This is a genomic window from Kribbella sp. NPDC058245, assembly GCF_042882005.1.
In the GTDB taxonomy this organism is placed as follows: Bacteria; Actinomycetota; Actinomycetes; order Propionibacteriales; family Kribbellaceae; genus Kribbella.
In genome coordinates this window covers 227,984-283,406 of record NZ_JBHVWY010000009.1, presented here as the reverse complement: position 1 = coordinate 283,406, position 55,423 = coordinate 227,984, and the positions used below count along the sequence as shown (strand labels likewise).

At 68.1% G+C, this 55,423-nt stretch carries 54 protein-coding genes (1 of these 54 only partly in view); 34 read left to right on the top strand and 20 right to left on the bottom strand.

Annotated features, from left to right (window positions below; all coding sequences use genetic code 11):
- The 3 genes in view from ACFVWG_RS22710 to ACFVWG_RS22700 are tightly spaced (each overlapping or abutting the next) and all read right to left on the bottom strand, a layout consistent with a single transcriptional unit that may run on beyond the window.
- On the bottom strand, positions 1 to 1,163 hold the 5' portion of the coding sequence (locus tag ACFVWG_RS22710) for a glycosyltransferase 87 family protein (protein WP_391545353.1). Its footprint begins 205 nt before the window's first position; 1,163 of the gene's 1,368 nt are visible here — the first part of the coding sequence; the start codon lies at positions 1,161 to 1,163; its stop codon lies beyond the left edge, outside the window.
- Positions 1,160 to 2,431 (bottom strand): DUF2064 domain-containing protein, encoded by a 1,272-nt coding sequence (locus tag ACFVWG_RS22705; RefSeq protein WP_391545352.1) that lies wholly within the window; start codon positions 2,429 to 2,431, stop codon positions 1,160 to 1,162. The genes ACFVWG_RS22710 and ACFVWG_RS22705 overlap by 4 nt, the downstream gene beginning before the upstream one ends.
- Positions 2,428 to 3,078, bottom strand: a complete 651-nt coding sequence (locus tag ACFVWG_RS22700) for a glycosyltransferase family 2 protein (RefSeq protein ID WP_391545351.1) — start codon at positions 3,076 to 3,078, stop codon at positions 2,428 to 2,430. Before ACFVWG_RS22700 ends, ACFVWG_RS22705 begins: the two co-directional genes overlap by 4 nt.
- Before the next feature lie 124 nt (positions 3,079 to 3,202).
- Between ACFVWG_RS22700 and ACFVWG_RS22695 the strand changes: the two genes are divergently transcribed.
- Positions 3,203 to 3,901 carry a response regulator transcription factor gene (locus ACFVWG_RS22695; RefSeq protein WP_391545350.1) on the top strand — a complete coding sequence of 233 codons (699 nt, stop codon included), beginning with the start codon at positions 3,203 to 3,205 and terminating at the stop codon, positions 3,899 to 3,901.
- Complete coding sequence (locus tag ACFVWG_RS22690; RefSeq protein ID WP_391545349.1) at positions 3,898 to 5,073, top strand: sensor histidine kinase; 1,176 nt, start codon at positions 3,898 to 3,900, stop codon at positions 5,071 to 5,073. The genes ACFVWG_RS22695 and ACFVWG_RS22690 overlap by 4 nt, the downstream gene beginning before the upstream one ends.
- An 80-nt stretch (positions 5,074 to 5,153) precedes the next feature.
- Here ACFVWG_RS22690 and ACFVWG_RS22685 read toward each other — a convergent pair whose 3' ends face one another.
- Positions 5,154 to 6,020 (bottom strand): LysR family transcriptional regulator, encoded by an 867-nt coding sequence (locus ACFVWG_RS22685; protein WP_391545348.1) that lies wholly within the window; start codon positions 6,018 to 6,020, stop codon positions 5,154 to 5,156.
- Between the two features lie 71 nt (positions 6,021 to 6,091).
- Here ACFVWG_RS22685 and dapA point away from each other — a divergent pair, with 71 nt between their 5' ends.
- Positions 6,092 to 6,994, top strand: coding sequence for a 4-hydroxy-tetrahydrodipicolinate synthase (gene dapA, locus ACFVWG_RS22680; protein ID WP_391545347.1), 903 nt, complete (start codon positions 6,092 to 6,094; stop codon positions 6,992 to 6,994).
- Positions 6,995 to 7,131: 137 nt separating this feature from the next.
- On the opposite strand, the gene ACFVWG_RS22675 is transcribed toward dapA, so the two are convergent.
- Complete coding sequence (locus tag ACFVWG_RS22675; protein ID WP_391545346.1) at positions 7,132 to 8,163, bottom strand: NAD-dependent epimerase/dehydratase family protein; 1,032 nt, start codon at positions 8,161 to 8,163, stop codon at positions 7,132 to 7,134.
- Positions 8,160 to 8,996, bottom strand: a complete 837-nt coding sequence (locus ACFVWG_RS22670; RefSeq protein ID WP_391545345.1) for an S-methyl-5'-thioadenosine phosphorylase — start codon at positions 8,994 to 8,996, stop codon at positions 8,160 to 8,162. The genes ACFVWG_RS22675 and ACFVWG_RS22670 overlap by 4 nt, the downstream gene beginning before the upstream one ends.
- Before the next feature lie 86 nt (positions 8,997 to 9,082).
- Between ACFVWG_RS22670 and ACFVWG_RS22665 the strand changes: the two genes are divergently transcribed.
- Both ACFVWG_RS22665 and ACFVWG_RS22660 read left to right on the top strand, forming a co-directional pair.
- Positions 9,083 to 9,568, top strand: coding sequence for a hypothetical protein (locus ACFVWG_RS22665; protein WP_391545344.1), 486 nt, complete (start codon positions 9,083 to 9,085; stop codon positions 9,566 to 9,568).
- Entirely contained in the window at positions 9,565 to 10,515 is a 951-nt protein-coding gene (locus ACFVWG_RS22660) for an RNA polymerase subunit sigma-70 (RefSeq protein WP_391545343.1), read from the top strand. The genes ACFVWG_RS22665 and ACFVWG_RS22660 overlap by 4 nt, the downstream gene beginning before the upstream one ends.
- Here the strand turns inward: ACFVWG_RS22660 and ACFVWG_RS22655 are convergent.
- Positions 10,497 to 12,152 (bottom strand): bifunctional 3'-5' exonuclease/DNA polymerase, encoded by a 1,656-nt coding sequence (locus tag ACFVWG_RS22655; RefSeq protein ID WP_391545342.1) that lies wholly within the window; start codon positions 12,150 to 12,152, stop codon positions 10,497 to 10,499. The two genes, ACFVWG_RS22660 and ACFVWG_RS22655, sit on opposite strands and share 19 nt — an antisense overlap.
- Positions 12,153 to 12,724: 572 nt before the next feature.
- On the opposite strand from ACFVWG_RS22655, the gene ACFVWG_RS22650 reads away from it, so the two are divergent.
- Both ACFVWG_RS22650 and pdxS read left to right on the top strand, forming a co-directional pair.
- Positions 12,725 to 14,080 carry a PLP-dependent aminotransferase family protein gene (locus ACFVWG_RS22650; protein ID WP_391545341.1) on the top strand — a complete coding sequence of 452 codons (1,356 nt, stop codon included), beginning with the start codon at positions 12,725 to 12,727 and terminating at the stop codon, positions 14,078 to 14,080.
- 73 nt (positions 14,081 to 14,153) lie between these two features.
- Positions 14,154 to 15,044 carry a pyridoxal 5'-phosphate synthase lyase subunit PdxS gene (gene pdxS, locus ACFVWG_RS22645; protein ID WP_391545340.1) on the top strand — a complete coding sequence of 297 codons (891 nt, stop codon included), beginning with the start codon at positions 14,154 to 14,156 and terminating at the stop codon, positions 15,042 to 15,044.
- Positions 15,045 to 15,337: 293 nt separating this feature from the next.
- Here the strand turns inward: pdxS and ACFVWG_RS22640 are convergent, their stop codons facing one another.
- From ACFVWG_RS22640 to ACFVWG_RS22630, 3 genes are all read right to left on the bottom strand, one after another.
- Positions 15,338 to 17,170, bottom strand: a complete 1,833-nt coding sequence (locus ACFVWG_RS22640) for a 2OG-Fe(II) oxygenase (protein WP_391545339.1) — start codon at positions 17,168 to 17,170, stop codon at positions 15,338 to 15,340.
- Complete coding sequence (locus ACFVWG_RS22635) at positions 17,097 to 17,516, bottom strand: hypothetical protein (RefSeq protein ID WP_391545338.1); 420 nt, start codon at positions 17,514 to 17,516, stop codon at positions 17,097 to 17,099. The genes ACFVWG_RS22640 and ACFVWG_RS22635 overlap by 74 nt, the downstream gene beginning before the upstream one ends.
- Before the next feature lie 286 nt (positions 17,517 to 17,802).
- Positions 17,803 to 18,114 (bottom strand): hypothetical protein, encoded by a 312-nt coding sequence (locus ACFVWG_RS22630; protein WP_391545337.1) that lies wholly within the window; start codon positions 18,112 to 18,114, stop codon positions 17,803 to 17,805.
- Positions 18,115 to 18,710: 596 nt separating this feature from the next.
- On the opposite strand from ACFVWG_RS22630, the gene ACFVWG_RS22625 reads away from it, so the two are divergent.
- Positions 18,711 to 19,973 carry an ATP-binding protein gene (locus tag ACFVWG_RS22625; RefSeq protein ID WP_391545336.1) on the top strand — a complete coding sequence of 421 codons (1,263 nt, stop codon included), beginning with the start codon at positions 18,711 to 18,713 and terminating at the stop codon, positions 19,971 to 19,973.
- 63 nt (positions 19,974 to 20,036) lie between these two features.
- On the opposite strand, the gene ACFVWG_RS22620 is transcribed toward ACFVWG_RS22625, so the two are convergent.
- Positions 20,037 to 20,657 carry a dihydroxyacetone kinase subunit DhaK gene (locus ACFVWG_RS22620; RefSeq protein ID WP_391545335.1) on the bottom strand — a complete coding sequence of 207 codons (621 nt, stop codon included), beginning with the start codon at positions 20,655 to 20,657 and terminating at the stop codon, positions 20,037 to 20,039.
- On the opposite strand from ACFVWG_RS22620, the gene ACFVWG_RS22615 reads away from it, so the two are divergent.
- The 6 genes from ACFVWG_RS22615 (at position 20,571) to ACFVWG_RS22590 (ending at position 26,705) form a co-directional block, all read left to right on the top strand.
- Positions 20,571 to 20,900 (top strand): hypothetical protein, encoded by a 330-nt coding sequence (locus ACFVWG_RS22615; RefSeq protein ID WP_391545408.1) that lies wholly within the window; start codon positions 20,571 to 20,573, stop codon positions 20,898 to 20,900. The genes ACFVWG_RS22620 and ACFVWG_RS22615 overlap by 87 nt on opposite strands.
- Before the next feature lie 70 nt (positions 20,901 to 20,970).
- Positions 20,971 to 22,227 (top strand): MFS transporter, encoded by a 1,257-nt coding sequence (locus tag ACFVWG_RS22610; protein ID WP_391545334.1) that lies wholly within the window; start codon positions 20,971 to 20,973, stop codon positions 22,225 to 22,227.
- On the top strand, positions 22,214 to 24,706 hold the full coding sequence (hrpB, locus tag ACFVWG_RS22605; protein ID WP_391545333.1) for an ATP-dependent helicase HrpB: 2,493 nt from the start codon (positions 22,214 to 22,216) through the stop codon (positions 24,704 to 24,706). The genes ACFVWG_RS22610 and hrpB overlap by 14 nt, the downstream gene beginning before the upstream one ends.
- A gap of 20 nt (positions 24,707 to 24,726) precedes the next feature.
- Positions 24,727 to 25,299, top strand: coding sequence for a DUF6891 domain-containing protein (locus ACFVWG_RS22600; protein ID WP_391545332.1), 573 nt, complete (start codon positions 24,727 to 24,729; stop codon positions 25,297 to 25,299).
- Positions 25,296 to 25,895, top strand: coding sequence for a pyridoxal 5'-phosphate synthase glutaminase subunit PdxT (gene pdxT / locus ACFVWG_RS22595; protein ID WP_391545331.1), 600 nt, complete (start codon positions 25,296 to 25,298; stop codon positions 25,893 to 25,895). The genes ACFVWG_RS22600 and pdxT overlap by 4 nt, the downstream gene beginning before the upstream one ends.
- Positions 25,896 to 25,943: 48 nt before the next feature.
- On the top strand, positions 25,944 to 26,705 hold the full coding sequence (locus ACFVWG_RS22590; RefSeq protein WP_391545330.1) for a YebC/PmpR family DNA-binding transcriptional regulator: 762 nt from the start codon (positions 25,944 to 25,946) through the stop codon (positions 26,703 to 26,705).
- 91 nt (positions 26,706 to 26,796) lie between these two features.
- Here ACFVWG_RS22590 and ACFVWG_RS22585 read toward each other — a convergent pair whose 3' ends face one another.
- Genes ACFVWG_RS22585 through ACFVWG_RS22570 form a run of 4 tightly spaced genes read right to left on the bottom strand, consistent with a single transcriptional unit; the run spans position 26,797 to position 30,171 of the window.
- Positions 26,797 to 27,867 carry an FAD-dependent oxidoreductase gene (locus tag ACFVWG_RS22585; protein WP_391545329.1) on the bottom strand — a complete coding sequence of 357 codons (1,071 nt, stop codon included), beginning with the start codon at positions 27,865 to 27,867 and terminating at the stop codon, positions 26,797 to 26,799.
- A complete protein-coding gene (locus tag ACFVWG_RS22580) occupies positions 27,864 to 28,943 on the bottom strand; it encodes an FAD-dependent oxidoreductase (RefSeq protein ID WP_391545328.1) in 1,080 nt (359 codons plus the stop codon). The genes ACFVWG_RS22585 and ACFVWG_RS22580 overlap by 4 nt, the downstream gene beginning before the upstream one ends.
- Before the next feature lie 41 nt (positions 28,944 to 28,984).
- Positions 28,985 to 29,725, bottom strand: coding sequence for an SDR family NAD(P)-dependent oxidoreductase (locus ACFVWG_RS22575; protein WP_391545327.1), 741 nt, complete (start codon positions 29,723 to 29,725; stop codon positions 28,985 to 28,987).
- A complete protein-coding gene (locus ACFVWG_RS22570; RefSeq protein WP_391545326.1) occupies positions 29,722 to 30,171 on the bottom strand; it encodes a nitroreductase/quinone reductase family protein in 450 nt (149 codons plus the stop codon). The genes ACFVWG_RS22575 and ACFVWG_RS22570 overlap by 4 nt, the downstream gene beginning before the upstream one ends.
- Positions 30,172 to 30,265: 94 nt before the next feature.
- Between ACFVWG_RS22570 and ACFVWG_RS22565 the strand changes: the two genes are divergently transcribed.
- Positions 30,266 to 30,847 carry a TetR/AcrR family transcriptional regulator gene (locus ACFVWG_RS22565; protein WP_391545325.1) on the top strand — a complete coding sequence of 194 codons (582 nt, stop codon included), beginning with the start codon at positions 30,266 to 30,268 and terminating at the stop codon, positions 30,845 to 30,847.
- 376 nt (positions 30,848 to 31,223) lie between these two features.
- On the opposite strand, the gene ACFVWG_RS22560 is transcribed toward ACFVWG_RS22565, so the two are convergent.
- Positions 31,224 to 32,483: a tyrosine-type recombinase/integrase gene (locus tag ACFVWG_RS22560; protein WP_391545324.1), complete on the bottom strand. Its 1,260-nt coding sequence runs from the start codon at positions 32,481 to 32,483 to the stop codon at positions 31,224 to 31,226.
- On the opposite strand from ACFVWG_RS22560, the gene ACFVWG_RS22555 reads away from it, so the two are divergent.
- From ACFVWG_RS22555 to ACFVWG_RS22540, 4 genes are all read left to right on the top strand, one after another.
- Positions 32,450 to 33,037 carry a chitinase gene (locus ACFVWG_RS22555; protein ID WP_391545323.1) on the top strand — a complete coding sequence of 196 codons (588 nt, stop codon included), beginning with the start codon at positions 32,450 to 32,452 and terminating at the stop codon, positions 33,035 to 33,037. The two genes, ACFVWG_RS22560 and ACFVWG_RS22555, sit on opposite strands and share 34 nt — an antisense overlap.
- A gap of 103 nt (positions 33,038 to 33,140) precedes the next feature.
- A complete protein-coding gene (locus ACFVWG_RS22550; RefSeq protein WP_391545322.1) occupies positions 33,141 to 34,946 on the top strand; it encodes an arabinofuranosidase catalytic domain-containing protein in 1,806 nt (601 codons plus the stop codon).
- Complete coding sequence (locus tag ACFVWG_RS22545; RefSeq protein WP_391545321.1) at positions 34,946 to 35,974, top strand: LacI family DNA-binding transcriptional regulator; 1,029 nt, start codon at positions 34,946 to 34,948, stop codon at positions 35,972 to 35,974. Before ACFVWG_RS22550 ends, ACFVWG_RS22545 begins: the two co-directional genes overlap by 1 nt.
- Positions 35,952 to 36,533 carry a macro domain-containing protein gene (locus tag ACFVWG_RS22540; RefSeq protein ID WP_391545320.1) on the top strand — a complete coding sequence of 194 codons (582 nt, stop codon included), beginning with the start codon at positions 35,952 to 35,954 and terminating at the stop codon, positions 36,531 to 36,533. The genes ACFVWG_RS22545 and ACFVWG_RS22540 overlap by 23 nt, the downstream gene beginning before the upstream one ends.
- A 17-nt stretch (positions 36,534 to 36,550) precedes the next feature.
- On the opposite strand, the gene ACFVWG_RS22535 is transcribed toward ACFVWG_RS22540, so the two are convergent.
- On the bottom strand, positions 36,551 to 37,321 hold the full coding sequence (locus ACFVWG_RS22535; RefSeq protein ID WP_391545406.1) for an RNA ligase family protein: 771 nt from the start codon (positions 37,319 to 37,321) through the stop codon (positions 36,551 to 36,553).
- A gap of 128 nt (positions 37,322 to 37,449) precedes the next feature.
- On the opposite strand from ACFVWG_RS22535, the gene ACFVWG_RS22530 reads away from it, so the two are divergent.
- From ACFVWG_RS22530 to ACFVWG_RS22470, 13 genes are all read left to right on the top strand, one after another.
- Positions 37,450 to 37,911: a hotdog fold domain-containing protein gene (locus ACFVWG_RS22530; RefSeq protein ID WP_391545319.1), complete on the top strand. Its 462-nt coding sequence runs from the start codon at positions 37,450 to 37,452 to the stop codon at positions 37,909 to 37,911.
- Positions 37,912 to 37,937: 26 nt separating this feature from the next.
- The gene (locus ACFVWG_RS22525) at positions 37,938 to 38,741 is read left to right on the top strand and encodes a CPBP family intramembrane glutamic endopeptidase (protein ID WP_391545318.1); all 804 of its coding nucleotides are present in this window, start codon (positions 37,938 to 37,940) and stop codon (positions 38,739 to 38,741) included.
- Positions 38,742 to 38,766: 25 nt separating this feature from the next.
- Entirely contained in the window at positions 38,767 to 39,930 is a 1,164-nt protein-coding gene (gene eis / locus ACFVWG_RS22520) for an enhanced intracellular survival protein Eis (protein WP_391545317.1), read from the top strand.
- Between the two features lie 86 nt (positions 39,931 to 40,016).
- Positions 40,017 to 40,613, top strand: coding sequence for a crossover junction endodeoxyribonuclease RuvC (gene ruvC / locus ACFVWG_RS22515; protein WP_391545316.1), 597 nt, complete (start codon positions 40,017 to 40,019; stop codon positions 40,611 to 40,613).
- Positions 40,614 to 40,638: 25 nt separating this feature from the next.
- Positions 40,639 to 41,241, top strand: coding sequence for a Holliday junction branch migration protein RuvA (gene ruvA, locus ACFVWG_RS22510; RefSeq protein WP_391545315.1), 603 nt, complete (start codon positions 40,639 to 40,641; stop codon positions 41,239 to 41,241).
- A 3-nt stretch (positions 41,242 to 41,244) separates the two neighbouring features.
- The gene (gene ruvB, locus ACFVWG_RS22505; RefSeq protein WP_391545314.1) at positions 41,245 to 42,294 is read left to right on the top strand and encodes a Holliday junction branch migration DNA helicase RuvB; all 1,050 of its coding nucleotides are present in this window, start codon (positions 41,245 to 41,247) and stop codon (positions 42,292 to 42,294) included.
- A 204-nt stretch (positions 42,295 to 42,498) separates the two neighbouring features.
- Positions 42,499 to 42,963 carry a preprotein translocase subunit YajC gene (yajC, locus tag ACFVWG_RS22500; RefSeq protein ID WP_391545313.1) on the top strand — a complete coding sequence of 155 codons (465 nt, stop codon included), beginning with the start codon at positions 42,499 to 42,501 and terminating at the stop codon, positions 42,961 to 42,963.
- 80 nt (positions 42,964 to 43,043) lie between these two features.
- Positions 43,044 to 44,774, top strand: a complete 1,731-nt coding sequence (gene secD, locus ACFVWG_RS22495; RefSeq protein WP_391545312.1) for a protein translocase subunit SecD — start codon at positions 43,044 to 43,046, stop codon at positions 44,772 to 44,774.
- Positions 44,774 to 45,943 (top strand): protein translocase subunit SecF, encoded by a 1,170-nt coding sequence (secF, locus tag ACFVWG_RS22490; RefSeq protein ID WP_391545311.1) that lies wholly within the window; start codon positions 44,774 to 44,776, stop codon positions 45,941 to 45,943. The genes secD and secF overlap by 1 nt, the downstream gene beginning before the upstream one ends.
- On the top strand, positions 45,943 to 46,485 hold the full coding sequence (locus ACFVWG_RS22485; RefSeq protein WP_391545310.1) for an adenine phosphoribosyltransferase: 543 nt from the start codon (positions 45,943 to 45,945) through the stop codon (positions 46,483 to 46,485). The genes secF and ACFVWG_RS22485 overlap by 1 nt, the downstream gene beginning before the upstream one ends.
- Positions 46,486 to 46,636: 151 nt before the next feature.
- A complete protein-coding gene (locus ACFVWG_RS22480; RefSeq protein WP_391545309.1) occupies positions 46,637 to 49,006 on the top strand; it encodes a RelA/SpoT family protein in 2,370 nt (789 codons plus the stop codon).
- A 3-nt stretch (positions 49,007 to 49,009) separates the two neighbouring features.
- Positions 49,010 to 49,468 carry a hypothetical protein gene (locus ACFVWG_RS22475; protein WP_391545308.1) on the top strand — a complete coding sequence of 153 codons (459 nt, stop codon included), beginning with the start codon at positions 49,010 to 49,012 and terminating at the stop codon, positions 49,466 to 49,468.
- A 20-nt stretch (positions 49,469 to 49,488) separates the two neighbouring features.
- Positions 49,489 to 50,385: a hypothetical protein gene (locus tag ACFVWG_RS22470; RefSeq protein WP_391545307.1), complete on the top strand. Its 897-nt coding sequence runs from the start codon at positions 49,489 to 49,491 to the stop codon at positions 50,383 to 50,385.
- On the opposite strand, the gene ACFVWG_RS22465 is transcribed toward ACFVWG_RS22470, so the two are convergent.
- Positions 50,382 to 51,281, bottom strand: coding sequence for a hypothetical protein (locus tag ACFVWG_RS22465; protein ID WP_391545306.1), 900 nt, complete (start codon positions 51,279 to 51,281; stop codon positions 50,382 to 50,384). The two genes, ACFVWG_RS22470 and ACFVWG_RS22465, sit on opposite strands and share 4 nt — an antisense overlap.
- 179 nt (positions 51,282 to 51,460) lie before the next feature.
- On the opposite strand from ACFVWG_RS22465, the gene ACFVWG_RS22460 reads away from it, so the two are divergent.
- Both ACFVWG_RS22460 and ACFVWG_RS22455 read left to right on the top strand, forming a co-directional pair.
- The gene (locus ACFVWG_RS22460; protein WP_391545305.1) at positions 51,461 to 52,042 is read left to right on the top strand and encodes a papain-like cysteine protease family protein; all 582 of its coding nucleotides are present in this window, start codon (positions 51,461 to 51,463) and stop codon (positions 52,040 to 52,042) included.
- Between the two features lies 1 nt (position 52,043).
- Entirely contained in the window at positions 52,044 to 52,832 is a 789-nt protein-coding gene (locus ACFVWG_RS22455) for a hypothetical protein (RefSeq protein WP_391545304.1), read from the top strand.
- Here the strand turns inward: ACFVWG_RS22455 and ACFVWG_RS22450 are convergent.
- Positions 52,829 to 53,620 (bottom strand): dienelactone hydrolase family protein, encoded by a 792-nt coding sequence (locus ACFVWG_RS22450; protein ID WP_391545303.1) that lies wholly within the window; start codon positions 53,618 to 53,620, stop codon positions 52,829 to 52,831. The genes ACFVWG_RS22455 and ACFVWG_RS22450 overlap by 4 nt on opposite strands.
- Positions 53,613 to 55,298, bottom strand: coding sequence for a hypothetical protein (locus tag ACFVWG_RS22445; RefSeq protein WP_391545302.1), 1,686 nt, complete (start codon positions 55,296 to 55,298; stop codon positions 53,613 to 53,615). The genes ACFVWG_RS22450 and ACFVWG_RS22445 overlap by 8 nt, the downstream gene beginning before the upstream one ends.
- Positions 55,299 to 55,423: the final 125 nt, after the last annotated feature.

Genomic DNA, 55,423 nt, shown 5'->3' with positions numbered 1-55,423 from the left:
ATCAGGGGAAGGCCGTACCAGGGGTAGGTCGGAGTGGCGATCAGCAGCGCAGCGCCGTACAGCCAGCAGCAGGTGACGGCCAGCGATTCGCGGCCGCGGCGCCGGAACGCGAGCACGGAGAGCGCTCCCGCGAGCAGAACGGCGACGAGCTGACGAGCCTCAGGAGGCAGCAGGAGCGAGAGAATCGCGAATCTGGTGCTGCCGTCGGAGAACCCCTCCTGGGTCAGGTAGCCCGGCAGGAACCCGAGCACCAGGGCGCCGGAGGCGGCGACGTACGGGATGTAGGTGGCGACGAAGGTGCCCACGGCAACAATCGACTGCCGGACCCGGAACGCGGGGATCAACAGAAGCGGCAGCAGCTTCACGCTCGCGGCGGCGCCGAGCAGGATCCCGGCGAGCCGTGGGCGCCGGGCCGAGGTGATGACGGCGGCGGTGATGAGCAGGGCGCCCAGAACGTCAACGTGGGCGGCGCTTCCGGCCTCGAGGACCACGATCGGTGACCAACCCCACAGCGCCGCCCAGCGGCGATCCCGCGTTGTTGCTGCGAGTAGCCAGGTGAGTGCAACCGCGAGCAGGCCGGCGGCGATCTGCAGCCCGAGCGTTCCGGCCGACCATGGGGTCACAGCTGCGACGAGCGTGAAGTACACCTGTGCGATCGGGGGGTAGATGGTCGGTACGCGGGGCCGATTGATGAGCGTCCGTGGGTCGTCGGCGGCGAGTGTGGCCACGGTCGCGGGATCGGTCGAGAGACTCGGGGGAGCGCTCACTCCCGATCTCTGCGTTGGGGACAGTCCCGGGAACAGGAGCGGATCTCGCAGCTCCGCCAAGGCGTCGTCCAAGGGCACATGCGCGTACGGCGAGTGGCCGGCCAACTGGACTCGTCCGTCCCACACGTACCGGTACGCGTCGGTGCTGGTGATCGGCGGGTGAGTCAGCCCGGGTACTTGGCACAAGGCGGCAACCACGACGACCGCGGCGATGCTGAGGCCGCGCCCGAGCCGCCAGATCACGACGCCGACGATCAGACAGCCGATCACGAGGAGAACGTTCGGCCACCAACTGGCGGCGTGCGCCCAGATCGTCAGCACGGCGATGCCGACGGCAACTCCGCCTCCCGACCACAGGCTTGCCGGGCTTGCCGGGATGGTGGCGCGGGGGATCATGCGGTACGGCGGAGAGTAAGGAAGGCTCGGTGCGGGGTGCGCCAGTCTTCGGTGGGGTGGAGGGCGGTGGTGCGGGCGTGGCGGAGCAGGGTCCGGCTGCCGATCCTTGCCCAGGGCAACGGCGTGGACCGGCGGCCGGTGGAGCTGCGCAGGACGATCGGATCGGTGTCGTCGAGGTCGTCGTCGGGATCGACCTCGACCAGGACCAGCCCGTTAGGACGCACAAGTTCCGCGCAGCGCCGGAGCAGGTCAGCGGGATCGCCGCCGATGCCGATGTTGCCGTCCATCAGGACGACGCTGCCCCAACGCCCCTCCGCCGGCAGTCGATCTTGCACCGGTCGCCGCAGTGCCGCCGCACCGCGTGACGTCGTCAGCGACACCGCTTGCGGCGACACATCGACACCGAGCGCGGGAATCCCTTGCTCAGCAAGGGCCATCACGATCCGACCAGGCCCGCAGCCGATGTCGAGAACCGGTCCTTCGCAGCGGCTCAACGCGAGCCGGTCGACGTCGTCGGCTGGTGACTGCCACCGGTCCAGCTCGCACAGCGACGGTACGGTTCGCCCGTCGATGCCGGTGGCAACCACTCGCGCCGTACCGTCCAGCGCTTGCTCGAACAGCAACCCCGGATGCGCCGCATGCTGCAACCGCCGGAACAACCGCGACAGCCGCAGCGACGGATGGTCCGCGGCGATCACGGCCGCATCCTGTGGGGTGTCCATGTCCCGCAAGGTCGGCAACAGGAGAACGCGCTTTCCCAGTCTCTCCAGGCGTCGCAGCTGATCCCGGCCGGTGTGCTCGGTCGACATCGGTACGCCGATCAGTGCCGCGTCGTCCGGTTCGCGCAGCCCGAGGCACCAGTACCCGCCGTCCTCGGTCAGCCCGAGCACAGCGTCGTACCCGGGCCAGTTGAAGCCCAGCAGCTCGCTCGGCAGTTGCGGGGTGTCCATGCCGACCAGGAACATCGGCGATCCGTCGAAGGAGTCCTCGAAGGCGGCCGCGAGCCGCTCGTCGAGTCCGTCGCCGCGTTGCGGGATCACCTCGAACCCCGGCGGGAGCCAGGGGCCCGGTTGGCCTTCGAGGACCAGTACGCGGCGTTCGGCCGGAGCCGATCGGACGGTGGTCAACGTATCGACCAGGGAGGCGCGGGCGAGGGCGGCGGCCTCATGCGGGGTGAACTCGGTCTGCAGCCGGGTCTTGACCCGACCGGGAACCGGTTCCTTCGCGATCACGATCAGCGTGCCGCGCGTGGCAATGTCTGCGGTCATGCCTTCAGCACCTTCGACATGTCCAGGACGGCCCGCGCGGCGCCGAGCGGCGTACCGGTGACCTTCGATCGGCCCGAGCGTGGCAGGTAGTCGACGTCCACCTCGGAGATCCGCCAGCCGGCATCAGCGGCCCGTACGACGGTCTCGAGTGGGTAGCCCGATCGCCTATCCAGCAGCGTGAGGTCCAGCAACGCCGTTCGGCGGGCCGCTCGCATCGGGCCGAGGTCGTGCAGGACCACGCCGGTACGGCGCCTGATCCGGCGGGACAGTTCGGCGTTCGCCAGCCGGAGATGCCACGGCCAGACATCGCGAGAGACCGCTCTCCGGCGACCCACCATCAGGTCCGCGTTCCCGGCCAAGATCGGCGCGGTCACCCGGACGAGCTGCCGCGGATCGAGGGACGCGTCGGCATCCATGAACGCGACCACCTCGGCATCGGCCGCCTCCAGACCGGCATGACACGCGGCGCCGTACCCGCGGATCGAGCAGTGCACGACGGTCGCCCCGAGTTCAGCGGCGAGCTGCGCCGATCCATCGGTCGAGCCGTTGTCCACGACAACGGCTCGGACGCCGGCCGGAAGCCGGGTGAGTACCCAGGGGAGCGCCGCCGCCTCGTCGAGGCAGGGCAGTACGAGATCGACAGCCACCCTTCGACCGTAGGGAAGATCGGGCCTCCGAAGTGGCCGCCGGCGGCTACGGGTCGCTTACGGTGAGCGCTCTCTCCGGGTCTCGGTCCAGCGCTGCGGGGTCCGGAAGACCTAGGCTCTGATCGTGGCTACTCGTGTGCTCGTCGTCGATGACGACCCGACCGTGTCCAACGTCGTCTCGGCGTACCTGACCAAGGCCGGGTACGACGCTCGCGTGGTGGCGGACGGGATCGCGGCGGTCGAGGTCTGGCAGCAATGGAAACCGTCGGTCGTCGTCCTGGACGTGATGCTGCCGGGGATGTCCGGTCTGGAGGTCCTGCGCCGGATGCGCGCGGCCGACGACGGAGCCGCGGTGATCATGCTGTCCGCCCGCGGTGAGGAGGAGGACCGGCTGGTCGGTCTGGAGTTCGGCGCCGACGACTATGTCGTGAAGCCGTTCAGCCCGCGGGAACTGACGCTGCGCGTGCAGGCGATGCTGCGGCGCGAGGAGCGGCTGGCCGGGCTCGACCTGACGCCGACGAAGCTGAGCGCCGGCCCGATCAGGATCGACACCGCGGCCCGGATCGCGTTGCTGGAAGGGAGAGAGCTCTCTCTGACGCATCGCGAGTTCGACCTGCTCGCGTATCTGGTGTCGCATCCGGGCAAGGCGTACACGAAGGCCGAGCTGTTGCGCCGGGTCTGGGGCTGGGACTTCGGCGACTCGTCGACAGTGACGGTGCACGTGCGGCGGCTGCGGGAGAAGATCGAGGCGGATCCGTCGGATCCGCAGCTGGTGCTGACCGTGCCGCGCACGGGCTACCGGTTCGCGGGGGAGTCCGAATGAACAAAGACACGATGACGATCCTCGCGTTCACCACGCTGTGGACGTTGGTGGTCGCGGTGCTCGGCGGCGCCATCTTGTGGCAGTTCCGGCGCCGCTCGTTGCGGGTGACGGTGATCGTCGCCGCGCTGGCGCCGATGGCGGCTGCACTGGCCGCGGTGCTGCAGAGCATGCGCGCGATGTTCATCTCCGAACACGACTCGTGGGTCGTGCTCTGGACACTGGCGTTCGCGGCGCTGCTCGGGCTCGGGATGTCGGTGCTGCTGGGGCACTGGATCAGCAAGGGTTCGCGTGACGTCGGTCAGCGGCTGCGGCGGTTGGGTACGACGTACGAGCCTTCCGATCGGTTCAACGGCGCCGTACCGGCCGAGCTCGCGGCGTTGACGGACGAGCTGGAGATGACCCGGCAGAAGCTGGCTGCGTCACACGCGAGAGAGCGCGCTCTCGAGGCGAGCCGGCGGGAGCTGGTCGCGTTCATGTCGCACGATCTGCGGACGCCGTTGGCCGGGTTGCGGGCGGTGGCGGAAGGGCTCGAGGACGGCGTGATCGACGACGTACCGGGGGCACTGCGGCAGATGCGATCGACGGTCGACCGGATGACCGGCCTCGTGGACGATCTGTTCGAGCTGTCACGGTTGTCGGCGGCGGCCTTGCCGCGGAAGCGGTCGGCAGTGAGTCTGCGCGAGCTGGCCGAAGACGTGGCGGGGGAGAACGGGGAGCATGCCCGCGCGTCAGGGGTTGAGCTCGCGGTGGCGACGCCGTCCGGTGACGATCGGCTTGCTGTGCAAGGGGATCCGGACGAGTTGACGCGCGCGGTGACGAACCTGGTGGGCAACGCGATCCGGCACACGGAGCCCGGCGGAACGGTCACGCTGGTGGTCGATCGGGAGCCCGACGGACGAGTGCGGCTCGCCGTGACCGATGGGTGTGGCGGGATCCCGACCGATGATCTGGAACGGGTCTTCGACATCGGCTGGCGTGGTGACGAACAGCGGACCCCGGTACCGGCCTCAGCCTCGGGTTCGGCGTCCGCGACCGGGAACTCGGGTGGAGGCGGCCTCGGGCTGGCGATCGCCCGGGGTGTGGTCGAGTCCCACGACGGCCAGATCGGCGTGACGAACATCGACGGCGGCTGCGCCTTCCAAATCGAGCTTCCCCCAGTTACCGCCCACTAGCCGAGAGCATGATGGAGCGCTCTCCGAGTTGCAGCGGCAGCGGGTGCTCTTCCTGATCGTGCCGCGGCCGGTGGCTTTGCCTACTGGCTGAGAGCGTGGTGGAGCGCTCTCCGGGCCGCGGCGACGGCGGGGTGGTTGGCGGTGCCGCGGCGGTAGGCGAGACGGGTACGGCGCTGGATCGGGAGCGGTGTGAGGACGACGCCGGGCGGCGGGGTGGCGGCCGCGAGGTCGGGGACGAAGGCGGCGCCCTGGTCGGCGGCGACCAGCGCTAGGACGGCGCCGAAGTCGTCGGCGTGATGGCGGATCCGCGGGGTGAAGCCGGCGGCCTCGCAGGCTCTGATGGTGAGCGTGTGGCAGAGCGTGCCGGGTGTGCCGGCGATCCATGGGGCGTCGTTGAGGCTGCTCAGTGATTGGGTACGGCGGGTGGCCAGGTAGACGGTTTCTTCCAGCAGAGGCTCGGTGTGCAGGCCCGGGTGGGGTGCGGCCGGGACGTGGTCGTACTCCTGGACGAGCGCGATGTCGACAGCCTCGGTGCGCAGCGCGTCGGGGACCGAGGCGGGATCGAGTTCGACCACGGTCATGCCGAGGCCGGGGTTTTCGGTGCTCAGGGCAACTATTGCCGGGGTGACGACCGTCGGGATGGCAGTCGGGAAGGCCCCGATCCGGAGAACACCGGAGAGCGCTCTCGCCGCGTTCTCGAGGTCGGTCGCCGCCTCCTCGAGCAAGGCGAGGATCGATTCGGTGTGCTCGACGAGGCCGTGGGCGGCGGGGGTGAGGGTGACGCGGCGGCCGGTGCGTTCGAGCAGCGGTACGCCGGTCTCGCGTTCGAGCGCGGTGAGCTGCTGGGAGACCGCGGACGGGGTGTACGCGAGCGCCTCGGCGACGGCCGCGATCGTGCCGCGGCGGGCGAGTTCGCGGAGCAGACGGAGCTTGCGGACGTCGAGCATAAGCTGAGCTTACGCTTTGGGGTGGAGATGCGAACTGGACCTGATGGGTTCGCACGGGTGATCGTCGGGGCATGGCATTCACCGGGCTCTTCGTCCCTCTGATCACCCCGTTCACCGCGGCCGACGTACTGGCTGAAGATGCGCTGGAAGCGCTCTCTCATGCCGTTCTCGACGAGGGCGCGACCGGAATCGTCGCGCTCGGCACGACCGGTGAGCCGGCCACCCTCAGTCCTGGCGAGCGTCGCCGGGTCCTCGACATCTGTACGGCGGTCTGTGCCGAGCGTGATGCACCGCTGATCGTCGGCGCCGGGTCGAACTCGACGGCCGCGTCGGTCGACGCGCTCGCTGAGCTGGCCTCACCTGTGAGCGCGGCGCTGGTCGTGGTGCCGTATTACACGCGGCCGTCCGAGGAAGGTGTCGTCGAGCACTTCCGGCAGCTTGCCGCGGCGAGCCCGGTGCCGCTGGTGATCTACAACATTCCGTATCGGACCGGGCGGACGCTGAGTGCGGAGACGCTCGTGCGGCTGGCGGAGCTGCCGAATGTCGCCGGGTTCAAGCACGCGGTCGGCGGGATCGACGAGACGACGATGACGTTCCTGAGCCGCGTGCCCAACGGCGTGAGCGTCTTGGCCGGGGATGACCTGTACGCCGGACCGATGCTCGCGCTGGGTGCTGCCGGCGCGATCCTCGCCAGCGCGAACGTGGCGACGCGGGTCTACGCCGACCTCCTCACCGCCTGGCAGACCGGCGACGTGGTCCGGGCCCGGAAGCTCGGCCACCAGGTAACTCCGTTGTCGAGAGCGCTCTTCGCCGAACCCAACCCGGTCGTGATCAAGGCGGTGCTCGCGGCCCAAGGCCGGATTCCGACCGGTCACGTCCGGCTCCCGCTGCTCCCCGCTGACCCGAAGACAGCCGCAACCGCCCTCCACGCCGCAACTACCGTCGCGTCCCTACTCGTTGCTTCCGGCAAGTAAATCGGGCGGGGTGGGTGTACCGACCAACGGGTGATGGTCGGTTGCTGTGGTGCTCAGAGAGCACTCGGTCGCCTCAGCTGCCGCGCCAGGGCGGACCACTACCCGTTCGTCGGTACGCCGGTTGCCCCGTGGCGCGGCTAGCTGTCGGCGGCCAGGAGGTCGGCGAGGCCGGCGGGGAGGTCGAGGGTGGGCTTCCAGCCGAGTTCGTCGCGGAGCTTGGCCGACGAGGCGGTGATGTGGCGGACGTCGCCGAGGCGGTACTGGCCGGTGATGACGGGGGCTGGGCCTTGGTAGGCGTGAGCTAGTTCGGCGGCCAGGGTGCCGATGGTGTTGATGGTGCCGCTGCCGACGTTGTACGCCGTGAAGGGTGGCTGGTGGGGGAGGGCTCCGGCGGCGGTGGTGACGGCGGTGGCGATGTCGTGGACGTGGATGAAGTCGCGGCGCTGCTGGCCGTCTTCGTAAACCTTGGGTGGTTCACCGCGTTCAAGGGCTGAGCGGAAGAGGGCGGCGACGCCGGCGTACGGGGTGTTGCGAGGCATGCCGGGGCCGTAGACGTTGTGGAAGCGCAGGGCGGTGACGCGGCTGCCGGTTTCGCGGGCCCAGGAGGCGGCGAGGTGTTCGCCGTTGAGTTTGCTGGCGGCGTAGGCGTTGCGGGGATCCAAGGGAGCGCTCTCTGCGATCAACCCTGGGCGAAGCGGCTCGGCGCAGCGCGGGCAGGGCGGGTCGAACTGGCCGGCGTCGAGGTCTTCCGGGCGGCGCGGTCCGGGAGCGACCTGGCCATGGCGGTCGCAGTCGTAGCGGCCTTCGCCGTAGACGACCATCGAGCTGGCGTAGACGAGGTGGCGCAGGTTCGCGTGCCCGAGTTCGCGGAGCAGGACGGCGGTACCGAGGCTGTTGGTGGAGACGTAGTCGTCGATATCGTCCAGATCGACGCCGAGCCCGACCTTGGCGGCCAGGTGGATCACGGTGTCGATCCCGGGGAGCGCTCTCCGGAGATCTTCGGCGTTCCGGATGTCGCCGACGATCAGGTCGTCCCTCGGTTCCGGGCGAATCCGATGGACGTCCGGCCGCAGCGAGTCGAAGACCAGTACGTCGTGCCCTTCGGCGGTCAGCTGGTTGTGTACGTGCCGCCCGATGAAGCCGGCACCCCCAGTCAGTAGAACCCTCATCGCTGCGCCACCCCACTCAACGCGTCGGCGCCGAGGTCGGGCCGGGGAGCGCTCTCCGGCGTTCTTGCCTCGGCGGCGGTGCCGTCGAGGGAATGGTGACAGCTGCAGTCCGCACCGGCGGGAAGGCGGGGGATGACGTCGGTGAGGAGGGACTTGAGGCGGTCGATGCTGTGGGCAAAGACCTTGTAGACCTCGGCCTCCGTCACCCCGTCGCCTTGCTGGAGGCCGGCGTCGTGATCGGTGACGACGGCGAGGGAGGTGTAGCAGAGAGCGAGTTCCCGGGCGATCGCGGCCTCGGGCGCGCCGGTCATCCCGACGACCGACCAGCCCTGCGCCGCGTGCCACAGCGACTCGGCGCGGGTCGAGAACCGCGGTCCGTTGATCACCACCATCGTCCCGTTCGGTACGACGTTGCCGGTGGCAATGATCGTGGACCGCCCGACCGGGCAGTACGGGTCAGCGGCCGACGTGTGCACCGCAGCCTCGTCGTACACGGTCTGCGGCCGGCCCCACGTGCGATCGACATACTGGTCCGGGACGAGGAAGGTGCCGGGCGTCAGCTCGGCGCGCAGGGAGCCGACGGCGCAGGGCGCGAGGACCTGGCGGACACCGAGTTCGCGCAGGGCCCAGAGGTTGGCGCGGTAGTTGACCCGGTGCGGCGGGAAGCGGTGGTCGGTGCCGTGCCGTGGGATGAAGGCGACCTCACGCCCGGCGACCTCGCCGACGACCGGTGGTTCGCTGGGCGGACCGAACGGCGTACTGACGTCGACGCGGCGCGCGTCCGCCAGGAACGAGTAGAAGCCGGAACCACCGAGCACACCGATATCAACCATGACTCCGACGCTAATTGCCCCCGAGTCGCCGATGACGCGATTCGGCCGGACCGTGAGCGCTCCGTAAGGGGTGGTCCAATGTTGCAGTGAAGGTCACCACGGCACTGCTCGCGCTCGCCGTCATGGCGCTGTTGTTCAGCGCCTACGCGAGCTGGACCGCGGGCCGCCTGGACCGGCTCCACCACCGCGTCGAGCTCGCCCGGGCCGCGCTGGAGACAGAGCTCGCCCGCCGAGCCGCACTGGTCGCGGAGCTGGCCGGCGCCGGCGTGCTCGACCCCGCGTCCTCCCTGCTGCTCCTCGACGCCGCACACAGGGCGCGTACGGCGGAACCCGAGGACCGCGAGCAACGCGAGTCCGCACTGACCCGAGCAGTGAACGCGACGGGGACCGCCGTCGAGCCATGGTCGGGTGAACTGGCGCTCGCGATGCGACGCGTGCAGCTGGCCCGCCGCTTCCACAACGACGTCGTCGTCTCGACCCGAGACCTCCGTCAGCGGCGGCTGGTGCAATGGTTCCGGTTGGCCGGTCATGCACCGATGCCGTCCACCATTGAGCTGGAGGACGGCCGGTGACCGACTTCGAGCAGTACCGGCACGAGCTACGTGTGCACTGCTATCGCCTGCTCGGCTCCTACGACGAGGCTGAGGACATGGTCCAGGAGACCTTCCTCCGCGCCTGGCGAGGCCGCGACACCTTCAGAGGCCAGTCCAGCCTGCGCACCTGGCTCTACCGCATCGCGACCAACCTCTGCATCGACGACGTACGCCGGCCGCGCCGGGTGCTGACCTACCAGCTCGAGCCCGCGTCGTTCCCGGCCGCGGCCCTGCCGGCCAGGGACGACCTCCCGTGGCTGCAGCCTTACCCCGACGTCTTGCTGGACCGAGCCGAGGAGCCAGACGCCCAGCTGGTACGGCGGGAGACGATCGAACTCGCGTTCCTGATCGCGATCCAGCACCTACCGCCGCGGCAGCGCGCCGTACTGATCTTCCGTGACGTACTCGGCTGGTCCGCCAAGGAGACCGCCGCAGTGATGGACCTGACTGCCGCTGCGGTCAACTCGGCGCTCCAACGGGCCAGACCGGTCCTCAAGACGCACCTGCCACCGCATCGGGCTGACTGGGCCGCTACACCGTCGACGGCTGGAGAGCAGGCGTTGCTGCGCAGGTACGTCGACGCCTGGGAGGCGGGCGACCCGGATGCGCTCACTGCGCTCATGTACGAGGACGTGCGGATCACGATGCCGCCGTACCCGTTCTGGTTCGAAGGACGCGAGGTGGCGCGCCACACGATCGTCGCGAACCTGGACCCGGCGTACCGGGGCCAGTGGCGCTACCTGCCCACGTCGGTCAACCGGCAGCCCACCCTGGCCGCCTACCTGCGTGAGCCGGGCGACACCGCGTTCCGCCCGTTCGGTCTGGACGTCTTCCGGGTCGAGAACGGGCTCATCGCCGAGCTGACCGCGTTCCAGCTCACCGACTTCACCGCCCACAACCTGCCGCCCTACTTGGCCTCCGCATAGGTCTTCACGGTCGCGGTGCTGAACGCGAACCGCGTCGGCGTCGGACCAAAGGTCAGCGTGCCGGCGAGATCACTCGCGTCCTGGATGGCTGAAGCAACGACCTCCGCCTCGTCAGCCGGGCAATGCACGATGACCTCGTCGTGCTGGAAGAACACGAGCTCGGCCTTCAACGGACCTAACGCCTGCCGCAGCGCCGCGAGCATCAGCAACGCCCAGTCGGCCGCACTGCCCTGTACGACGAAGTTCCGGGTGAAGCGGCCGCGGGCTCTCGCGTGCCGAGAGTCGGTCTGCGGTTCGTCGACGGGCGGACCTTCGAGCGTCGCGGCGTCGAGCGGTGCACCACTCGGCGGGCAGGTGCGGCCGAGCCACGTGCGCACGAGTTTGCCCTCTTCACCCGCGCGGGCGGCATCGTCGACGTACTGGACGGCTTGCGGGAATCGCTTGCGCAGCATGGCGAGGTTCTTCAGCCCGTCGCCGGAGGTCTGCCCGTAGATCGCGCCCAGTACGGCGATCTTGGCCGTCGCGCGGTCGCCGGAGAAGGCCGCGTCCGACACCGCTTTGTAGAGGTCGCCCGGATCGCTCGCGACCTCCATCAGCGCCCGGTCGCGGGAGATCGCGGCGAGGATCCGCGGCTCGAGCTGCGACGCATCGGCCACGACCAGACTCCAGCCGGGATCGGCGACCACCGCGCGCCGGATCACCTTCGGGATCTGCAGACCGCCACCACCGTTGGTGATCCAGCGCCCCGACACCGTGCCGCCCGGTACGAACCCGGGCCGGAACCGCCCGTCGTGCACCCAGTCGTTGAGCCAGGACCACCCATTAGCCGTGTAGATCCGGTAGAGCTTCTTGTACTCGATCAGGGGCTCGACGGCCGGATGATCGATCGTCTCCAGCTCCCAGCGGCGTGTGCTCTTCAGCTGGAACCCGGCCTGCTTGAACGCCTTCAGTACGTCGACCGGCAGGTCGGGCCGGACCCGTCGACCGAACGCCGCGGACACCTGCTCAGCCAGCTCGGTCAACCGGCGCGGCTCACCCGTCCCGCCGAACCGCTCGCCCAGCAGCTCAGCCAGCATCTCGCGATGCACCGAAGCGCTCCACGGCAGCCCGGCCCGATCCATCTCCGCGGCGACCAGCATCCCGGACGACTCCGACGCGGTCAGCAATCGCATCCGGTCCGGATACTCGGTCTCCCCGTGCCGCCGGAGCTGATCGGCATACACCCGGAGCAGCGCCTCGAAGGCGATCGGCTCCTCCTGGATCTCGAACAGCGACGACTGCTCACCCGGTACGACGGCGCGCAGCGGCGGATCGGGTGGAACCGGCGCCCCCGTCATCCGGGCCCACGCGGCCGCCGCCGACCGCGGTTCGCCGAGCCGGCCGGCGTGACCGAGCAGCAACCCCTCACTGTTCTCGATGTCGTAGCAACGCTCGACCCGCACGCCACTGGCCAACAGGCGCGGGTAGATCTCGGCCGACGCCCGCCAAACCCACCGCGTCACCTCCGGCCGCGAGCCGACCGCAGCGGCGAGATCAGGCTCGTGCAGGATCGGCCCGGCAGGCTGACCGTCCGGATGCAGAGCGACGAGCACCGCCCCGCCACCCTCCTCCGGCGCAATCGCCCACCTCTCGTCCATACGTAGATCCTCACACCCCCCACCGACACAATCCGACCTTGAGCACCCACCAACCGTTTTCGACCGTCCAACCCGACTGAACCGTGCACAAGGTCGCCGAAGTGGTCGAGCGGTGCACAACGTCACAACCCACACCTTGAGCACCGTTCAACCGTCTGCGGGCGCGCTCGGTGGTTGAACCGTGCTCAAGGTGGTCGGGGTGGTGCGTGGGGTCGCGGTGGGGACTTTGTGCACCGGTCAACCGTTTGCGGCGCCTCACGATGGTTGAGCCGTGCTCAAGGTCGGGGCGAGGGGGGAGTGGAGTGGTGCACGGGGGTCGCGGTGGGGACTTTGGGCAACCGTTCAACCGTTTGCGGGCGGCCTCGGTGGTCGAGCCGTGCTCGAGGTGGGACTTTGTGCACCGGTCAACCGTTTGCGGCGCCTCACGATGGTTGAGCCGTGCTCAAGGTGGTCGGGGTGGTGCGTGGGCCCGCGGTGGGGACTTTGGGCACCGTTCAACCGTTTGCGGGCGGGTTCGGTGGTTGAACCGTGCTCAAGGTCGGGGGTGAGGCCAATCGTGGGAGACTGGACTTATGTGGCGGGCGGGAGATCTGGAACCGGCGGACGGGACCAAGACCGAACAGGTCGAGGCGTTGGTGCTTCGGCGGATTGAACGTGGTGATCTGTCGATCGGTTCGCGGTTGCCGTCGGAGCGGGTGCTGGCCGAGCGTCTCGGGCTCAGTCGGGTGACGGTGGTCCGGGCTCTCGACCATCTGCGGGCGGACGGCGTACTGGAGACGAAGCGTGGTTCCGGGACACACGTGCGGCCGACTGACCGCCTGCTCGACCCGATCGCGCCCGCGTCGACTGTGAGTGCGGGGGACCAGCCCCTGCTCGACCTGCGGTTCGCGACGACGGCAGCGCCCCATGATGTGGTCGAGGCTGCGGCTCAGATGGTGGCGGACAGCCTGCCGCAGGCCATGGGTGGTGACGGTCCGCCGTCTGGTGGTTCTCTTGAGCTCCGTACGGCGCTCGCCGCGCGACTGACGTCTGAGGGCGTACCGACTGACCCGGACCAGCTCACGCTCACTGTCGGCGCAGCGGCCGGTCTGAACGCCGCGTTGGCCGGACTGGACCTCGGACCGGGTGTAGCGATCACCGAGACCCCGACGTACCCGGCTGCCTTCGATCTGCTCCGCAAACACCGGCTGGACGTGGCCGGGTGGCCGGCTGGGGTGTGGGACACCGATCAGCTCGCACACCTGTGCAGACGGCACCGGCCGAAGGTCATCTACCTGCAGGCTGACAACCACAACCCCACTGGCCTCAGCCTCCCGGCAGACCGCCGTACGACGGTTGTCGAGATCGCCCGGCGTTATGGCGCCGCACTGATCAGCGACGAGACCATGCGACCGCTGTGGCTGGCCAGTGGGGCGCAGGCCGACCCGTTGAGCCGCTACCCACGCACCGTGAGCGTCGGCTCGCTCTCGAAGACGGTGTGGGGTGGACTGCGAGTCGGCTGGGTCCGGACCGGCAAACAACTCAGACGGCGGATCAACACGGCCGCCCAGCTCAGTGTGGCGTCGCCGAGTGCGCTGGACGACCTGCTGGCCCAGGCGATCGTGCAGAAGCTCGACAAGGTGATCAGCAGGCGCCGTACTCGCCTCCGCGCCAATCTGCACGCGCTGGAGACCGGACTGCGGACGCTGGACGGCGTGACGTGGGCCACGCCGACAGGTGGCATGACGCTCTGGCTGGAGCTGACCGACGTACGGGCTCGGCGGGTGCTGGACGCAGCGCGGGAACACGGTCTCCTGCTGGGCTCAGGCGACCTGTTCACGCCGGACGGCACCGATCGGCGGCACATCCGGATCCCGTTCACCGCGCCGCCCGCCACGCTCCGGCTGGTCGTCGCCCGGCTCGGCGACGCGCTCGCTCAGTCCACTTGAATCAAGGTGGACTGAAGATCGGTGCCGGATCCGACCTAACCTGGTGAGCGAGCCCCACGACCAGGAGGATGCAGTGACTGAGAACGTGACCGGTACCGCGAAGGTCAAGCGCGGGATGGCGGAGATGCTCAAGGGCGGCGTGATCATGGACGTCGTCACCGCCGAGCAGGCCAAGATCGCCGAGGACGCCGGTGCGGTCGCCGTGATGGCACTGGAGCGCGTTCCGGCCGACATCCGCGCGCAGGGCGGCGTCTCCCGGATGAGCGACCCGGACATGATCGAGAGCATCGTCAACACCGTGTCGATCCCGGTGATGGCCAAGGCCCGGATCGGTCACTTCGTCGAGGCGCAGGTGCTGCAGAGCCTCGGCGTCGACTATATCGACGAGTCCGAGGTGCTCACCCCGGCCGACTACGCCAACCACATCGACAAGTGGAACTTCACCGTCCCCTTCGTCTGTGGCGCGACCAACCTGGGCGAGGCGCTGCGCCGGATCACCGAGGGCGCGGCGATGATCCGCTCCAAGGGCGAGGCCGGTACCGGTGACGTCTCCAACGCCACCACCCACATGCGCCAGATCCGCCAGGAGCTCCGCAAGCTGCAGAACCTGCCCGAGGACGAGCTGTACGTCGCCGCCAAGGAACTGCAGGCGCCGTACGAGCTGGTCAAGGAGGTCGCCGCCCTCGGCAAGCTCCCCGTCGTCCTGTTCACCGCCGGCGGCATCGCCACCCCCGCCGACGCCGCCATGATGATGCAGCTCGGCGCCGAAGGCGTCTTCGTCGGCTCCGGCATCTTCAAGTCCGGCAACCCGGCCCAGCGCGCCGAGGCGATCGTGAAGGCCACCACCTTCTACGACGACCCCGACGTGATCGCCAAGGTCTCCCGCGGCCTCGGTGAGGCCATGGTCGGCATCAACGTCGACGAGATCCCCCAGCCGCACCGCCTCGCCGAGCGCGGCTGGTAGTCGACCGGACCTCATCCCGGTTGCCTCATATTCCAGCGTCAATCGGGTGTGGGCTGTTGATCTCGCCGGTACTGGCGGCTGGTCGATCAGGGCGTAATGGTTTTGGACCACGGCATGGGGATCGACAGGGTTCAGATGCCGTGGTCTCGCCCCGGAGTCGGGCAGGTGGATCCGACGGGCCGGCGGCAGATGTCAGCCGGGCGCACGTGTTGCTTCGGAGGCTGCTGGCAGAACGACCAGCGGTGATGCGGCAAACAGCCAGCACTTGTAGCGGCAGAACGACGGCCGACCGCTCAGGTGTGCGTCGACGCTCCATCCCATGCCGATGTCAGCCATGCCAGGTCGGTCACCGCTTCCTGCCGCGCGTTCTCGGCGCGCGTGAACAGTTCGTCGGTTTTGGTCAGCACGAGACTGTACGGCCGGCCCTGGCGTCGGGATTGGTGCCGCACTGGGAGTGCGGCCGTGTCGATGTGGCTGTGGACGTGTCGGCGCCCGTCTTTTGCGAGGGGCCAGTCGAAGGTCCGATCTGACCGGGATCGGAGGAACGTGCCCAGCGTGTCGCAGATGTCGCACTGGCACCCGGTCCAGTCGATCGACCAGTCGTCGGCGTCTCGTGGCGGCGTTGCGATGATCGCGCCGAGCCGCTGCGCGCAGTCCCGGGCGACCGCGTCGAGCCACGCCGGTCGGTGCGGGAGCGCCGAACGCAGTGCTGGCATCAGACACGCCAGTACGGCGTCGTCGTACTGGCGTAGCGCTGCGGTGATCGCATCGCGCGACGTGCCTGACGCCGCATCGAGCAGCCGGGTCAGTGGCGTGCTGAGCATCTCCAGTTGCGGCTGGCGGACTTCGCTGCGAGCGGTGGTGGTCCAGGACCGAAGCTGGCTGTCCATCCAGTGCCAGGTCTTGGCGGTCAGCAGCCGCGCCACTTCCGGCGTACCGGCGGAATCCAGCGCGTCGCATAGTCCTGGCAGCCGGTCGGTCGACTCGCATCGGTCGGCTCCGTGGTGGTGTCTCGGTTCGAACCACCCGTCGATGATGCCCCGCGTCCACTGCTCGCCGTACCGCCCGGCCGCCGCGGCAATCTTGCCCGCGTGTTCCTGCGTGAGGGTCTCTATCCGGAACGGCTCCAGCAGCATCGCCGCTGTCCCAGCAACGTCGAGGCCAACCGCCACGTCCAGCGCTAGACCGAGCAGTCCCGGCTGCGACGTGGTCCCTCTCCAGAACGGTGCGAGCGAATCCGCCGCGAGACGCGCGTTCTCCAATTCTCCCGCCTCGATGCGGTCGCGGAGCTCGTGAAGCGCCCACTGCGATCCGGCCTCGGCGCGTGCGGCGAACGCCCGGTCCCGCGGCCAGATGACGACTGCGGCGCGCCGATACCATCGATCCAGCGTGTTGCCGTAGTTGCCCATGTAGCCCTCGTACTCGGATCGGTAGGGCTCCAGTGCCGCGCTCGGGGTACTGGCACACACCTCGTGGCCGGGAACGTACAGCGAGATCGGCTCGCCGCCGCGGCCGTCCGGGCCGGTCCACCAGCCCAGGGTGATTTCGTCCTCTATCAGTTCATTGAGCTGATAGTCACCTGGGTCCTCGTACTCCTCGTCGTCGTTATAGTCGTAGCCCCAAGGCTCGCTGCTGGACGGCGCGGTGTCCCAGGTCTCCTGCACCTCCGCGAGCGCAAGCACCGCGTCACACCCGGCCTCTTCCGCGGCGGCACGTAGCAGTGCAGCCCGTTCCGCGTCGGCGCCCTTCAGCCGCGGCCAGCTCAGGCCTCGCTGGGTGTACTCGTGGTCGAGCAGGAAGACCAGCCGGTTCGGTGTTCCGAGATCGCGGCTGGTGTAGCGGGCGGTGGCCGGCGTGGTGAAGTGCTCGCTCAGGCAGTGCGCCAACTCGGCAGCGGTCCCAGCTTTCGGAGCCGGGGCATCCGCGGTGGCCAGCAGGTTGAACGTGAGCGTGGTCCGGTACCCGGACCTGACCGGCTTGACCTCGTGTCGGCAGTCTGAGTAGAACGCGACGAGCGTCAGCTCTTTCTTCGAGGCACGGTAGGTCTTGACCTCACCGGCATGGTCGATGACCAGTTCCCCGCCGGTGTGTGCCGAGGGCAGTGACACCACCAGTGTGCCCACCATGGTGTCGTCCTTCTCCGAGTCTTGGTGGGGAGAAGGACGGTCCTTTGCCGTAGACCAGCATCGAGTGCGGCTCGGCCCGCAGCCGCGCCGTCCGCGGGAGCCCGAGCTCGTCGCGGAAATGCTCCAGCGCGCGGTCCAGCATGGCCATCCAGTCGGGGCCGAGCGTGAGCTGATCTGGCGTGAGTTCCCAGGTATCGCGGACGCTGGTGTCTGTCAGCGTCTCCTCGCCTCGCCCGAACTTCGCTGGGCGCGCCACCGCGATCAGCTTCTTCGCCAGCGGCGCGCGGACCGGAAAATTCACCATCCCGACGCCAGCGACTTCAAGCTGGACCAGTTGCGCCGGCATCAGCAGTTCAGCGCTGAATGACCCAGTCCGTTCGCAACCGCGAAGCAGTCCCGACAGCCGTTCACGTGCCGAGGTCACCATGCATCCCCTTGCGGGCTCGTTGCCTTTCGTGCGCAGCCAGACTGTACCGGCGGCTGACTCGGATGCCGAAGAGGGCTCAGCGCAGAAACTCGGGCACGCGCTGGGTGCCCGACATCAAGGTCGAGACCAGGGCGGCCGCCTTGCTGATCGCCGCCAGCGGCGTCGCGGACGCGATCGCGTGCATCCCGGTCGGGGAAGCCCTCTCTCATCGGCGGCGGTGCGCCTGGCCACGTTCCCACCAGTCGATGGGCTCGTCACCCCCGCCGTCGTGGGACATGCGCTGAATGATGTGTGCGGCGAACTCCGCTTGGGCGCCGGTTGTCTGGCAGAACGTCCACAGCTGCCGTGCCGCGCGCTGGTACTGGAAGATCACCTCGTCGACTTCGAAGGCGTCCAGTTCACCGGCGCGGTGCCGATCGACCGCTTCAGCGACCCGCTGGACCAGCGCCGCCAACTGTGCCTCGTGATAGGTGGCGACCTGCTGGCGTGCAGCTCGCCGCTCGGCCTTCGTACTCACGAAAAACAACGCTACCTTGCCCGGAGCAGCCCGACCGGGACGCTGCAGATCCCAAGCCGCTGCCGCGGTGCGGCCCGGCGCAAGCTCGGGCGTTCCGGACGACCATGCGCGCGACCGTGTCACATGACGGGCCTGTGGCATCAACGTCGACGAAATCCCAGTCCCGCACCGCTTGGCGGAACCCGGTTGGTAGTCGACCGGACCTCGTTTCGTTTGCCTCATAGTCCAGCGTGAATCGGGTGCAGGGCTGTTGATGTCGCCAGTATTGGCGGCTGGTCGATCAGGGCGTAACAATCTTGGACCACGGCATCGGGATCGGCAGCGCCAGGTGCCGTGGTCTGGCCCCGGAGCTGGGCAGGCAGATCCGATAGGTCGCCGATGACCACAGCCGATGCCACCTCATCCGTGTGATCCGGCGGCCTTGTGTTGACTGGGTACTGCTCTCGAGCGCAGGAGGGCTGGTGGATTGAGCGCTGACGACTGCGATCCGCATCGTGCAGAATCAGCGACCGCGGTGTTGCAGAACAGCGACTTGGATCCTGCAGAACAGCGGGTTTGTGCTTGCAGAACGGCCACTTACGAGGTGTCATAGTGCTGTGACCTCGAACGACGTTCTCTCCCGCCATGCCCTCCCGTGGGCGAAGGAGCTCGTTGGCTCCTTCCCTGCCCTCGTCATCGAGGGAGCGCGACAAGTTGGTAAGAGCACGCTCGCTGCGATGCTCGTCGAGAGCTCGGAACGCCCGGCGCGCTACCTCACCCTGGACGACGACGTGCAGCGGGCCGCCGCGCAGAACGACCCGCAGGCTTTCGTGAACCAGCTCCCCGACGGGATGCTCGTCATCGACGAGATCCAGCGCGCCCCCGAGTTGCTGCTGCCGATCAAGGCGTCCATCGACCGGCACCGCTCCCCGGGCAGGTTTCTCCTCACCGGGTCGGCCGATCTGCTACGGCTCGAACGGACGCCCGACTCCCTCGCAGGCCGCGCCGTCACGCTGCCGCTGCGGACCTTGAGCCAGGGAGAGCTCAACGGTCGCCTCGACGACTTCGTGACCCGCTTCCTTGCCGGCGTGGATCCCTTCGAGGTCCGCTCGAAGGTCTCGCGTGAGGACTACGCGAACCTCCTCGCAGCAGGCGGGTATCCGGAGGTCTTTCGGCGGTCGCCGCGACTGCGTGCGGCCTGGTTCGATGGGTACGTGGACCGCATCGTCCAGCGCGACGCTCGCGATGTCCGGCGTCTCGTCGACGGCAACCGCCTGGCGACCCTCCTGCGCCTGGTCGCAGCGAATCAAGCCGGTGAGGTGGTCCGCGCCCGCCTGGCGCGCGACGCCGATATCCCCGAGACCACCGTGACTGCCTATCTCGACCTCGTCGAGACGTTGTACCTCGTCGAGAGAATTCGACCGTGGACGGGAAACCTCACGACCCGCCAGGCCCGCAAGGCCAAGGGACTCATCAGTGACTCGGCGCTCGCGATGCACCTCTCGGGTGTGACACCCGCCCGTGCTGCGGCACTCGTCGGCGGTGGCGAGCTGCTGGGGCCACTGCTGGAAGGTCTCGTGGTCTCCGAGCTGCGCAAGCAGCAGACCTGGAGCGACACCCGGTTCTCAGTCTTCCACTACCGTGAGTCGTCGGGCGTTGAGGTGGACGTTGTCCTTGAGCTCGACGACGGCCGGGTCCTTGGTCTCGAGGTGAAAGCGAAGCAGACCTACAAGCCCGAGCATTTCCGTGGTCTTCAGCGGCTTGCCGAGCGTCTGGGCGACAGGTTCCTGGGCGGCATTGTGCTAGGCACCGCGGACCAGGGCGTGCGGTTCGGCGCGAACCTCGTCGGGTTGCCCATCGCCTCCTTGTGGGAGCTCTGACTGGATTCCTTGACGATCCCAGGTGTGCGCGGTTACGGGAATCAACAATCTTGGACCATGGCATCAACGTCGACGAGATCCCCCAGCCTCGACGGCGTGCCACAGCAAGGAGTTCTCGGCGAGCGGGACGGTGTTCACGGCAACGACCTCGTGGTCGCGCCGCGGGGCCGGGAGCTCGCGTACGACGCGGCCGACATGCGAAGCGGGCCATGCCATTGTTTCGGTGGGTGCGTCAAGGCGCGCCAGCAGGTGGTCGTCGACCCGTGCGAGGGACAACGAACAACCCGCCATCTCCAGAGCGGTCAGGAAGCTTCCGACCCAGGCGCGCTCGAGTGTGATCCCCTGCTCGGCCAGGAAAGTGACGGCTCGCCGGGCGATGATGGCGAGCTCCATCGTCGGCGTACCACCCAGGTTGTTCACCAGCAGAACGACGCGATCACCGGCGCTGATGCCGCGGTCGGCGACGAGCCGGGTGAGCAGTATGTCGATGACCTCGTCGGCCACGCCCATCGTCGCGATCGACTCCGCTGTCGTGATCGCCTCCTGTTTGACCGCGCCAAGGGGTAGGCCCGCCTCGGCGGCGGCTCCGGCGACCTTGTGGACGAGAACGGTTCCGGCGAGGCCCCGCCGACCGGCATTGTCCCCGTCTGCAGCCAGGGCGGCGTCGTCAGCCACGACGATCATCTCGACCTCGAGGCCTTCGGTGCGCGCCGTTCCCCCAACCCTGCGGACCGGCGCTCGTCACTGCTGGACCTGACCGCCGACGGCCTCCGGCTGGTAGACGCGGCGGAGGCCACCTTCACCGAACGGACCGCGGAGCTGATTGCGGACGTCCTCACCGCCGGCCAGATTTCGGCCGCTGCGAAGGTGCTGGCGCTGCTGCGCGCCCAGCTCGAGCAGGATCAGATCGGCATGCCCACAGGGTGAATCGGCGAGGTCGAGAAAGCCGAACGAGCTCCGACGTCACTGCCAAACACGGTTGGCGGAGGAGTTCGGGATGCGATCGGATCGGCTGTTGCGGACGTACGTCGTACTGACGGTGGTGTCGACCGGTGCCTCGTCGATGATCTGGGGAGTCAACACGCTGTTCCTGCTCGATGCCGGGCTGAGTGTCGGCAAGGCCTTTGCGGCGAACGCGTTCTTCACGGTGGGCATGGTGTTGTTCGAGGTGCCGACCGGTGTGGTCGCGGACACGGTCGGCCGGCGGGCGTCGTACCTGCTGGGTACCGTGACACTCTTCGGGTCCACACTGCTCTACCTGCTGCTGTGGGAGCAGCGTGCGCCGTTCGCGGCGTGGGCTGTGGTCTCGATGCTGCTCGGACTCGGGTTCACGTTCTTCAGCGGAGCTACTGAAGCCTGGCTGGTGGATGGGCTGAAGGCGACCGGCTACACCGGATCGCTGGAGTCCGCGTTCGCCAAGGGCCAGATCGCTAATGGTGTCGCGATGATGGGTGGAACGATCGCCGGTGGTGTGCTGGCGCAGAGCACCAACCTCGGAGCCCCGTACGTCGCTCGCGCAGCGCTCCTCGCGGCCGCCTTCGGTGTGGCGTGGCGGGCGATGCGTGATGTCGGCTTCACGCCCAAGCCACGAGCGTCGGTCATGGCGGAGATGGGCGGCATCCTCCAGGCCTCGATGGATCACGGACTGCGCAGACCGGCCGTGCGCTGGGTCATGCTGGCCGCGCCCTTCGCCGCAGGTGTGACCGGCTACGGCTTCTACGCGGCCCAGCCGTACCTCCTGCAGCTGTACGGCGACGCCCGGTCCTATGTGGTCTCCGGCCTGGCAGCCGCCCTGGTCGCCGGCGCGCAGATCATCGGTGGGGTGGCCGCGACCACGGTTGGGCGGGCCTTCGGACGACGTACCTCGATGCTGCTCGCCACTTCGATCGGTATGACGATCGTCTTGGTGCTCATGGGGATCGCCCACACCTTCTGGACGGTCTTGCTCGTGCTGACTGTCTGGGCCGTCATCTCTGCGACGACCGGACCGGTGCGGCAGGCGTACCTCAACGACCTGATCCCCTCAGCGCAGCGGGCGACTGTGCTGTCGTCGGACAACCTGCTGTCCTCGACGGGCGGCGTGGCCATCCAGCCCACGCTCGGCAAGGCGGCCGACGTCTGGGGCTACGGCCCGTCGTACCTGCTCGGTGCCGCAATCCAGCTGCTCGCCCTGCCCTTCCTGCTGCTCGCCGGACGCGAGACCTCAGTCGCCACTGACCAGGATCGGCTAGCGTCGGGGCGTGTTGTTGCCTGAGGTGTCGGTACCGGGTGCGGATCTGCCTGTGCGGGCCGTGCTGCCTGCCACGGTTGAGGCGGTGCGTTCGCACGGTACGGCGGTGCTGGTGGCGCCGCCGGGATCGGGGAAGACGTCGCTGTTGCCGCTGGCGTTGGGTGATGCGCTCGGGGGCACGATCATCGTCGCGGAGCCGCGCAGGATGGCGACGCGTGCGGCGGCGACGCGGTTGGCGATGCTGGTGGGCGAGCCGTTGGGGCAGCGGGTCGGTTACGCGATGCGCGGTGAGCGGAGCGGTGGCCAGGGGCTTCGGGTCGAGGTGGTGACGACAGGTCTGCTGGTACGGCGTTTGCAGCAGAACCCGGAGTTGCCGGGTGTCGCCGCGATCGTGATCGACGAGTGTCATGAGCGGCACCTTGATGCGGATCTGTTGCTGGCGTTCTGCCTCGATATCCGGGCGAACCTCCGGGAGGACCTGGCGATCGTGGCGACCTCGGCCACGCCGGACACAGTCAGGTTGAGTCGGGCGTTGGGCGCGGCACCCGTGATCACTGCGTCGGCGGCGCTGTTCGACGTGGCGATCGAGTGGGCGCCACCGCCGGTCCCGGTGCCGCTGCTGCCTGGTGGGCGAGTTGATCCGCGGCTGCTCGATCACGTCGCTGCCGTCGTACGGCGGGCGCTGGCTGAGAACGAGGGCGACGTCCTCGTGTTCGTGCCGGGGGAGGCCGAGATCAACGGGGTGACTCGGCGGTTGGCCGGGGAGAACGTACTGCCGTTGTTCGGGCGCCAGTCTCGGGCTGAACAGGAGCGTGCGCTGGCGGCGGGTGGGACTCGGCGGATTGTGGTCACGACCTCGGTGGCCGAGAGTTCGCTGACGGTGCCTGGGGTCCGAGTGGTGGTCGACTCGGGGCTGGCCCGGGAACCACGGACCGATCAGTCGCGCGGCCTTGGTGCTCTGGTGACCTGCCGGGTTTCGAAGTCGTCGGCCGATCAGCGGGCCGGCCGGGCTGGGCGGGAGGCGCCGGGCCGGGTCTATCGGTGCTGGTCTGCCACCGACCACGCGCATCTGGACGATCATCCGGCGCCGGAGATCGCGATCGCCGATCTGGCCGCCTTCGCCCTCGACCTCGCGGCCTGGGGTGCGCCGGCTGGCGACGGGCTGGCGTTGCTCGAGTCGCCGCCGGTGGTGGCGATGAACGCAGCCACCGAGCTGCTGCGCCGCCTTGATGCGGTTGACGACGCAGGCCGGATTACCGAGCGGGGACGTCGGATGGCGGCGATCGGGGCGCATCCCCGGTTGGCTCGTGCGTTGCTCGACGGGACGCCGCGGGTTGGCGCCGACCGCGCACGCGAGATCGTTGCCATGCTCTCGGATGACTCCGGTCGCGACTTCGGTGATGACCTTCCGGCGCGCTGGCGATCCCTTCGCCGTGGCGATGACCGCGGCGCGACCTCCCGTTGGCGAGAGGAAACAAAACGCCTCAGCCGCGGTACGACGGCCGGTGGCCCGGCGGGCGTCGTACCGGATGATCTGGCGGCGGGGATCGTTGTGGGGCTGGCGTATCCGGATCGGATCGCGAGGGCTCGTGCGGCCGACTCAACGACGTACCAGATGTCTGGCGGTACCGGTGCAGCGCTGGATCCGCAGTCACCGTTGCGGACCACGCCCTGGCTGGCGATCGCGGTTGCTGATCGTGCACCGGGTCGCGCCGACGCCAGGATCCGTTCCGCGGCGCCGATTGATGAGCAGACCGCGCGAGACATCGCGGGCGACCTCGTGTCGACTACTGACCAGATTCGCTGGGAAGACGGCCGGGTGGTGACGCGACGCGTCGAGGCACTCGGTGCGATCGTGCTGAACGACGTACCGCTGGCCAAGCCCGACCGGCTGCTCGTGCAAGCCGCTGTCCGTGACGGCATCCGGCGTAGCGGTCTGTCTGTACTGCGCTGGTCTGAGGCTGCCGTCGCCTTGCGGGAGCGGCTCGCGTTCTGCCACGCCCACCTGGGAGACCCGTGGCCCGCGGTTGACGACGACGCGCTGCTGGCCGGTCTCGACGACTGGCTGGGTACTGAGCTCGCCTCCGTCCGCGGTGCGCGCGACTTGGCCCACATCGACGTGGCTGCGGCGCTCCGGCGACTACTGCCCTGGCCCGCAGCCACCCGGTTCAGTGAGCTCGCACCGGAGCGGCTGAAGGTCCCGTCCGGCTCCGAAGTGCGTCTCGCGTACGACGGTGTCGAGCCGCCTGTCCTCGCAGTGAAGCTGCAGGAGGTGTTCGGCTGGACTGCCACTCCAGCTGTCGCGGACGGCCGTGTCCCCGTCGTACTGCACCTGCTGTCGCCCGCACGGCGTCCCGTCGCCATCACCAGCGACCTGGCTTCGTTCTGGAAGCAGGGCTATCCACAGGTCCGAGCTGACCTGAGAGCCCGCTACCCCCGCCACCCGTGGCCGGAGGATCCGCTCACCGCCGTACCGACCAAGAGAGTGAAGCCCCGCCAGTGAGGCGAGATAACCTGAGGCTTGTGAGCACTTCTGAGGGGCTTCTGGCGGTTGACGAGCGGACTGCGCGGGAGCTGCGTGGTTTGGCTCGTGTGCTGGTGCGGTCCGGGTACGCCGACCATGCGGCGATCACCGCTGCGCTGACCGAGGCGGTCCAGGAGGACGCTCCGGCGATGGACGCGTCCACGCTGGTGCCGCTGCTGATCGGTGAAGCGGTCATCGACGTGACCGAGAACGCCAAGAGCTGGCCGGAGGTGACTGACCCCGACCGGCTGGACGCCGTACTGGCTGAGCTGGAGGCACTGGGGCTCGTGGTCGTCCGCTACACGTCCGACCACCATGAGGCTCGGCAGGCGCTGGAAGCGGCAGATGGGCCGCTGGGACTGGTGTTCTTCACCGACACCGACGTCTGGCACGCAGTGGACTTCGGCATGCTCGAGCTGAAGGTCTGGCACCCGGACACCGCCAATGTGGCGCCGGGGGAGCCGTTGCTGGAGGACGTGCTCGCACTGCTCAATGAGCGCGACCTCCCCGCCACCTTCGACGAGGGGCGCATCGAGGTCACTCTGGACTGGCAGCGGCGGGTGTCGCTGTGAGCAAGCCCGTGATCGGGGTGTTCGCGCTGCAGGGCAATGTGCGCGAGCACCTGGAGATGCTGCAGCAGGTCGGCGTCGAGGCACGGCCGGTACGGCGACCGTCCGAGCTGGAGCAGGTGGACGCGATGGTGCTGCCGGGTGGTGAGTCGACCACCATGGACAAGCTGGCGCGGTCGTTCGAGCTGTTCGAGCCGCTGCAGAAGCGGATCGCGGACGGGATGCCGGCCTTCGGGACGTGCGCCGGGATGATCCTGCTCGCGAACGAGATCACCGGCGGGATCACCGACCAGGAGACGCTCGGCGGGCTCGACGTGACGGTCCGGCGGAACGCGTTCGGGCGGCAGGTGGACTCGTTCGAGGCGGATCTGGAGTTCGCGGCGTTCGACACGCCGTACCACGCCGTGTTCATCCGGGCACCCTGGGTCGAACGGGCGGGTCCGGACGTGGAGGTACTGTCGACGGTGAGCTCGGGCCCCGCCTTGGGTAGGATCGTGGCGGTTCGCCACGATCGGTTGCTGGCCACGTCCTTCCATCCGGAGATGACCGGGGACGCCAGGCTGCACGGCTACTTCGCCGAGCTGGTCCGCGAGCTCTAGGTTTGTTCGGCGATCAGGCTGTTCGGCGGTAGAAGGGTTGGGTTCGCGATGTCAGGCCACTCCAAATGGGCCACCACGAAGCACAAGAAAGCGGTCATCGACTCGAGGCGCGCCAAGCTCTTCGCGAAGCTGATCAAGAACATCGAGGTGGCCGCCCGCTCGGGCGGCGGCGACCTCGCGGGTAACCCGACCCTGTACGACGCGGTCCAGAAGGCGAAGAAGTCCTCGGTCCCGAACGACAACATCGACCGGGCGGTCAAGCGTGGTTCCGGCGCCGAGGCGGGCGGTGCGGACTGGCAGGCGATCACCTACGAGGGCTACGGCCCGAACGGTGTCGCGATGCTGATCGAGTGCCTGACCGACAACCGCAACCGCGCCGCGGCCGACGTCCGGACCGCGATGACCCGCAACGGCGGCTCGCTCGCCGATCCGAACAGCGTCGCCTACCTGTTCCACCGCAAGGGCGTCATCGTGGTCGGCAAGGAGCAGGAGGGCAAGACCTACTCCGAGGACGACGTGATGGAGGCCGTCCTCGAGGCCGGCGCCGACGAGGTCAACGACCTCGGCGAGTCCTTCGAGGTGATCAGTGAGGCGAGCGACCTGGTCAAGGTCCGGACCGCGCTGCAGGACGCCGGCATCGACTACGAGTCGGCCGACGCCTCCTTCGTCCCGTCGATGACGGTCGAGCTCGACGCCGAGGGCGCGAACAAGATCTTCCGCCTGATCGACGCCCTCGAGGACAGCGACGACGTCCAGAACGTCTACGCGAACTTCGACGTCTCCGACGAGGTCATGGCCGAAGTCGGGTAGGCGGCCCCTGCAGCCTCTTTTCGCTGAGACCTTTCGTTAGTCGGCGGCGAACTGCTCTTCCAGGGAGGTCGATGTCCCCAACAGGTCGTCGTCAGGCGGGTCTGTCGTGCGTGACGAACTCCGGGAAGAGTTCGGTCGGGGCGGACTTGCGTCCGATCCTGAGTCCGGCCTCGTAGGACTTGCGCTGCATGGCCTGGGCCGCGGGTTTGCGCAGCCTTTCGTAGCTGGCCAGGGCAATCGGTACCGGGAGATCCGGGGTCGTGAGCAGCTCGGCCAGTAGTGCGGCGTCCTGCAGGCCCACTCCGGTGCCTTGGGCAAGGATCGGGCTCATGGCGTGTGCGGCGTCGCCCATGAGCGCGATCCGGTTCCGTGTCCACTCGTCGACCACGGCCTGGTAGATGTTGGTGTAGTAGCTCACCGGGTTGGTGCGCATGAGGTTCTTGAAGCCGGCGAGCGGGCCGGTCACTTGAGGGAACAAGGATGCCAGCTCGGCGGCGCACAATTCGCGCCGGTTGTCCTCTTCGCCGGGGAGCATCACGATTCCGTGGTACTTGCGGCCGCCGTCCATCAGGAAGTAGCCGAGTACGCCGTTGGTGTCGAGGGAAAGCGCGGTGGTCTTGAGTGTGGGGTCGGTGTTGGGCAGGTGGAACCGCACGATGGCGACCCCGGTGTAGGTGGCGTCCGGTCCGCCGAGGACGTGGCGGCGGGTCCAGGAGTTGATGCCGTCGGCGCCGATGACCGCGTCGAAGCTCTCCTGCATACCGTCGTCGAACTCGACGTCGACGGTGTCACCGAGGTCGGTCAGCGCGGTGGGCCGGACGCCGGTGCGGACGAGGTCGGCGATGGGTTCGTACAACGACTGCTGCAGATCCGTGCGGGAGAACAGCATCGCGGTTTCGTAGCGGATGCTGTCGAGCAGCCCGGTGCCGCCGTCGAACATCAGGTGCCGGTCCGGCCGGAATCGTGCCCAGTTCTCTCGGTCGGTGATGCCGAGCCGGTCGAGTGCTGTGATGTGGGGATCGCTGAGCCCGATGCCCCAGCCTGCCTCGGTGATGGCGGGTGCCTGCTCGACCACCACCGGGTCCAGGCCTCGGTGGCGTAGCCCGGCTGCGAGCGCCAGTCCGGTGAGACCGCCGCCCACGATGAGAATCCGGTTGCTCATGCCTGGACACCGCCAGGACGGTCGGCGGCCTGGTCGAAGATGTCGCTCGGCAGCGTCGAGCTGCTCATCGCCTGACTGGTCGCGTGGGAGAGTCGCTGCAGTGACTGGGCTTCGGGTTTACGGAGCTTTTCGTAGCTGGCCAGTGCGAGCGGGACGGACAGTCGTGGCGTGGTGAGCAACTCAGCCAGCATCGCGGCATCTTCGAACCCGGCTCCGGCTCCTTGGCCCAGTACGGGGGACATCGCGTGGGCGGCGTCACCGGCGAGCGCCACCCGGTTGCGGGTCCAGGTGTCGGCCACAGCCTGGTTGATGTCGGTGAAGTAGCTCTCCGGGTTGCCGCGCATCACCTCGGTCACAGCGGTCAGCGGGCCGCTGATGGCTGGAAAGAGGTCGGCGAGCTGGGTCGGGCTCAGCTCGCGGCGGTTGCCCGGTTCGCCGTGCAGGAACACGACTCCGTGGATCTTCTTGCCCCCGTCCATGAGGAAGTAGGCCAAGGTCGCGTCCTGCCCGCCGGCGGCCAGCGCGGTCACGGTGAAGGCCGGATCCGGGTTGGGTGCCTGGAATCGCACCACCGAAGTTCCGGTGTAGGTGGCGTCCGGTCCGCCGAGGACGTGGCGGCGGGTCCAGGAGTTGATGCCGTCGGCGCCGATGACGGCGTCGAAGGTGTCGCGGGTGCCGTCATCGAACTCGACGTCGACGACGTCACCGAGATCGGTCATCGCGCTGGGGCGGACCCCGGTCCGCACGAGGTCGGAAACGCTGTCCAGCAAGGCAAGTTGCAGGTCGGACCGGTTGAACATGAGCGGGACGTCGTCGATGATCTTGTCGATCAGTCCGGTCCGGGCGTCGAACATCAGGTACTTGTCGGCCTGGTAGCCCGGCCAGTGGCCGCGGTCGGTGAGGCCGAGCCGGTCCAGAGCGGCGTTGTGCCGCGGACTGAGCCCGATTGCCCAGCCCGCCTCGGTGATGATCGGTGCCTGTTCCACCACGACCGGGTCCACGCCGCGGTGGCGCAGTCCGGAAGCCAGTGCCAGCCCGGTCAGGCCGGCGCCGACGATGAGAATGCGTGTGCTCATGTCCACCTCTTGTCGTCGAGGATCAGTGCTGGTGCTTCAGGTCAGGCGACGGTCATGCCGCCGTCGACCGCGAGGACTTGTCCGGTGACCCAGCCGGAGGCGGGGTCGGCGAGTAGATGGATCCAGCGGGCGACCTCGCCGGGCTCACCCAGCCGCCGCAGCGGCAGGTGTTCGGCCTGCATCTGCTTGTGCCGAGTGGTCTCCTCCGGTGATCCGCCGAGGTTCTGGATGGGCGTGTCGGTCGGACCGGGCGCCACGGCGTTGACCCGGACCCCGACGCCGGCCAGCTCCGCCGCCCACGATCGGGTGAGGTGGTCCAGCGCGGACTTGGAAGCGCCGTAGTAGGCCGAAGCAGGAGCCTGTGGCCGCTGCGCGACGGCGCTGGTGACGTTGACGACGGATCCACCGGTGACCTTGAGATGGGGCAGGGCGGCCCGCAGCAACTGCGCCGGGGCGAACACGTTGATCCGGAACAACCGGACCAGCTGATCCTCGTCGACGGTGTCCAAGGTCGCGGCGGTGAATCCTCCCGCGTTGTTGACCAGTGCGTCGAGGCGTCCGTAGCTGTCGATGGTGTGCGCCACCAACGTTTCGGCCGCGCCTGCCGCGGACACGTCGGCGACGCGATAGCCGATGTTCGGGTTCGAGCCGCTCACTTCCGCAAGCGGTGCTTCACGCCGCCCACTGATCATCACCTGCCAGCCCCGCTCGGCGAACAGTTCCGCCGCGGCTCGGCCGATGCCGGTCCCGCCTCCGGTGATCAGCACGACCCGGGAGCTCACGTCGTCGCCTTGGTGGTGCTCCTGGTGAGGGCGATCACGGGGATGACCCGTCCGGCCGCGCCGGCCAGATACTCGGTCAGCCCCGGATTCTCCTCCTTGAACAACCGCCAGAGTTCGTTCCGTTCGTCACCGGTGATCTCCGTCGCGACCGCGTCGTAGGTCTCCTTCGTGTCCTGGATCGTGACCCGTGGCTCGGCCGTCAGATTGAGGTACCAGCCCGGATTCGGTGCCGCGCCGCCATTCCCGGCCACCACGACCAGCCGGTCGCCCTGCGCGTGGAACACCCGCAGGGGAATCGTCTGGGGACTGCCGCTCTTGCGGCCGACGGTGGTCAGCAGGATGTGGTTCTCCCGGCTCACACCCGGCACGCCCTCGATCTCACGACCGCTGCGGAACTGCTCGATCACGTGCGGATTCAAGGTCTTGAAGTCCAGCCGGTCTGCCATCACGCCACACTCCTCAAAAGAGAAAGATCATTCTCTTTTGAGAATAGCGCGGGCTCCTCGGACCGTCAAACAAGCGCTCGGCCTACACTGCGACATGCCTCGCATCACCCAGGAGTACCGCGACCGCCGTCGTCGGGAGATCCTCGACGCCGCGGCGATATGCTTTGCCCGCAAGGGGTTTCACGCCACCTCGATGCCGGACATCTTCGCCGAGTCCGGCTTCTCCTCCGGTGCGGTGTACAAGTACTTCTCGGGCAAGCAAGCAATCATCGACGAGCTACTGGGCTCTGCGATGCGGCCCGTGCTGGCCGCCCTGGGCGACGCAACAGACGCCGAGCCTCCACTCCAGGTGCCTGAGATCATCGATCTCATCCACTCCGCGATGACCACGGCCCTCGACAGCGAGGACGCAACCTCACTGCTCGTCCAGTTCTGGGCCGAGTCCATGCGAGTCCCGCAGATCCAGGACTCGCAACGTCACGACGCGATCGAACTCCACGACGCACTGCTGATCCTGCTCGGCCGGCTGCATCCCGGCCGGCAGATCAGCTCCGACGGCGCGTGGGCACTGATCGCACTGGGTATGGGCACGTTCATCTCCCAGACCGTACTCAAAACCAACACCTCGCCGACCGCCACACTCGTGGCCGAACTCCGCTTACTCCTCTCGGAATAAGCCTGAGGCAACACGACCTGGCCTCAAAGCCGGGCGGGGCAGCGCAGCCGAAGGACGATCTTGCCCCTGGTATGACCTCGTGCCAGCTCGCGTACGCTTGTCAAACTTCTTCGAGGGGATATCTGGCACTGATCTCGACGGTGAGTTCGCCGGCGGCGATCAACGCCGCGAGTTCTGCCAGCACTTCCGCGCCGGCCATCTTCAGACTGCCGTCAGTCGGTGCCGGGTGGAGACTGTGGCTAGGGCAACTTGTCGCCCGAACTCGCGGGGCCGGTTCAGCTCGAGCTCGCCAAGGCAGTGGAGCAGTTGCCTGGCCGGCACAGCATGCCGGGAGGATCCCACTATGAGTTGAAGTGGGATGGGTTTCTCCTCTGAACTATTCGCAACGTGGTAGCTCCGTTCCGGTCTGGGCAGGGGTGATGGCGGTGACGCGGCTGAAGTCAGGCATGCCGAGGTGGATGGTCGGGAAGCGTTGTTCCAGCCGTTTCATTTCCTGAAGCTTGTCCTCGGCTCCGGCGAGGCTGATCTTCAGTCCGTCCACTTCGCCGAGCCATCCCTCGCGTTCGGCTTCCTCGATCCGTGAGATCAAGTTGTCTCGGATCTCGGTCATGCGGGGGCGCTGGGCAGGGTCAGGCCGGAGCATCGAGCAGCGGACGCAGGCGTGTTCATGGATGCAGGGAGTGCCGAAGGCGCGCGCGCACGATCCCGGGGAGACCTTCCGCCTCTCGAAGTGGCCGAGGAACTCGTCCCATTCCTCGGGAGTAGGGGTGCGGCATTCGGCACCTGGCCGGGTCGATCGTCGCCGAGCGAGGAATCCTCGGAAGTTGCTGATCGCTTCCTGCGGGTAGACGGTCTTGTAGCCCATCGTCGTGTTGATGTCCTGGTGACCGCAGATGACCTGGGCGATGTGGGGCGGGAGACCGTTCATGACCAGGTCAGTGACGAACATCCGCCGGAAGTCGTGAGGGGTGAAGGTGACGGCCTCGCCTCCGGCGGAGGCGGCGAATCCGGCTTCCTCCGCGACCTTCTTGATCAGGTCCCGCGCACAGGCTGGGCTGATCACCCGGCGTTCGGAGGCGTACTGCCGCTGGAACAGGAAGGGCATCGGCGCGGACCAGGTCTTCTCGTGGATATCCCTGGCGCTGACGAGCGGCACCACCGCGCCGTCGGTGCGGATGCGGCGAATGACAGTGGCAAGCGCCTCACCGAGTTCTGGAGAGACCAGGATGAGCCGCTCAGTGTCGGTCTTCGACGGCACGATCTGCAGCAGTGGGACGATCTCGCCGGTCGTGGGCAGCGTGTATTGCACGAAGGCGTGGTGGGTGAGCTCGAGCGTTTCCTCGATCCTGGCCCCGCTGTGCCGCAGGACCTCGACCAGCGCCCAGGCCCAGAAAGCACGCTCTTCGCGTGTACTCAGGTCGTGGCGCCGGCCGGTGCCGTCAGTGGCGTAGATCTTGGACGTGTGGTTGTAGGGCATGTGCGGACGGGGCCAGGGTTCGCCATGGCAGGTGAACGGCTGACCCGGTGCTGTGGTCCGGGCTGCTTGAAGCAGTTCTTCACAGCGCTGGCGGTACTGGTTCAGCGCGTCGACCAGGGACGGCAGTGCCGGCAGCTGGTCGCGGGTGCGCTGGTCCATACGGGACTTGCGATGCAGCTTCGCTTTGCGGACAGCACATTCGGTTCGCCTTTGACGACACGACCAAGAAGCGCGAAGCCGCCGCGTTCCTGGCCAATGTCAATCACGAGACCGGTGGGCTGGTCTACATCAAGGAAATCAACGAGGCGAACTACCCGAACTACTGCCACCCGGAACTGCCGTACGGCTGCCCGGCCGGTCAGTCGGCGTACTACGGGCGCGGTCCGCTCCAGCTGAGCCACAACTTCAACTACAAGGCGGCCGGAGATGCACTCGGCCTGCCGCTGCTCACCAACCCCTGGCTCGTCGAGCAGGACCCGGCCGTCTCCTGGAAGGCCTCGCTCTGGTTCTGGAACACCCAGACCGGCGCCGGCACCATGACCGCCCACAACGCGATCGTCAACAACCAGGGCTTCGGCCAGACGATCCGCACCATCAACGGTTCGATCGAGTGCAACGGCGGCAACCCGGGCCAGGTCCAGGCCCGCGTCGACGCCTACCAGCGGTTCACCGGCCTGCTCGGTGTCTCGCCGGGCGACAACCTGTACTGCTGACGCCAGCGGAAGCGCCTGGGGACGGACTGTCCCCAGACGTTCCCAACCTCTTCGGAGGGATGTTTAATCGATTAAGCATTCACTCCTGCAGAGAGGTTGTGTGATGTCATTCCGCCCCAGGCTTCTGCATGTGGCCGCCGCTGGACTCCTCGTGGCGACCGTCCTCACTCCCCAGTCCGCGGTAGCTGGTCAGACCGAGGCTCCGTGCGACATCTACGCGCGTGGCGGCACCCCGTGCGTCGCAGCGTTCAGTACGACGCGTGCGCTGTTCGCGTCGTACAACGGACCGCTCTACAAGGTGCAGCGGACCTCTGACAACGCCACCCAAGACATCGGGCTCGACACGGCTGGTGGGTACGCGAACGCCGCCGTACAGGATGCGTTCTGTGCTGGTACCACCTGCAAGGTGCTGGTGATCTACGACCACACGAGCCGCCACAACGACCTGACGATCGCAGGGCCTGGTGCTGGCGGTCCACAGAACAACCCGGCTGATGCGGCCGCCCTGCCGATCACAGTGGCTGGGCATAAGGCGTACGGGCTCTACATGCCGCCGGTGGTTGGCTACCGGCGCGCGAGTACGGTCACTACCGGTACGGCGCGTGCTGGGCAGCCGGAGTCCATGTATGAGGTGGCCAGCGGGACCAACGCGAGTGACGAGTGCTGCTCCGACTTCGGCAATGTCGAGACCGAGGTCAAGGACACCGGTCGGGGCCATATGGACACGCTGAACATCTCGTATCTGAACGCGACCAACTCGGCTGATCCGGGGCCGTGGGTGGAGGCTGATCTCGAGGACGGTGTCTTCCAGGGCGGCACTGGGATGTGGGCGCCGAACCGGGGTAACCCGAGCAAGTTCGTCACCGCCGTACTGCGGAACAACGGGCAGAACACGTACTCGCTCAAGGGCGGCAACTCGCAGACGGGCGCGCTGAACACCTGGTACGAAGGCGCGTTGCCGGACGGCTACGCGCCGATGCAGCAAGAGGGGTCGATCGTCCTCGGTGTCGGTGGTGACAACAGCAACCGGGCGACCGGGACCTTCTTCGAGGGCGCGATGACGTCGGGTTACAGCTCCAGCGCCACCGACAACGCCGTACAGGCCAATGTCGTTGCTCAGCACTACGACGGCACCAGTACCGGGGGTGGGCCTGGTGAGCTCATCAGTGCTCCTGGCGGGAAGTGCATTGATGTCTATGGCAACGACATCGGGGTCAGTGGCGCGCCTGTTGACCTGTGGGAGTGCCGGCCGATGGCAGCTGACATGCACTGGGTTTCGTCGGACTACTACGGCGGCACGCTGCGGACGCTCGGTCGCTGCCTGGCGGCTGACGGTACGGCGATCAAGCTGGCCGACTGCTCGTCTGGTGGGAACCAGCAGTGGTACCCGCAAGCCGACGGGACGGTGCGCAATCCCGCGTCGGGTCGCTGTCTGACGGCCGCTGGTACGAGTGACGGCTCGGCTCTGGGGCTGGCGGACTGTACGGCGGGGGCCCTGCAACAGTTCGTCGTACCGGTGCTTATCCACCACCGTGGTAGCTGTGTGGACGTGTCTGGGCGTGATGAGGGTGGCAACAACGCCGTGGTTCAGTTGTGGAGCTGCCAGACGTTGAAAGGCGCCGGACCGCTGGCGAAGGACCAGCACTGGCGCTACAACGTTGCGGACCACACCATCCGCACGCTAGGACGTTGTCTGACAGCAAACGGTACGGCGGATGGGACGCGGCTCTTGCTCAACGACTGCACGGGTAGTGGCGGCCAGCAGTGGGTCCCGCAAGCCGACGGCACGATGCGCAACTCGCAGTCCGGGAAGTGCATGAGCGCTGTGGGTGCTGGGACAGCCAACGGCACCGCATTGCAGCTTCTGAGCTGCGGTCAGGTCGCGACAGACAAGTTCCAGCTGAACTGATGAGCAAACGGGTCACCATCGCCGCGGTGGCACACCTGGTCGGCGTCACGCCGGCCACGGTGTCGATGGCCCTGTCCGGCAACACCAGAATCAGCGCCGCCACCCGCGCAAAGGTCGAGCAAGCGGCAGCCGAGCTGGGCTACGTCCCCAGCTCGGCCGGCCGCGCCCTACGCCGCCAACAAGCCGGTGCGGTCGCTCTGATCGTCCCGAACACCTCAGACCACACCTTCGGCCACCTCTACTTCATGCACGTCCTCACCGGCCTGGCGAAGGTCGCCGGCCGCTATGGCTCCCAAGTGATCGTCTCCACGAGCGACGGCCCCACCGGTACGGCGTACGAACGCGTGCTGCAGTCACAGTCCGCAGACGGGGTGATCGTCACCAGCGCGGCCGTTGACGACCCGAACATGGCGGCGTTGATCGCCTCCGGACTACCCGCCGTACTGATCGGAAACAGCTCTGGTGCGATCAGCGTCGGCATCGACGACGTCACCGCGAGCGAGACGATCACCCGGCACCTGATCGACGTACACGGCTGTCAGCACCTCCTGCACGTCACCGGCACCCTCGACCACCAGGCCGGCATCGACCGCCAGCAAGGTTTCCTGCAAGCCGTCCACGCATCAGGCATCGAATCGTCAATGGTGGAAGGCGATCTGAGTGAACCCTCCGGCGCCGCCGCAGTCGACCACCTACCACCATCAGTCGACGGCATCGTCTTCGCCAACGACGACATGGCAGTAGGCGCCCTCCGCGTGTTGCAAGCGCGCGGCATCGCCGTACCGGACCAGATCCGCCTCGTAGGCTTCGACGACTTCGGCCTCTCCCGCCTCACCACCCCAACCATCAGCACCGTCACAGTCCCCGCCGAAGAGATGGCCCGCGTAGCCACCGAAACCCTCTTCACCCTCATCAACGGCCAACAGATCCCACCAACCCAAACCCACCTCCCCGTCACCTACACCTACCGCCACTCCTGCGGCTGTGACGACGTAGCATCACGCCGTGCCTCGCCTGCTGCTCGTTGACCTGGACGCCGAACTGGTCGCCGCCTGGCGTGAGGCCTTCGCTGAGGCGATCGACGAGGGCACGGTTGAGGTGCGGCAGGGCTCGCTGCTCGATGCGCTCGGCGAGGTGGACGCCGTACTGACTGCTGGCAACAGCTACGGTCAGATGGACGGCGGCGTCGACCGCGCTCTAGCCGAGCACTGGGCTGGTCTGCAGCGCGCAGTCTGGGCAGCAGTCGCCGACGAGCACCATGGCTATCTGCCAGTGGGCTCGGCGAGCGTTGTCCCTACTGGTGACGAGCCATGCCGGTGGCTGATCTACGCACCAACAATGCGCGTGCCGATGCCGCTAGCCGGTGGACTCGACCTGGCGGTGCACGACGCCTTCTGGGCAGCTCTTCTGGCCGTACGGCGCATTGGCGACGCGGTCGGCCGCATTGCCGCGCCAGGGTTCGGCACTGGCTATGGGCGAGTGCATCCCGAGCGGGCCGCTCAGCTGATGGCCGCTGCCTACACCCTGTGGGGTCTGCCGCCTACTACGAGCATCTCGTACCGCGAAGGGCTGCTCCGCCGGCAGTGAGCCGACGGAGCAGTCTGTTAGCGCTTGCGGCGGAGGGTTCGGGTGTAGTCGGCGAAGCGGGCTTTGGCGATGGTCGTGCGGGTGGGGGTGCGGAGGACGATGCCTTCGGGGGCGCCCGTAGCAGTGTCGTCGAGGCCGCTGAGGGTGTGGGGGAGGTGGGTGGTGAGGAAGGCTTGGGTTTCGGTGAGGGTGTTGGGGAGGTCGGCCGCGTCCAGGGTGAAGAGGCGGGGCGTGAGGTCCAGGCCGTCGGCGGTGGCCAGCTTCTGGAGCTCTTCCTCACTGAGGAAGGGCTGGTTGCCGGACTCGCGCCAGTCCGACAGGGTTGCGCGCGGCTGGGCGAGCAGGGCCTCGTAGTCGGTGAGGTGGATGGCATCGAAGAGGCGGTGGCCGACGCGCTTCTCGCCGGTGTAGTTCTTGCTGGCACCGGTGACCTTGCCGCCGTAGACCTCCAGGAAGCGCACCTCGATGCGGTCAGCCGCCGGGACCGGCAGGGCGTCTGCGACAGAGCGGAGCTCGGCGACGATGCCCAGGGCCGGGTTGCCGATCAGGTCGCCCTTCGCGTAGAGCAGCTCCTCGCGGCTGCCGAGCAGATAGGAACCGTCCGGCAGGGTGATGATGCGGGCGTTGGTGCCGTCGACCTTCTCGGTACCGATCACCGGACCGGCGAACGGGACACGCTCGTCGAGCAGTCCTCCGTTGCGTGGGTCCAGCGAGTGGTAGGTGGGGATCGAGGGGTACTTCGTCACGGAGTTCAGGTTGTCCAGGTCGCAGTTGCGCAGGTCGAGCATCTCGGTCACCACCTTCTGGTACGGCGCCGGGGCTGTCCCGGCGACGTGACCCTAGGGCAGGCGGTTGGGCGGCAGCAACGAGGTTTCGGGGCAGACAAGATCGCTTACCCGTGGGTAACATCAGCGGTATGGCGACTCAGGTGGTGGAGATGTGGGGCCGGCTGAAGGCGGTTCCGGGCGGGGACCGGGTGTTCTCGCGGGCCTTTACGTGGAAGGCGCCGTACTTCCGGTCGATCCGGCCGCGGTTCGTGCAGGTCGGGCCGAACTATGCGTCGCTGGTGCTGCCCAAGCGGCGGGCAGTGCAGAACCACATCGGCACCGTGCATGCGATCGCGGTGTGCAACGGGCTGGAGGCGGCGATGGGAGCGCTGGCCGAGGCGACCATCCCAGCTGGGAAGCGCTGGCTGCCCAAGGGCATGGAGGTCGCCTACCTGGCCAAGTCCACGTCTGACCTGACCTGTTCGGCTGAGACCGACCCGGACGACTGGACGACCGGACCCGACGTACCGGTCCGTGTGAAGGCGACGCGGGACGACGGGACGGTCGTGGTCGAAGGCACCATCCACCTGTGGGTGACTGACCGCAAGTAGACCCTCGGGCTGGCAGCATGCGGGTAATGCGGCGATGGGTGCTGGTCGGTGGGCTCGCAGTGCTGGTGGGCGCTGCGGTGGTGCTGGTGGTCACTGGGAACACCGACGTCCGCTACACCTCGGACAGCGACAGCACGCAGCCGATGTGGGCGCGGTGGATACCTGTGGCCGCCGGACTGCTGCTGACCCGAGTCCTGCCGTGGCGGGTCGAGCGGGGTAGTGATGGCGCTCCCGATCAGCGGCAGGCGTGGATCCTCACTGGGCTGGCAGTTGCGTTTGCTGTGCTGCTGAACCTGCTAGGGCTCGGCATGTTCGAAGTACTGAAGCTCCTGCTGCTTCTGCTCGTTCCGCTGGCAGTCTTCCGCTGGCTGGGCGGAAAGCCGACCAAGACCTGGCCGGCGACGGTCCGCTGGGCTCCTGCCCTTCCAGTGGCGGCCTTCCTGCTGCTGAGCTACGTCGGTCCGCTGGCCGCGCCTGTTGCGGATCGACCGGAACTGTCTGGCGTCCAGGTGGCGTTGGCCCTCGTTGGCGGGTTCCTGATCAACAGCGTGCTCGAGGAGATCTTCTACCGGCGCTGGTTGCAGACGCGCTGGGAGCAACTGCTCGGGCCGTGGCCCGCCATCCTGATCTCGTCGATCGCGTGGGCGGTCTGGCATGTGGCCCTGCAGGGCCGGGGTGAGCTCGGCATCGACCTCGCCTCCGTTCTGGTGAACCAGGGAGTGCAAGGCCTCTTCCTCGGCTACCTCTGGAGCCGGTACCGCCGCATGTGGCCGCTGATCACCGTGCACGGAGCAGTCAACGCGGTGCCGGTATTCCTGTCGCTGGCGTGAGGTACGGCGTCGTAGGGTCTGGCGTGTGACGGATGCGCTGCGGGTGGTGGACGTTGTCGAGGAGCAGTTGGAGTCGGTCTGGTCGGTACGACAGCGGTCGTTCGGTCCTGGTGGAGACAAGGACGAGTGGCGGAAGACCGCACTGGAGTTCCTGCGCGACGGCCGGTACCTGGGCGTCGTCGACGGGGACCAGCTGGTCGCGGCTGCTCGCATCTGGCCGCTTCAGCAGTGGTGGAGCGGCCGCCGGATGCCGCTGGGCGGTGTGGCCGGCGTAGTGGTCGCACCGGAGTACCGCGGCCGTGGGGTCGGCAGCCTGTTGATGCGCAGTGTGCTGCAGCGGTGTGCCCAGAGGGGCTATCTGCTGTCGGCGCTGTTCCCGGCGACGACTGTGCTGTACCGGCACCTCGGCTACGAGTTCGCCGGCGCCAAGTACCGCTTCGCCTTCCCTGCGGCAGATCTGCGCGTGCTGGGCGGCAAGGGCGTCGCAGTGCGCAAGGCCGGCAAGGAGGATGCACAGCTCTTCATCGACCTGGCCTCCAAGATGCACGAGACGCAGCGCACCAACGGACCGCTGATCTGGCCGGTCAGCGATGTTGAGGACTGGCTCGGCGACGACGACAACTTCGCGTACGTCGCCGAGGACGGCTTCGTCGTCTACAACTGGAGCGACGGCGGCCTAGAGGTCAGCGAACTGGTTTCCGGATCCGAGGAGACCACTCGGGCGCTGTGGGCGACAGTGGGTTCGGGCGCGTCCATCGCAAGGACCGTGTACGCCGTCGTGCCGCCGACCGACCCCATTCACCTGCTGGCCGAGCACCACGCAGAGCTGGATGCGCAGGTCAACCGCTGGATGCTCCGGCTGATCGATGCGCCGGCAGCGATTGCACAGCGCGGGTACCCGGCAGGCGCCGTACTGGATGTTGCACTGCGGCTCGAAGACGCCGACCTGCCCGCGAACGCGGGGGACTGGCGGCTGTCGGTTGACGATGGCGCCGGCGAGCTGACGGCCGCCGAACCGGACGACCAAGCACTGCGACTGGGCGCACGCGGACTAGCCGCTCTCTACGCCGGTACGCCGATGGCCACGCTCCGCGCGAGCGGTTTGGCGACCGGCGGCCCGGTGGTTGCGGACGGCGCGCTCGATCACGCCTTCGGCGGGACGACGTCGTACATGGTCGACGACTTCTAAGAGGGTGTCTGAGCGGGCGGCGCGTCGATTTCCCGGCTGTCCGGAGCGGCCGTTAGGGTTGTCGAACAAACGTTCGGAGGTAGTCCATGCGGGTGCTCGGCGTCGACCCTGGGTTGACCCGGTGCGGTCTCGGCGTCGTCGAGGGCACGCCGGGCAGACCGCCCACGATGGTCGCCGTCGGCGTGATCCGGACGCCGCCGGAGCTCGACGTCTCGCAACGCCTGGTGCGGATCGAGGCCGAGCTGATCGAGTGGATCACCGAGCATCGGCCGGACGCGGTCGCGGTGGAGCGGGTCTTCGCGCAGCACAACGTGCGGACGGTGATGGGCACGGCCCAGGCCTCCGGGGTGGCGATGGTGGTCGCGGCGCGCAACGGGCTGCCGGTCGCGCTGCACACCCCGAGTGAGGTCAAGGCCGCGGTCACCGGGTCCGGGCGGGCCGGCAAGGAGCAGGTGACCACGATGGTCACCCGGATCCTGCAGCTGCCCGAGCGGCCGACACCCGCCGACGCCGCCGATGCGCTGGCGCTGGCGATCTGTCACATCTGGCGTGGTGGCGTGACCAGCAAGTTGCAGCAGGCGGCCGGTTCCCGGTCGCACCTGGAGGCCGCGGCGAAGGCACAGTCCCGCCTGCAGGTGGCCCGGCTGCGAGCCGCCGTTGCGGCGCAAGAAGGCAAGCGATGAGTGCCATGAGTAGTGGAGGTGCGCGGTGATCGCGTTCGTGCGTGGCCCGGTGGCGGCCATCGGAGTGGACAGTGCCGTGATCGAGGTCGGGGGAGTGGGCCTGCAGATCCAGTGCGACCCCGGCACACTGGCCGGGTTGCGGCCCGGCCAGGAGGCCCGGATCGCGACCTCGATGATCGTGCGGGAAGACTCGCTCACGCTGTACGGCTTCGCCGACGACGACGCGAAGAGCCTCTTCGAGCTGTTGCTGACAGCCACCGGCGTCGGTCCGAAGCTGGCCCAGGCCGCGCTCGCCGTACTGGAACCCGATCAGTTGCGGCATGCCGTCGCCACCGAGGATCTCGCCGTACTGGTGAAGGTTCCGGGCATCGGGAAGAAGGGCGCGCAGCGGATCGTGCTGGAGCTCAAGGACAAGATCGGTCTGCCGACCAGGGCGGTGACCGGACGGCCGCTGCAGGCGCAGGAGGCCTGGCGGGCGCAGGTGCACGCCGGTCTGGTCGGTCTCGGCTGGTCGCCGCGCGATGCCGAGGACGCGGTCACCGCCGTGTCGCCGCTGGCCGCCGACAGCCCGAACCCGTCGGTCCCCGACCTGCTCCGCGCCGCGCTGCGCGCGCTGTCCAAGGCATAAGGGATGGAAGAGAACAACGTCCGCCCGCTCGTCTCCGCCGACGTGGTGGATCTCGAGGAGCGCAAGATCGAGTCGGCGCTGCGGCCGCGCACCCTGGCCGAGTTCGGCGGGCAGCGCCGGGTGAGCGAGCAGCTCGAGCTGGTGCTGCACGCGGCCCGCGGCCGGAACCGGACGCCTGACCACGTGCTGCTGTCCGGGCCGCCAGGACTGGGCAAGACGACGCTGGCGATGATCATCGCCAGCGAGATGTCGGCGCCGCTGCGGGTGACCAGCGGACCGGCGATCCAGCACGCCGGCGACCTGGCCGCGATCCTGTCCGGGCTCAACGAGGGCGAAGTCCTCTTCCTCGACGAGATCCACCGGATGTCGCGGCCCGCCGAAGAGCTGCTCTACATGGCGATGGAGGACTTCCGGGTCGACGTGATCGTCGGCAAGGGGCCCGGCGCGACCGCGATCCCGTTGGAGATCCCGCCGTTCACGCTGGTCGGGGCGACCACCCGGGCCGGGCTGCTGCCGGGGCCGCTGCGGGACCGGTTCGGATTCACCGGGCACCTGGAGTTCTACGACGCCTCCGAGCTGGAGAAGATCGTCAACCGGTCGGCCGACCTGCTCGAGGTCGACATCACCCCGGAGGCGGCGGCCGAGATCGCGTCCCGCTCCCGCGGCACACCCCGGATCGCGAACCGGCTGCTGCGCCGGGTGCGCGACTTCGCCGAGGTCCGGGCCGACGGGATCATCACGCTGGCGCTGTCCAAGTCCGCCCTCGAGCTCTACGAGGTCGACAAGATGGGCCTGGACCGGCTGGACCGCTCGGTGCTGGACGCCTTGTGCCGGCGCTTCGGCGGCGGTCCGGTCGGGTTGTCCACGCTGGCCGTCGCGGTCGGTGAGGAGCGCGAGACGGTCGAGGAGGTGGCCGAGCCGTTCCTGGTCCGCTCCGGTTATCTCGCCCGGACGCCACGCGGCCGGGTCGCGACACCGGCGGCGTGGCGGCATATTGGGCTCAAGGTGCCAAAAGGTGCAACTTTCGCGGACACACTCTTCGACGACGAGTAGCCGCCGTACCTTTTGACGCAGGACGAATGGCTGGCCTGGACGGGCGAGTAACGCAAACGTGACCAGGTGTCATGACGCACTTGTTGACGCTCAGGGTTAGACTCCCCGTTGGCCTGACCTGAGGTCATTCCGCTGCGACCTGCGCGCTTGAGCAGAGCGTGCCGGAAGCCCGTACTCCCGATTCACGAAGGATTCTGAGACCCGATGCAACTCCTTGCCGCACCGATGGCCGGCTCCGGGGGTGGCGGCATCACGCTGCTGATCCCGCTGATCCTGATTGTCGGAATGATCTGGTTCATGAGCCGCACGCAGCGTAAGCAGCGCGAACGGCAGGCACAGACCGTCGCCGCGCTGTCCCCGGGGACGAAGGTGATCACCACCAGCGGCATGGTCGGCATCGTCGAGGAGACCGACGACGAGTACGTGACGCTGGAGATCTCCGACGGGGTGCTGATCCAGGTGGTCAAGGCCGCCATCGGCCGGGTCATCCCGGAAGAGGACGCGACCGCCGACGAGACCGTCGTGGCGACCGACGCGGCCGAGGCCCCGGCCGACGCCGTCGAGGAGCCCGCGAAGGACCCGGTCGACGTACCGGACGCGGGCCGTGAGAAGGCCGACAGCAAGGTGCAGGACGCGCCGAAGCTGCCGCCGACGCACACCGAGAACTGACCTCCCACTGACGGCCTGCGGCGCGCCCATGGTCCACCAGACCGTGCGGCGCGCCCGGAAGCACAAAGGTTGAATCTGACGTGGCAACGACGACGACATCCCGCCCCGGTCGGCTCCTGATTGCCCTGGGAGTCATCGTGGTCCTGCTGTTCGGGATCATGGCGCTCACCAAGACCTGGAAGCCCAAGCTCGGTCTGGACCTCCGCGGTGGCACCACCATCACGCTGACCGCCAGGAATCTGGAGGGCGGCGGCCCGGTGACGGCCGACCAGATCAACGAGGCGAAGAACATCATCTCGCAGCGCGTGAACGGCGCCGGTGTCGCTGAGGCCGACATCGTCACCTCGGGCAACCACATCACCGTGGCCGTGCCCGGCGCGACGCAGGACAGCCTGGTGGCCCAGGTCGGCCAGACCGCCTTGCTGTACTTCCGGATCGTCTACGACGCGCAGGCCGCGAACCCCGCGCCGCAGCCGTCGACGACGCCGACCCCGAGCGGGAAGCCGTCGGGCAAGCCGTCCACGACGCCGACCCCGAAGACGTCGATCAAGCCCACCGGCACGCCGACCGCGAAGCCGAACGGCCGGGCCTGGAGCAGCGTGCTCGGCAAGGCCGGCCAGGCCACGCCGACGCCGACCCCGAAGCCCACCGGTACTCCGAGTGCGCCGCCGGCGAACACCGGTGACCCGCTGACCTACACCCCGGATCCGACCGTCCAGGCGGCGTTCGCGAAGTACAAGTGTGGCGACAAGCAGGAGGACGACCCGCTCAAGCCGCAGTTCTCCTGCGACAAGGGCAAGGTCTACAAGTACCTGCTCGGCCCGGCGATCCTGAAGGGCACCGACCTGTCGGACGCCTCGGCAGGCATCCCGCAGGGTGGCTTCCAGTGGCAGGTCAACCTGAACTTCACCGGCGAGGGCGGCACCAAGTTCCTCAAGGCGACGACGAACATCTCCCAGCGGGGCGAGGGCGCGAACCTGTTCGCGATCGTCCTGGACGGGACCACGATCTCGACGCCGACCGTCTCGCAGCCGATCCCGGGTGGCTCGGCGCAGATCACCGGTACCTTCACCGAGACCGAGGCTCGCGACCTGGCCAACGTCCTCAAGTTCGGCGCCCTGCCGGTCGCGTTCGACACCTCGTCGGTCGAGACGGTCTCGGCGCAGCTCGGCGGCAACCAGCTCTCGGCCGGGATCTACGCCGGTCTGGCCGGTCTCGCCCTGGTCGTGATCTTCTCGTTCCTGTACTACCGCGGTCTGGGGCTGGTCGTGGTCGCGTCGCTGGGGATCGCCTCGGTGCTCACCGGCACGCTGGTCATCCTGCTCGGCAAGGCGATCGGGTTCACCCTGACCCTGTCCGGGATCGCGGGTCTGATCGTGGCCATCGGTATCACCGCGGACTCGTTCGTCATCTACTTCGAACGACTACGCGACGAAGTGCGCGAGGGCCGCAGTCTGCGGTCGTCCGTGGAGACCGGCTGGGCACGCGCCAAGCACACGATCATCGCGGCCGACTCGATCTCGCTGCTCGCCGCGCTGGTGCTCTACATCCTGGCCGTCGGCAGCGTCCGCGGCTTCGCGTTCACGCTCGGCCTCACCACCCTGATCGACCTGGTCGTGGTGTTCATCTTCACCAAGCCGATGGTCACCCTGCTGGCCCGCACGAACTTCTTCGGGCACGGGCACAAGCTGTCCGGTCTGGATCCTGAACACCTCGGTGTGGAGCGGCTGCCCGGCCACAGTGCCGGTCCGGCGACCAAGCCCGCCCGCAAGACGCCGTCCACGCGCAAGCCGATCGGAGGGGAGGTCTGATGTCGAAGCTCGGACAACTCGGGAACAAGCTGCACCGCGGTGATGTCTCGTACAACTTCATCGGGCACCGCAAGATCTGGTTCGCCGTCTCGATCGCCCTGGTGGTGATCTCGCTGGGTGGCCTGTTCGCCCGCGGCCTGGAGCTCGGTATCGAGTTCCGCGGTGGCGTCGAGTACGAAGCCAAGACGCAGATCACCGGCGACACCGTGCAGAAGTTCGGTGACGCGGTGAAGGCGACCAACATCGCCGAGATCGGCGACCCGGTCGTCACCACGATCAACAACGCGCGGGTCCGGGTACAGACCAAGCCGCTGACCCAGGACCAGGTCGCGACGGTCCGCTCGGCGATCGCGAAGACGGCCGGGATCCCGGCCGACCAGGTCACCTCGCAGCAGATCGGTGCCTCGTGGGGTGAGCAGATCGCGAACAAGGCGATCATCGCGCTCGCGGTGTTTATCGCGCTGGTCTTCCTGGTGATCTGGGGATACTTCCGAGAACCCAAGGCGTCGCTGGCGGCGATCATCGCGCTGGGCCACGACGTACTGATCACGGTCGGGCTCTACGCACTGATCGGGTTCGACGTCACACCGGCCACGGTGATCGGCGTACTGACGATCCTCGGGTACTCGCTGTACGACACCGTCGTGGTCTTCGACAAGATCCGCGAGAACACCCGCGGCATCACCGGCTCCAACCGGCTCACCTACTCCGACGCCACCAACCTGGCGGTCAACCAGACCATCGTGCGGTCGATCAACACCACGTTGATCGCGCTGCTGCCGGTCGGGTCGATCCTCGTCGTCGGCACCTGGGTGCTCGGCAGCGGCCCGCTGAAGGACCTCTCGCTGGCGCTGTTCGTCGGTATCGCCGTCGGTGCGTACTCGTCGATCTTCATCGCTCCGGCCCTGCTGGCGCTCTTCAAGGAGCGCGAGCCGGGCATGCAGGCGCTGAACCGGCGCGTGCAGGCGAAGAAGTCCCAGACCGGCGTACCGGCCAAGACCAAGACCGCCGACGGCGACCTCGTGCCGGCCGCGTCAGGTGCGTCGGTGGTTCAGGACACCCCGCGGGCGACCGGCTCGGTGCCGGCCCCGGCCGCGCGGCCGATGAACGCCGGTGGGGCCGGACGCCCGCAGCCGAGCCGCAAGCCCCGGTCGAAGCGCGGTAAGTGATGTCGCGGACGTTGGAGCAGGTTCTGGCCGACGGCATCCGCGACATCCCGGACTACCCGCAAGCGGGGGTGGTGTTCAAGGACATCACCCCGCTGCTGGCCGACCACGACGGCTTCGGCCAGGTGGTCCAGGCGCTGGCGGTCGCGGGGCAGGACGACGACGGCAACCCGGTGGTCGACAAGGTGGTCGGGATCGAGGCGCGCGGGTTCATCCTCGCCGCCCCGGTCGCGCTCGCCCTCGGCGCCGGGTTCGTCCCGGTCCGGAAGAAGGGCAAGCTGCCGGCGGCGACGTACGAGGAGTCGTACGCGCTGGAGTACGGCGAGGCGACCATCGAGGTGCACCAGGACGCGTTCAGCCCGGGTGACCGGGTACTCGTGATCGACGACGTACTGGCCACTGGCGGGACCCTCGAGGCCTGCCTGCGGCTGATCCGCCGCTGTGGTGCGGAGGTCGTCGGTACGGCGGTTCTGCTCGAACTGTCGTTCCTGCCCTGGCGGGAGCGGCTGGCTGCCGAGCGCGTCACTTCGCTCCTATCGGTCTGACAGAGCTGTATCTGTCTGAATTCGGACAAACTCTCTGTGACGGGTCAATGACCCGGCGTGTTGTCCACAGGGTGTTTCTCTGCCGTTGGCCGGTGACCCCTAGACTGGTGGTCTGTCGGCGGAGGGACACAACGTGGGCGAAGACCCGGCGATGACGTCAGCGGTACCGAACGTAGTACCGCAGGAGCCTTCGCGCGCCCCGGCACCGGTGCGCCCGGTTCCCGTGTCACCGCCTGCCGCCCAGCCGCCGCGGATCGCGCCCGCCCGGGTGCGAGCCCGGCTGGCCCGCCTCGGCGGGACCCGGCACCCGAACCGGGCGCCGATGCTCGAGCCGCTGTTCCGCGTGGTGCGCGCGACGCACCCCAAGGCCGACCTGGCGATGATCGAGCGCGCCTACCGGACCGCGGAGAGGTACCACACCGGTCAGACGCGCAAGAGCGGTGACGCCTACATCACGCACCCGCTCGCCGTCGCCACCATCCTGGCCGAGCTCGGTATGACGGCTCCCACGCTCTGTGCCGCGCTGCTGCACGACACGGTCGAGGACACGCCGTACACGGTGGCCGAGCTGACCAAGGACTTCGGCGAAGAGATCGCCATGCTGGTCGACGGTGTGACCAAGCTGGACAAGGTCAAGTACGGCGAGTCCGCGCAGGCCGAGACGATCCGCAAGATGGTCGTCGCGATGGCCAAGGACATCCGGGTGCTGGTGATCAAGCTCGCCGACCGGCTGCACAACATGCGCACCCTGGGCTTCCTGCGCCAGGAGAAGCAGGAGCGGATCGCCCGCGAGACGCTGGAGATCTACGCCCCGCTGGCGCACCGGCTCGGTATGAACACGATCAAGTGGGAGCTCGAGGACCTGTCGTTCTCGACCCTGCACCCGAAGGTGTACGACGAGATCGTCCGGCTGGTGGCCGAGCGAGCTCCGTCCCGGGACGAGTACCTGGCCACGGTCATCGACCAGGTCCACGAGGACCTGCGGGCGGCCAAGGTGAAGGCGACCGTCACCGGCCGGCCCAAGCACTACTACTCGATCTACCAGAAGATGATCGTCCGCGGCCGCGAGTTCGGCGACATCTACGACCTGGTCGGGATTCGCGTGCTCGTCGAGTCCGTCCGCGACTGTTACGCGGCACTCGGCATCATGCACTCGCGCTGGAACCCGGTCCCCGGCCGGTTCAAGGACTACATCGCGATGCCGAAGTTCAACATGTACCAGTCGCTGCACACCACCGTGATCGGCCCGCAGGGCAAGCCGGTGGAGCTGCAGATCCGGTCCTTCTCGATGCACCGCCGCGCGGAGTACGGCATCGCCGCGCACTGGAAGTACAAGGAAGACCCGAACGCGCCGTCCCCCGAGGTGGGTGCGCCGCCGACCACCGAGATCGGCGCGCCGAACGACATGCCCTGGGTCCGGCAGTTGGTCGACTGGCAGCGCGAGACCTCCGACCCGTCGGAGTTCCTGGACTCGCTGCGGTTCGAGATCAACAACTCCGAGGTCTACGTCTTCACCCCGCGCGGTGACGTGATGTCGCTGCCGACGGGCTCGTCCCCGGTCGACTTCGCGTACGCGATCCACACCGAGGTCGGGCACCGCTGTATCGGGGCCCGCGTCAACGGTCGCCTGGTGCCCCTGGAGAGCACCCTGGAGAACGGTGACGTCGTCGAGGTCTTCACCTCGAAGGCCCAAGGCGCCGGCCCCTCCAGGGACTGGCTCGCCTTCGTCAAGAGCCCACGGGCGCGGAACAAGATCAAGCACTGGTTCTCCAAGGAGCGCCGCGACGAGTCCATCGAGCACGGCAAGGACGCGATCGCCAAGCAGCTCCGCAAGGAGGGCCTGCCGCTGCAGCGCCTGCTGTCACACGAGACGCTGACGGCGGTCGCCAACTCGCTGCGGTACCCGGACGTCACCGGTCTGTACGCCGCGGTCGGCGAGAGCCACGTGAGCGCACAGGCCGTCGTACGGCGTCTGATCGAGACGTATGGCGGTGAGGAGGGCGCGGCCGAGGACTTGGCCGAGGGCCTGCGGCTGCCGCAGTCTCGCGAGCGGCGCAAGCGGACTGCGCGCGGCGACGCCGGTGTCATCGTCAAGGGCGCGACCGACGTGCTCTCCAAGCTGGCCCGGTGCTGTACGCCGGTTCCCGGTGACGAGATCATCGGGTGGATCACCCGAGGCGCGGGGGTCTCGGTGCACCGGTCCGACTGCGCGAACGTCGAGAACCTGTCGACCCAGCCGGAGCGGATCGTCGAGGTCGAGTGGGCCCCGACGGCACAGTCGCTGTTCCTGGTCGCCATCCAGGTCGAGGCGCTCGACCGGGCCCGGCTGCTCTCGGACATCACCCGGGTGCTGTCGGACTACCACGTCAACATCCTGTCCGCGGCGCTCACCACGACGCGGGACCGGATCGCGAAGTCCCGCTTCACCTTCGAGATGGGCGACCCGACCCACCTCGGCCACGTGCTGAAGGCCGTGCGGTCGGTCGAGGGCGTCTTCGACGTGTACCGCGTGACGCAGTAGCTGATGGGCAGCACCTTCGGCTGGGGGCGTGACGACCACGAACACGTCCTCAGCTTGTCCAACGGCGGTACGGCGGTCTTCCTCGACGTACTGGCGTTGGCGGCTTGTGAGCTTGCGGAGTCGGACTGGGAGCGCGGCTTCGCGTTGATGCTCTGCAACGCGCGGATCGGCTCCGGCAACGACGACTTCGACCTCGACGACCTACCGTGGTCAGACGAGGCGGCGGTCGAGCGCTGGTTCCTGATCCGCACGATCCGGTTGGCGGCCGCCCGTTTCCGGTGGGACGCGCTGGGTTATGAGCCACCGCATGCCGAGGAGTACCTGGCGGCGTACGAGCGCTTGGTTTTCGACTACCAGCCATCGGGCACACCGGACGCGACCTGGCCGGCGGCGTCGTACGAGCAGTGCGACAAGCACGGCCTGTTCCTCGGCGACTACGCCGACTGCCGCCTCTGTTTGTGAGGCGGGGGAGACTGCTTGGTATGGGTTTCTCGGGTGAGGTCGGACGGCGCGGGCTGCTGATCGCGGGCGCTGGGCTGCTGGTCGGGTGCAGTCCCTCGGAGACTCCTTCCAGTGCGCCGTCCCGGTCGGGGACGCCCTCTGCGACGTCTACCCCGACGCCGTCGAGTTCGTTGCCGTCGACCACGCAGCCGGGGCCGGTGTTGCCGTCGGTGCGGCCGTGGGTGCCGGGTGCGGGCGAGGTGGCGCCGCAGGTGAAGCGGATCGCGGTGGCTGCGGTCGTGGATCAGCTACAGCGCGGCGGCGGAGTGGTTGAGGTGATTGACGCGCAGTACGGCGGGATTCTGAGCGGTACGGCGAGTGTGCTGGTGCCGTGCCGCGTGTACAGGATCAGCGCCGGGCGGATGGTCACCGGCGGTACGACGGTCGACGTACGGCTGAGTCGGTCCGGCGAGACGTGGCGGGTCACGTCGACGCACCCGGCGACTCCAGGGGCGGCAGCGAAGACGATCTCGCCGGTGGCCCGGCAGGTGCTGGCGAACAAGCAGATTCTGTTGCCCCCGGCATCGATCGCGGATGTGCAGTCCGGACAGGTGCACGACAGTGTGCTGACCGCGATGCTCGCGCTGGCCAAGACCTACCGGATCGGGGTCAGCGTGATCCGCTCCGGGCATCCGATCAACGTGTTCGGCACCGATCGCCCGAGCGACCACCCGCGGGGCCGCGCCTTCGACACCTGGGAGATCGACGGGCATGCAGTCGTGTCACCAACCACGTCGCGCAGCCTGATCTCGTCGTACATGAAGGCCGCGGAGCGGGTCGGTTCGTACAACGTCGGCGGTCCGGTCGTGCTCTCCGGCGCAGCTTTCTTCTCCGACCAGACCCACCACGACCACGTCCACGCAGGCTTCCAGAGCTAGTCCCACTCCCAGGAGAAGCCGATCAGGCCGGGTTCGGTCGACGGCTCGATCAGATGGGCACGGCCGTCGGGGGTGAGCATCAGGTCCGGGCGCAGTACGTCGGCGCCGTCGGCATGGCGGTGACGGAACTCGTTGACGCGGACGGGGAGCGCGGCACGGTCGAACTGGACCTCAAGGACGTAATGCGTCCCGCCCCACTCGTCGAAGCGGTAGTAGTTCTTGGAGGGTAGACCGGTGAGATCCTCGATCTCGTAGTGGACGACTGCGGTCTCGCCGGTCGCGAGGACGCGGTCGAGTAAGAGCTCGGCCAGCAAAGCGCCGGCCTCGGGCGCGCGGGCGATCCGGCCGGTCCGGCAGCCGGTGAGGCCGAGAACGTTCAGCCGCGAGACGTCGCAGCCGGGCTCACCCTGGTGCGCGATGATGATCCGGTCGACCGGCTGGACCGCGACCACGCACTGCGTGACGTGGCGATGATGGAGGGCGCGGTCGGGGCCGTGGACAACCTCTTCGAACACGGAGATGTTGCGGAGCCGGCCGTGGGCGTCGCGGCGAAGCCGGTCGAGCAGTCGGCCGAGAGCCTCGGCGTACTCGACGACGGCGTACGGGCGGTGTGTAGCGGTGAGGTCGGAGCGAGCTGGCGGGATGCGGACGGTCAGCCAGCCGGGCGGGACGTGCAGGAGCTCCTCGAGCGCGGTGATCACGGCGAGTGAATCGTCGCGGGGGACGCGACGGCCGCTCTGCCAGGTGCTGAGAGTCGCGAGGCCGACGTGCAGGCCGCGGTCGGCCAGGTGGGTGCGGATCCGGTTCAATGCCAGACCGCGGTGCGCGATCGCCTGCCGGAGTGCCGCGGCGAACGACGTGTCCGGCGTGACGTCGGGTACCGACGATCCGGTCATGCGCGTCAGTGTAAACGTTCACAGCACCGGGCGAAATTGCTCAGTCACCCGCTGTTCACGTCGCGCTGCTATTCACAGCGGTTTTCGGGGTGGGAGTTACTTCTTGCCGGGGGTTCGGCACGTCCTGACTATTGCTCTGTCGTCGATAGATGGCACCACACCCCATTCAAGGAGGGTTCATGAGCAGGCTCCGCCCACGCCGCTCCTGGTCATTGCTGCTGGCAACCGTGCTCGGCCTGGCCACTTTGGTCCCGCTCGCGCCGGTCGCCTCCGCCGCCCCCGGTAGCTACTACTTGAACGTCACCGGCCAGTCCCAGCAGAAGACGAACTGGTGCTGGGCCGCGACCGGTAACAGCATCGCGGCCTACTACGGCAAGAGCTACTCGCAGAACCAGTTCTGCAACCTTGCGTTCGGCAACAGCCAGAACGCCACCTGCCCGAACAACCAGGCCACACTGGGCAACGACCAGCGCGCCTTCAGCTCGATCGGGATCAGCTCCGGCAGCTACATCTCCGGCACGCTCGCCTTCAGCACGCTCGTCTCCGAGATCGCCGCCGGCCGGCCGGTGATGACGCGGATCGGCTGGACCTCGGGTGGCGGCCACATGATGGACATCATCGGGTACGACTCGTCGGACTCGACCATCAAGTACTACAACCCGTGGCCGGACGACCCGCGCTACAACTTCTCGACCTACAACTGGTACCGGTCCAACTCGCAGTTCACCTGGACGCACTCGCTCTACCGGATCGGAGCCTGAGATGAGCCGCCTCAAACACTTCCTGTTCCGGTCGGCCGCCGTACTGGCTGCTGGTCTCGGTCTCGCCCTGACCACCGCCGCCTTCGCGAACGCCGCCGGCCCGCAGCCGGTCCCCGCCGGTGAGTTGTCCAAGGCAACGACTGCCGCCGGTTCGCCCACTGCCCTCAGCCTGCTCGGCAAAGCCACGGCGGGCACCAAGTCGGCCGCGGCCAAGTCCGGTACCGCCAAGCTCGCCGTCGGCACGGACGCTCGCCCGGTCTACGCCCTCAACCCGGCCTTCGTCCGCGACGCCGCGGCGCCGGTAGCAACCTTCTGGTACGCCGCCACCACCGCAACCCGCGGCACCGATCGCCTCACCGTCTACACCGCCCCCGACGCCGCCGGCACCTGGCAAGCCGTCAACGTCGCGACCGGCGACACCGAGGCCCGCATGTTCACCGCAGCCCGCGGCGCGCTCGTCTTCACCGAACCCCAGATCGGCGCCTGGTACGCCCTCACCGGCAACCAGATCCGCCCCCTCAACGCCTCCGCCACCAAGTCCGTCGGCACTGCGCCCGTCACCGTCGCCGCCTACCAGGACCTGGTCGCCAAGCGCTACGCCGACAAACTCCCCGGCAGCACCTACAACGACAACGGCACTGCCGGCGGCTACGACACCACGACCAACACCACGACCGACACCGACACCGCCATGTCCACCCCCACTCGCAACCTCGCCATCCCGGCAACCGCGGCCGGCCTAGCACTGCTCCTCGCGACCGCGCTCATCATCCGCCGCCGTACCGTCTAGTCCTCCACCTGATCTGACACCCGCCGGGCGAATTTGATCCCGGCGGGTGCCAGATGCTCGATGACGAATTCGCACCAGTACCTGATCGCCATGGGAGGACTGGTTCGGTGCGTCCCTGGGAAGGCGATCAGTTGCTTGTCCTGTGATCCGAGTTGGTCGAACAGCTCGAACTGCCCGGAGCGAGGGAAGAGTTCGTCGTCCCACTGCACGTGGAACAGGACCGGCACGTCGACCCGAGGAGCGTCCCGGGCAACCCGTGCAGCTGCGTCGACCGGGGCTGATACGACGGGTGACTGCAGTAACCCGTACTTACCGAGCACCGCGCAACACAGCCGCCGATTCGCGGCGGCGACGTACGGCAGCCCGTAACGAGTCCCCATCGAGAGGCCGAGATAGGCGACTCGGCCGCTGTCGACCAGATCCAGGTTGATCAGCGCGTCCAGGGTCGCGGTCCAGTCGTCCACCATGCCGTCGGTGACCGCGTCGACTCCGATCCAAGCCGTAACGTCATGGTGCTGTCGATCGCCGTGGAATGGTCCGTCGATGGCGACAGCCGCTATATCCCACTCGCTCGCGAACCACCGGCCCAGTCCCAGTTGCCGAGCGGCCCGTTTGTGCCCGCTTCCGCCATGTCCCAGGAGTACCAGTGGTTTCGGGTAGCGGTGAGGGCCTGCCGGCAGCCACAGGATGCCCGGGACGACGCCTGTATCCCGTACGAGGTTGAATCGACGCTCGGTGACATCGCGGTCGGTCGCCGGTTCGCCGACCCAGTCAAACGTGTCAGCCATCTGGTGCCTCCTTGGAGATGCGGTGGGTGCCGGTGGGATCGACGTGGAAGACGAACCCGTGTGGCGTGGTCCATGCGAGCGTCTTGTCGTCGATGCGGCGTACTTTCCAGCTGGGCGCGTGCGTCTTCACCCGATGGCCGAAGCGGCTCAGCGGTGCGAGGTTCTGCAGGTTGGTCTGCCCCGGTGGACCGAGCGGATCGTAGGGCTCGATGTGATCCAGATCGATGCTGTTGCTGGTCTCTCGGGTCCCGTAGGGGAAGAGTTCGACCGGGTGGATCAGCTTGACGTGTTCGCGGATCCGGTCGGAGGCCTCGTAGGCGTCGGAGCTGATCGCGTTGTTGAGGTCGATGACCGGCTTGACGAGATATGCGCCGTGGCCGACTAGCTCGGTGAGCTGGCTGGCCAGGAGCGGTCCGATTCCTTCGGCGCGCACGGGACCATCACCACCTCTGGCAGCGGCGATGAGCGTCTGATCGGTGAGGTGGACATAGATCTCGGTCTTGCCCGGCCGGGTCGGGCCCGAGCGCAGGCCCGGCGGACGGGCGTAGGCATCTTGCTTGATCTGCGCGAGCCGGGTGTCGAGGGCCCGCCGTTCGGCCTCGGTCATCGGTTGACCCTCCGCATCACGCGGGCTGATGTCGAACGGCTCGAGGGTCGGGTGAGGAATGTCGAGTGGATCGGGCAGGTCGCTAGCACTGGGGTGAGGTGCGTCGCGGTCGGCCTCGTCGTCCAGGTCAGGCTCGGCCGCATTGTCGTGGAGGGAGTCACGCAGGTGGCTGTCGGCAGCAGAAGGTGGGCCAACGAGCCGTAGGGCAGCCTCGGGCGTACCAGCAGCATCCGCGGGTGCTTCCGGAGTTGCCTGCGGGTCCGGAGCCGGGCATGGCGCGGGGTTGGCGCGTTGGTGCTCGCGGGCCTGGGCAAGGAGTTCTTCGGCGAAGCGGAAGTCGGGCATGATGCCTACCGCGGCCGCGCGACGCTCCTGCAGACTGCGCTTGTCGTCGAGGATCCGGAGAGCTTCTGCGAGCTCGGCGATCCTTGCCTCGTGACGGTTGACCGCGGCAACCGGTGCTTTGATCACGCAGGTCTTGGTGCCCTTGTCATCGGTGCCGCCGACGAACACGCCACGCTCACGATCCTTGCCGTCGGCCTCGGCGCGAGCCTGGGCAGGGTCAGCATGCATCTTCGCGGCCTTGATGATCTTGGCCAGCCGCCATGGCGAGATCGTGTCCAGTAGATGTGCGACCCGCTGATCGACGTACAGCGCCGCCTCCAGCGACAAGTTCATGCAGTCCTTGGTCAGCAGACGCGCTTTCCACGGCGTCGCCTGGCCGGCCAGAACCCGAGCCCAGGTGAACGGAAACCTGCTCCGCAACGCCAAGGCGGACCCGATGTAGTCCCCGCCGACACCAGGCGAAACGCCGCGCACCGCGGCGAACTCGGCGATCGCGAACACGGCAATGGGTGGGCACCCGTCGCCGCCGAGAACCACGGCCCGCTCACCACCGTCACCCGAACGCGGTCCAAGCCGCAGTGGACAGACATCAGGGTGGTATCGATCGGCATACTCCAACGCGACCTCAAGCCCTCGCACAGCCGCCCGATTCTCGACCCCGAAGTAGTCGGCGCCCGCCCCCAGCAGGTCGGTCGTCGTGAGCGCGGCGAGATCCGTATCGAACATGCATTCGACTATAGTCACAGAACGGTAACGCCGCAAATCCGCCTTGCAGGCAAGAGAAATCAGGCCTGCTGGTGGTCACGCCGTTCGCCGATGAGCGCCGGCGACCGACGTACTGATGGCGGGTG

Bases quoted from the DNA above. Each gene is read 5' to 3' on its own strand.
- ACFVWG_RS22705 (WP_391545352.1), bottom strand. From the start codon at position 2,431: ATGACCGCAGACATTGCCACGCGCGGCACGCTGATCGTGATCGCGAAG.
- ACFVWG_RS22690 (WP_391545349.1), top strand. From the start codon at position 3,898: ATGAACAAAGACACGATGACGATCCTCGCGTTCACCACGCTGTGGACG.
- ACFVWG_RS22685 (WP_391545348.1), bottom strand. From the start codon at position 6,020: ATGCTCGACGTCCGCAAGCTCCGTCTGCTCCGCGAACTCGCCCGCCGC.
- dapA (WP_391545347.1), top strand. From the start codon at position 6,092: ATGGCATTCACCGGGCTCTTCGTCCCTCTGATCACCCCGTTCACCGCG.
- ACFVWG_RS22675 (WP_391545346.1), bottom strand. From the start codon at position 8,163: ATGAGGGTTCTACTGACTGGGGGTGCCGGCTTCATCGGGCGGCACGTA.
- ACFVWG_RS22670 (WP_391545345.1), bottom strand. From the start codon at position 8,996: ATGGTTGATATCGGTGTGCTCGGTGGTTCCGGCTTCTACTCGTTCCTG.
- ACFVWG_RS22655 (WP_391545342.1), bottom strand. From the start codon at position 12,152: ATGGACGAGAGGTGGGCGATTGCGCCGGAGGAGGGTGGCGGGGCGGTG.
- ACFVWG_RS22650 (WP_391545341.1), top strand. From the start codon at position 12,725: ATGTGGCGGGCGGGAGATCTGGAACCGGCGGACGGGACCAAGACCGAA.
- ACFVWG_RS22640 (WP_391545339.1), bottom strand. From the start codon at position 17,170: ATGGTGGGCACACTGGTGGTGTCACTGCCCTCGGCACACACCGGCGGG.
- ACFVWG_RS22635 (WP_391545338.1), bottom strand. From the start codon at position 17,516: ATGCCGGCGCAACTGGTCCAGCTTGAAGTCGCTGGCGTCGGGATGGTG.
- ACFVWG_RS22620 (WP_391545335.1), bottom strand. From the start codon at position 20,657: ATGATCGTCGTGGCTGACGACGCCGCCCTGGCTGCAGACGGGGACAAT.
- ACFVWG_RS22610 (WP_391545334.1), top strand. From the start codon at position 20,971: ATGCGATCGGATCGGCTGTTGCGGACGTACGTCGTACTGACGGTGGTG.
- ACFVWG_RS22590 (WP_391545330.1), top strand. From the start codon at position 25,944: ATGTCAGGCCACTCCAAATGGGCCACCACGAAGCACAAGAAAGCGGTC.
- ACFVWG_RS22585 (WP_391545329.1), bottom strand. From the start codon at position 27,867: ATGAGCAACCGGATTCTCATCGTGGGCGGCGGTCTCACCGGACTGGCG.
- ACFVWG_RS22580 (WP_391545328.1), bottom strand. From the start codon at position 28,943: ATGAGCACACGCATTCTCATCGTCGGCGCCGGCCTGACCGGGCTGGCA.
- ACFVWG_RS22570 (WP_391545326.1), bottom strand. From the start codon at position 30,171: ATGGCAGACCGGCTGGACTTCAAGACCTTGAATCCGCACGTGATCGAG.
- ACFVWG_RS22565 (WP_391545325.1), top strand. From the start codon at position 30,266: ATGCCTCGCATCACCCAGGAGTACCGCGACCGCCGTCGTCGGGAGATC.
- ACFVWG_RS22560 (WP_391545324.1), bottom strand. From the start codon at position 32,483: ATGGACCAGCGCACCCGCGACCAGCTGCCGGCACTGCCGTCCCTGGTC.
- ACFVWG_RS22550 (WP_391545322.1), top strand. From the start codon at position 33,141: ATGTCATTCCGCCCCAGGCTTCTGCATGTGGCCGCCGCTGGACTCCTC.
- ACFVWG_RS22545 (WP_391545321.1), top strand. From the start codon at position 34,946: ATGAGCAAACGGGTCACCATCGCCGCGGTGGCACACCTGGTCGGCGTC.
- ACFVWG_RS22535 (WP_391545406.1), bottom strand. From the start codon at position 37,321: ATGCTCGACCTGCGCAACTGCGACCTGGACAACCTGAACTCCGTGACG.
- ACFVWG_RS22530 (WP_391545319.1), top strand. From the start codon at position 37,450: ATGGCGACTCAGGTGGTGGAGATGTGGGGCCGGCTGAAGGCGGTTCCG.
- ACFVWG_RS22525 (WP_391545318.1), top strand. From the start codon at position 37,938: ATGCGGCGATGGGTGCTGGTCGGTGGGCTCGCAGTGCTGGTGGGCGCT.
- ruvC (WP_391545316.1), top strand. From the start codon at position 40,017: ATGCGGGTGCTCGGCGTCGACCCTGGGTTGACCCGGTGCGGTCTCGGC.
- ruvB (WP_391545314.1), top strand. From the start codon at position 41,245: ATGGAAGAGAACAACGTCCGCCCGCTCGTCTCCGCCGACGTGGTGGAT.
- yajC (WP_391545313.1), top strand. From the start codon at position 42,499: ATGCAACTCCTTGCCGCACCGATGGCCGGCTCCGGGGGTGGCGGCATC.
- secF (WP_391545311.1), top strand. From the start codon at position 44,774: ATGTCGAAGCTCGGACAACTCGGGAACAAGCTGCACCGCGGTGATGTC.
- ACFVWG_RS22485 (WP_391545310.1), top strand. From the start codon at position 45,943: ATGTCGCGGACGTTGGAGCAGGTTCTGGCCGACGGCATCCGCGACATC.
- ACFVWG_RS22480 (WP_391545309.1), top strand. From the start codon at position 46,637: ATGACGTCAGCGGTACCGAACGTAGTACCGCAGGAGCCTTCGCGCGCC.
- ACFVWG_RS22475 (WP_391545308.1), top strand. From the start codon at position 49,010: ATGGGCAGCACCTTCGGCTGGGGGCGTGACGACCACGAACACGTCCTC.
- ACFVWG_RS22470 (WP_391545307.1), top strand. From the start codon at position 49,489: ATGGGTTTCTCGGGTGAGGTCGGACGGCGCGGGCTGCTGATCGCGGGC.
- ACFVWG_RS22465 (WP_391545306.1), bottom strand. From the start codon at position 51,281: ATGACCGGATCGTCGGTACCCGACGTCACGCCGGACACGTCGTTCGCC.
- ACFVWG_RS22460 (WP_391545305.1), top strand. From the start codon at position 51,461: ATGAGCAGGCTCCGCCCACGCCGCTCCTGGTCATTGCTGCTGGCAACC.
- ACFVWG_RS22455 (WP_391545304.1), top strand. From the start codon at position 52,044: ATGAGCCGCCTCAAACACTTCCTGTTCCGGTCGGCCGCCGTACTGGCT.
- ACFVWG_RS22450 (WP_391545303.1), bottom strand. From the start codon at position 53,620: ATGGCTGACACGTTTGACTGGGTCGGCGAACCGGCGACCGACCGCGAT.
- ACFVWG_RS22445 (WP_391545302.1), bottom strand. From the start codon at position 55,298: ATGTTCGATACGGATCTCGCCGCGCTCACGACGACCGACCTGCTGGGG.